The 57,433-nt window shown below is 60.6% G+C and carries 53 protein-coding genes (1 of these 53 cut by a window edge); 21 read left to right on the plus strand and 32 right to left on the minus strand.

Annotated elements, in window-relative coordinates; genetic code table 11:
• A protein-coding gene (rluD, locus tag GQX66_RS01955) for a 23S rRNA pseudouridine(1911/1915/1917) synthase RluD (RefSeq protein WP_085747728.1) crosses the window boundary here: on the minus strand, positions 1-618 show its 5' portion. The gene continues 345 nt to the left of window position 1, outside the view; only the first 618 of its 963 coding nucleotides appear in the window; it begins with the start codon at positions 616-618; the stop codon falls past the left edge of the window.
• A gap of 152 nt (positions 619-770) precedes the next feature.
• On the opposite strand from rluD, the gene GQX66_RS01960 reads away from it, so the two are divergent.
• The 4 genes from GQX66_RS01960 to GQX66_RS01975 all read left to right on the plus strand — a co-directional run bounded on the left by GQX66_RS01960 (position 771) and on the right by GQX66_RS01975 (position 5,068).
• Positions 771-1,787 carry an outer membrane protein assembly factor BamD gene (locus tag GQX66_RS01960; RefSeq protein ID WP_085747727.1) on the plus strand — a complete coding sequence of 339 codons (1,017 nt, stop codon included), beginning with the start codon at positions 771-773 and terminating at the stop codon, positions 1,785-1,787.
• Between the two features lie 125 nt (positions 1,788-1,912).
• Complete coding sequence (locus GQX66_RS01965) at positions 1,913-2,146, plus strand: PP0621 family protein (RefSeq protein ID WP_085747726.1); 234 nt, start codon at positions 1,913-1,915, stop codon at positions 2,144-2,146.
• Positions 2,136-3,725 (plus strand): ATP-binding protein, encoded by a 1,590-nt coding sequence (locus tag GQX66_RS01970; protein ID WP_129972812.1) that lies wholly within the window; start codon positions 2,136-2,138, stop codon positions 3,723-3,725. The genes GQX66_RS01965 and GQX66_RS01970 overlap by 11 nt, the downstream gene beginning before the upstream one ends.
• Complete coding sequence (locus tag GQX66_RS01975; protein WP_085747724.1) at positions 3,722-5,068, plus strand: sigma-54 dependent transcriptional regulator; 1,347 nt, start codon at positions 3,722-3,724, stop codon at positions 5,066-5,068. The genes GQX66_RS01970 and GQX66_RS01975 overlap by 4 nt, the downstream gene beginning before the upstream one ends.
• A 59-nt stretch (positions 5,069-5,127) precedes the next feature.
• Here GQX66_RS01975 and thiO read toward each other — a convergent pair whose 3' ends face one another.
• From thiO to GQX66_RS02010, 7 genes are read right to left on the minus strand one after another with little or no spacing between them, the layout of a single operon-like run.
• Entirely contained in the window at positions 5,128-6,228 is a 1,101-nt protein-coding gene (gene thiO, locus GQX66_RS01980) for a glycine oxidase ThiO (RefSeq protein WP_085747723.1), read from the minus strand.
• A 56-nt stretch (positions 6,229-6,284) separates the two neighbouring features.
• The gene (locus GQX66_RS01985) at positions 6,285-6,686 is read right to left on the minus strand and encodes a type IV pilin protein (protein ID WP_240865841.1); all 402 of its coding nucleotides are present in this window, start codon (positions 6,684-6,686) and stop codon (positions 6,285-6,287) included.
• Between the two features lie 15 nt (positions 6,687-6,701).
• A complete protein-coding gene (locus GQX66_RS01990) occupies positions 6,702-9,794 on the minus strand; it encodes a PilC/PilY family type IV pilus protein (RefSeq protein ID WP_240865844.1) in 3,093 nt (1,030 codons plus the stop codon).
• Complete coding sequence (locus tag GQX66_RS01995; protein ID WP_085608694.1) at positions 9,781-10,260, minus strand: PilX N-terminal domain-containing pilus assembly protein; 480 nt, start codon at positions 10,258-10,260, stop codon at positions 9,781-9,783. The genes GQX66_RS01990 and GQX66_RS01995 overlap by 14 nt, the downstream gene beginning before the upstream one ends.
• Positions 10,261-10,270: 10 nt before the next feature.
• Complete coding sequence (locus GQX66_RS02000; RefSeq protein WP_085747719.1) at positions 10,271-10,984, minus strand: prepilin-type N-terminal cleavage/methylation domain-containing protein; 714 nt, start codon at positions 10,982-10,984, stop codon at positions 10,271-10,273.
• Positions 10,981-11,430, minus strand: coding sequence for a type IV pilus modification protein PilV (gene pilV / locus GQX66_RS02005; protein WP_085747718.1), 450 nt, complete (start codon positions 11,428-11,430; stop codon positions 10,981-10,983). The genes GQX66_RS02000 and pilV overlap by 4 nt, the downstream gene beginning before the upstream one ends.
• A complete protein-coding gene (locus GQX66_RS02010; protein ID WP_011336001.1) occupies positions 11,427-11,900 on the minus strand; it encodes a GspH/FimT family pseudopilin in 474 nt (157 codons plus the stop codon). Before GQX66_RS02010 ends, pilV begins: the two co-directional genes overlap by 4 nt.
• A gap of 127 nt (positions 11,901-12,027) precedes the next feature.
• Between GQX66_RS02010 and GQX66_RS02015 the strand changes: the two genes are divergently transcribed.
• On the plus strand, positions 12,028-12,582 hold the full coding sequence (locus GQX66_RS02015) for a GspH/FimT family pseudopilin (protein ID WP_221615877.1): 555 nt from the start codon (positions 12,028-12,030) through the stop codon (positions 12,580-12,582).
• Here GQX66_RS02015 and ispH read toward each other — a convergent pair.
• From ispH to murJ, 6 genes are all read right to left on the minus strand, one after another.
• A complete protein-coding gene (ispH, locus tag GQX66_RS02020) occupies positions 12,554-13,498 on the minus strand; it encodes a 4-hydroxy-3-methylbut-2-enyl diphosphate reductase (RefSeq protein WP_007959549.1) in 945 nt (314 codons plus the stop codon). The two genes, GQX66_RS02015 and ispH, sit on opposite strands and share 29 nt — an antisense overlap.
• Before the next feature lie 75 nt (positions 13,499-13,573).
• The gene (gene fkpB / locus GQX66_RS02025) at positions 13,574-14,011 is read right to left on the minus strand and encodes an FKBP-type peptidyl-prolyl cis-trans isomerase (protein WP_170928297.1); all 438 of its coding nucleotides are present in this window, start codon (positions 14,009-14,011) and stop codon (positions 13,574-13,576) included.
• A 7-nt stretch (positions 14,012-14,018) separates the two neighbouring features.
• Positions 14,019-14,531, minus strand: coding sequence for a signal peptidase II (lspA, locus tag GQX66_RS02030; protein WP_011336004.1), 513 nt, complete (start codon positions 14,529-14,531; stop codon positions 14,019-14,021).
• On the minus strand, positions 14,524-17,355 hold the full coding sequence (ileS, locus tag GQX66_RS02035) for an isoleucine--tRNA ligase (RefSeq protein WP_240865847.1): 2,832 nt from the start codon (positions 17,353-17,355) through the stop codon (positions 14,524-14,526). Before ileS ends, lspA begins: the two co-directional genes overlap by 8 nt.
• 13 nt (positions 17,356-17,368) lie before the next feature.
• Positions 17,369-18,307, minus strand: a complete 939-nt coding sequence (gene ribF / locus GQX66_RS02040) for a bifunctional riboflavin kinase/FAD synthetase (protein WP_085747713.1) — start codon at positions 18,305-18,307, stop codon at positions 17,369-17,371.
• A 129-nt stretch (positions 18,308-18,436) separates the two neighbouring features.
• Entirely contained in the window at positions 18,437-19,975 is a 1,539-nt protein-coding gene (gene murJ / locus GQX66_RS02045; RefSeq protein ID WP_240865857.1) for a murein biosynthesis integral membrane protein MurJ, read from the minus strand.
• A 252-nt stretch (positions 19,976-20,227) separates the two neighbouring features.
• On the opposite strand from murJ, the gene rpsT reads away from it, so the two are divergent.
• Positions 20,228-20,500 (plus strand): 30S ribosomal protein S20, encoded by a 273-nt coding sequence (gene rpsT / locus GQX66_RS02050; protein WP_003228351.1) that lies wholly within the window; start codon positions 20,228-20,230, stop codon positions 20,498-20,500.
• 125 nt (positions 20,501-20,625) lie between these two features.
• Here the strand turns inward: rpsT and GQX66_RS02055 are convergent, their stop codons facing one another.
• The 5 genes from GQX66_RS02055 to rplU form a co-directional block, all read right to left on the minus strand.
• Positions 20,626-21,090 (minus strand): CreA family protein, encoded by a 465-nt coding sequence (locus GQX66_RS02055; RefSeq protein WP_085747711.1) that lies wholly within the window; start codon positions 21,088-21,090, stop codon positions 20,626-20,628.
• Positions 21,091-21,100: 10 nt separating this feature from the next.
• Positions 21,101-22,219, minus strand: a complete 1,119-nt coding sequence (gene proB / locus GQX66_RS02060) for a glutamate 5-kinase (protein ID WP_045121906.1) — start codon at positions 22,217-22,219, stop codon at positions 21,101-21,103.
• A 134-nt stretch (positions 22,220-22,353) separates the two neighbouring features.
• Positions 22,354-23,577 (minus strand): Obg family GTPase CgtA, encoded by a 1,224-nt coding sequence (gene cgtA, locus GQX66_RS02065; protein WP_102686320.1) that lies wholly within the window; start codon positions 23,575-23,577, stop codon positions 22,354-22,356.
• Positions 23,578-23,770: 193 nt separating this feature from the next.
• Entirely contained in the window at positions 23,771-24,028 is a 258-nt protein-coding gene (gene rpmA / locus GQX66_RS02070) for a 50S ribosomal protein L27 (RefSeq protein ID WP_003228360.1), read from the minus strand.
• 35 nt (positions 24,029-24,063) lie between these two features.
• On the minus strand, positions 24,064-24,375 hold the full coding sequence (gene rplU / locus GQX66_RS02075) for a 50S ribosomal protein L21 (protein ID WP_003228361.1): 312 nt from the start codon (positions 24,373-24,375) through the stop codon (positions 24,064-24,066).
• Between the two features lie 241 nt (positions 24,376-24,616).
• On the opposite strand from rplU, the gene GQX66_RS02080 reads away from it, so the two are divergent.
• From GQX66_RS02080 to GQX66_RS02090, 3 genes are all read left to right on the plus strand, one after another.
• Positions 24,617-25,585 (plus strand): polyprenyl synthetase family protein, encoded by a 969-nt coding sequence (locus GQX66_RS02080; RefSeq protein WP_007950962.1) that lies wholly within the window; start codon positions 24,617-24,619, stop codon positions 25,583-25,585.
• Positions 25,586-25,709: 124 nt separating this feature from the next.
• Positions 25,710-26,051 carry a zinc ribbon domain-containing protein YjdM gene (locus GQX66_RS02085; RefSeq protein WP_007950963.1) on the plus strand — a complete coding sequence of 114 codons (342 nt, stop codon included), beginning with the start codon at positions 25,710-25,712 and terminating at the stop codon, positions 26,049-26,051.
• Between the two features lie 207 nt (positions 26,052-26,258).
• Positions 26,259-26,516, plus strand: coding sequence for a hypothetical protein (locus tag GQX66_RS02090; RefSeq protein WP_007950964.1), 258 nt, complete (start codon positions 26,259-26,261; stop codon positions 26,514-26,516).
• 49 nt (positions 26,517-26,565) lie between these two features.
• Here the strand turns inward: GQX66_RS02090 and GQX66_RS02095 are convergent, their stop codons facing one another.
• The 3 genes from GQX66_RS02095 to GQX66_RS02105 all read right to left on the minus strand — a co-directional run bounded on the left by GQX66_RS02095 (position 26,566) and on the right by GQX66_RS02105 (position 28,240).
• Entirely contained in the window at positions 26,566-27,183 is a 618-nt protein-coding gene (locus tag GQX66_RS02095; RefSeq protein ID WP_007950965.1) for an FKBP-type peptidyl-prolyl cis-trans isomerase, read from the minus strand.
• 127 nt (positions 27,184-27,310) lie between these two features.
• Positions 27,311-27,616 (minus strand): DUF6482 family protein, encoded by a 306-nt coding sequence (locus GQX66_RS02100; protein WP_074691490.1) that lies wholly within the window; start codon positions 27,614-27,616, stop codon positions 27,311-27,313.
• A 135-nt stretch (positions 27,617-27,751) separates the two neighbouring features.
• Positions 27,752-28,240, minus strand: a complete 489-nt coding sequence (locus tag GQX66_RS02105) for a TIGR00645 family protein (protein WP_007950967.1) — start codon at positions 28,238-28,240, stop codon at positions 27,752-27,754.
• A 162-nt stretch (positions 28,241-28,402) separates the two neighbouring features.
• Here GQX66_RS02105 and GQX66_RS02110 point away from each other — a divergent pair, with 162 nt between their 5' ends.
• Entirely contained in the window at positions 28,403-30,232 is a 1,830-nt protein-coding gene (locus GQX66_RS02110; RefSeq protein ID WP_240865860.1) for a hypothetical protein, read from the plus strand.
• A 21-nt stretch (positions 30,233-30,253) separates the two neighbouring features.
• Here GQX66_RS02110 and GQX66_RS02115 read toward each other — a convergent pair whose 3' ends face one another.
• Positions 30,254-30,583, minus strand: a complete 330-nt coding sequence (locus tag GQX66_RS02115) for a hypothetical protein (RefSeq protein ID WP_007950969.1) — start codon at positions 30,581-30,583, stop codon at positions 30,254-30,256.
• Between the two features lie 241 nt (positions 30,584-30,824).
• A complete protein-coding gene (locus GQX66_RS02120) occupies positions 30,825-33,263 on the minus strand; it encodes an ATP-binding protein (protein WP_102716618.1) in 2,439 nt (812 codons plus the stop codon).
• A gap of 301 nt (positions 33,264-33,564) precedes the next feature.
• On the opposite strand from GQX66_RS02120, the gene GQX66_RS02125 reads away from it, so the two are divergent.
• The 4 genes from GQX66_RS02125 to GQX66_RS02140 all read left to right on the plus strand — a co-directional run bounded on the left by GQX66_RS02125 (position 33,565) and on the right by GQX66_RS02140 (position 37,005).
• Positions 33,565-34,053 carry a DUF3015 domain-containing protein gene (locus tag GQX66_RS02125; protein ID WP_007950971.1) on the plus strand — a complete coding sequence of 163 codons (489 nt, stop codon included), beginning with the start codon at positions 33,565-33,567 and terminating at the stop codon, positions 34,051-34,053.
• Positions 34,054-34,145: 92 nt separating this feature from the next.
• Positions 34,146-35,999 (plus strand): DUF4105 domain-containing protein, encoded by a 1,854-nt coding sequence (locus GQX66_RS02130; RefSeq protein WP_236188794.1) that lies wholly within the window; start codon positions 34,146-34,148, stop codon positions 35,997-35,999.
• Between the two features lie 84 nt (positions 36,000-36,083).
• Positions 36,084-36,440 carry a hypothetical protein gene (locus GQX66_RS02135; RefSeq protein WP_007950973.1) on the plus strand — a complete coding sequence of 119 codons (357 nt, stop codon included), beginning with the start codon at positions 36,084-36,086 and terminating at the stop codon, positions 36,438-36,440.
• A gap of 70 nt (positions 36,441-36,510) precedes the next feature.
• Positions 36,511-37,005, plus strand: a complete 495-nt coding sequence (locus GQX66_RS02140; RefSeq protein ID WP_240865863.1) for a GreA/GreB family elongation factor — start codon at positions 36,511-36,513, stop codon at positions 37,003-37,005.
• 10 nt (positions 37,006-37,015) lie between these two features.
• Here the strand turns inward: GQX66_RS02140 and gdhA are convergent, their stop codons facing one another.
• Both gdhA and ettA read right to left on the minus strand, forming a co-directional pair.
• Entirely contained in the window at positions 37,016-38,353 is a 1,338-nt protein-coding gene (gene gdhA, locus GQX66_RS02145; protein WP_085747705.1) for an NADP-specific glutamate dehydrogenase, read from the minus strand.
• Positions 38,354-38,546: 193 nt separating this feature from the next.
• Positions 38,547-40,211 carry an energy-dependent translational throttle protein EttA gene (ettA, locus tag GQX66_RS02150; protein ID WP_007950976.1) on the minus strand — a complete coding sequence of 555 codons (1,665 nt, stop codon included), beginning with the start codon at positions 40,209-40,211 and terminating at the stop codon, positions 38,547-38,549.
• Between the two features lie 285 nt (positions 40,212-40,496).
• Between ettA and GQX66_RS02155 the strand changes: the two genes are divergently transcribed.
• The 5 genes from GQX66_RS02155 to GQX66_RS02175 all read left to right on the plus strand — a co-directional run bounded on the left by GQX66_RS02155 (position 40,497) and on the right by GQX66_RS02175 (position 48,905).
• Complete coding sequence (locus GQX66_RS02155) at positions 40,497-44,345, plus strand: bifunctional diguanylate cyclase/phosphodiesterase (RefSeq protein ID WP_240865866.1); 3,849 nt, start codon at positions 40,497-40,499, stop codon at positions 44,343-44,345.
• A 240-nt stretch (positions 44,346-44,585) separates the two neighbouring features.
• A complete protein-coding gene (gene glyA / locus GQX66_RS02160) occupies positions 44,586-45,839 on the plus strand; it encodes a serine hydroxymethyltransferase (RefSeq protein ID WP_007950978.1) in 1,254 nt (417 codons plus the stop codon).
• A 278-nt stretch (positions 45,840-46,117) separates the two neighbouring features.
• A complete protein-coding gene (locus tag GQX66_RS02165) occupies positions 46,118-47,431 on the plus strand; it encodes a C4-dicarboxylate transporter DctA (RefSeq protein WP_236180416.1) in 1,314 nt (437 codons plus the stop codon).
• A 49-nt stretch (positions 47,432-47,480) separates the two neighbouring features.
• Entirely contained in the window at positions 47,481-48,185 is a 705-nt protein-coding gene (locus GQX66_RS02170) for a FadR/GntR family transcriptional regulator (protein WP_102686328.1), read from the plus strand.
• Between the two features lie 24 nt (positions 48,186-48,209).
• A complete protein-coding gene (locus GQX66_RS02175; protein WP_240865869.1) occupies positions 48,210-48,905 on the plus strand; it encodes a GntR family transcriptional regulator in 696 nt (231 codons plus the stop codon).
• A 13-nt stretch (positions 48,906-48,918) separates the two neighbouring features.
• On the opposite strand, the gene yjiA is transcribed toward GQX66_RS02175, so the two are convergent.
• The 3 genes from yjiA to GQX66_RS02190 all read right to left on the minus strand — a co-directional run bounded on the left by yjiA (position 48,919) and on the right by GQX66_RS02190 (position 52,258).
• A complete protein-coding gene (yjiA, locus tag GQX66_RS02180) occupies positions 48,919-49,890 on the minus strand; it encodes a GTPase (RefSeq protein ID WP_085747701.1) in 972 nt (323 codons plus the stop codon).
• 88 nt (positions 49,891-49,978) lie between these two features.
• Positions 49,979-50,176: a YbdD/YjiX family protein gene (locus tag GQX66_RS02185; RefSeq protein WP_003228401.1), complete on the minus strand. Its 198-nt coding sequence runs from the start codon at positions 50,174-50,176 to the stop codon at positions 49,979-49,981.
• Between the two features lie 15 nt (positions 50,177-50,191).
• Complete coding sequence (locus GQX66_RS02190) at positions 50,192-52,258, minus strand: carbon starvation CstA family protein (protein ID WP_007950983.1); 2,067 nt, start codon at positions 52,256-52,258, stop codon at positions 50,192-50,194.
• Positions 52,259-52,417: 159 nt separating this feature from the next.
• Here GQX66_RS02190 and GQX66_RS02195 point away from each other — a divergent pair, with 159 nt between their 5' ends.
• Positions 52,418-52,786, plus strand: a complete 369-nt coding sequence (locus GQX66_RS02195) for a PilZ domain-containing protein (protein ID WP_085608710.1) — start codon at positions 52,418-52,420, stop codon at positions 52,784-52,786.
• Here the strand turns inward: GQX66_RS02195 and radA are convergent, their stop codons facing one another.
• Together radA and katB are read right to left on the minus strand one after the other, a co-directional pair.
• The gene (gene radA, locus GQX66_RS02200) at positions 52,787-54,154 is read right to left on the minus strand and encodes a DNA repair protein RadA (protein ID WP_007950985.1); all 1,368 of its coding nucleotides are present in this window, start codon (positions 54,152-54,154) and stop codon (positions 52,787-52,789) included.
• 143 nt (positions 54,155-54,297) lie between these two features.
• A complete protein-coding gene (gene katB / locus GQX66_RS02205; RefSeq protein WP_102686330.1) occupies positions 54,298-55,836 on the minus strand; it encodes a catalase KatB in 1,539 nt (512 codons plus the stop codon).
• Between the two features lie 285 nt (positions 55,837-56,121).
• On the opposite strand from katB, the gene mscL reads away from it, so the two are divergent.
• Positions 56,122-56,535, plus strand: a complete 414-nt coding sequence (gene mscL / locus GQX66_RS02210; protein WP_085608712.1) for a large-conductance mechanosensitive channel protein MscL — start codon at positions 56,122-56,124, stop codon at positions 56,533-56,535.
• Positions 56,536-56,567: 32 nt separating this feature from the next.
• Here mscL and GQX66_RS02215 read toward each other — a convergent pair whose 3' ends face one another.
• Positions 56,568-57,344, minus strand: a complete 777-nt coding sequence (locus tag GQX66_RS02215; protein WP_085747699.1) for a ferredoxin--NADP reductase — start codon at positions 57,342-57,344, stop codon at positions 56,568-56,570.
• Positions 57,345-57,433: the final 89 nt, after the last annotated feature.

Consider the following 57,433-nt stretch of genomic DNA (forward strand, 5'->3'; position numbering starts at 1 on the left):
CGGCTTGCCGCCTTCCATCACCGCCATGCGCTGGCGCTGCTGGCCGTGACGACCGATCGGGGCGTTGATCTTGCCGCCGGCGGTCACCACGCCGATCACGATGCACTCGTAGATCCGGCTGACGCTGCGGCTTTGCAGCTGCGCGACCAGTTTGGTCTGCGCCTGAATGGTCTTGGCCACCACCATCAGACCGGTGGTGTCCTTGTCCAGACGATGCACGATACCGGCGCGCGGGACATTGATGATGTCCGGAACGTGGTGCAGCAAGGCGTTGAGCAAGGTGCCATCAGCGTGACCGGCAGCCGGGTGCACCACCAGGCCCGCAGGCTTGTTGATCACCAGAATGTCGTCGTCTTCATAGACGATGTCGAGTTCGATGTCCTGAGCGACCCATTCACCCTGGGCCTCCTGCTCGGCAGTCAGCTCAAGGATGGCACCGCCATGAACGATGTCGCGCGGGCGGATGACCGCCCCGTCCACAGTCAGGCGACCTTCTTTGATCCAGGCGGAAAGGCGCGAGCGCGAGTGCTCGGCGAAGAGTTGGGCGGCGACTTGATCGAGGCGTTGGCCGCCCAATTCGGACGGCACCTCTGCGCGAAGTTCAATTTTATCGGACATGCTCGGACTGGGCGTCGGCTACAGCCTTTGGTTTCGGCTGCGCGCTTGTGGTTAAATACGGCGTCTTTTGCCCCGGGGCTTTTCAACGGGGCGCTCATCATAACAGGACGGCCCCGCCCAAGACAGCGGCCGTCATAGGGACGCAAGCCGCCATGCAAGTGAAACACCTGCTGCTGATCGCCATCCTCGCATTGACCGCTGCTTGCTCATCGAAGGAAGTCGTAGACGAAAACCTGAGTGAAGCCGAGCTGTACCAGCAGGCTCAACAGGACCTGGACAACAACAGCTACACCAGCGCCACAGCCAAGCTGAAGGCTCTGGAGTCGCGTTATCCGTTCGGTCGCTACGCCGATCAGGCACAGCTGGAACTGATCTACGCCAACTACAAGAACTCGGAGCCGGAAGCTGCAAAGTCCGCCGCCGAGCGCTTCATTCGTCTGCATCCGCAGCACCCGAACGTGGATTACGCCTACTACTTGAAGGGCCTGACCTCGTTCGACCAGGACGTCGGCCTGCTGGCGCGCTTCCTGCCGCTGGACATGACCAAGCGTGACCCGGGCGCCGCCCGCGACTCCTACAACGAGTTCGCCCAGCTGACCAGCCGCTACCCGAACAGCCGCTACTCGCCGGACGCCAAGCAGCGCATGATCTACCTGCGCAACCTGCTGGCTTCCTACGAAATCCACGTGGCCGACTACTACCTGACCCGTCAGGCCTATGTCGCCGCTGCCAACCGTGGCCGTTACGTAGTGGAAAACTTCCAGGAGACCCCATCGGTCGGCGACGGCCTGGCGGTAATGACCGAAGCCTACCAGCGTCTGCATCTGGACGAACTGGCGGCCACCAGCCTGGAAACCCTGAAGCTCAACTACCCGAACCACCCGAGCCTGCAGGACGGTCAGTTCGTGCCTCGCGTTGCCGAAGCCGACAACCGTTCGTTCCTGAGCAAGGCCACTCTGGGCCTGATCGAATCCCGTCCGCCGCTGCCGCCGGGAGAGACCCGCGCCAACCAGGACGTGCAGAAGCAGTTCCAGGACGCGAAAGACGCGATCCCGAACGAGCTCAAGCCAAAAGACGAAAACGGCGACGTGATCGAAGAGCCGGAACCGGAGTCGAGCGACAGCGACCGTTCCATCTTCAGCTACATGACCTTCGGTCTGTTCGACTGATCACTTCGGTGATGCAAAAAAGGGAGATCTTCGGATCTCCCTTTTTATTGCGGCGTGTGATTGGGCTGTGCGCTTGTCGGGTCCTTGGCTAAACTGCCGAATCATTAGCCGAAAAGCCGCCCATCATGCTTCGTTTACTGTTCTGGATTGCCTTGATCGCCGCTGCTGTCTGGTTGTGGCGCAAATTCAAGGCCCCCGCCTCGTCCGCCCGACCGCCTCGCGAACAGGATGCCGCACCGATGGTGCGCTGCGCCCACTGCGGCGTGCACCTGCCCCGCGACCGCGCGCTGAACCTTCAACAGCAGTGGTATTGCAGCCAGGCTCACCTTGAGCAAGGCCCCGGTTCCAGTGATCGCTGAGGCCGAAAACGCCGACAGCAAACAGGCCCAGCGACTGCTGCGCCTCTATCATCTGTACCGTTTGAGTGTCGGCATCACCTTGGTGTTGCTGATCTCCAGCAACATGGACAACCGCCTGCTGACCTCGGCCAACGACGAGTTGCTGCGCAATGGCAGCTGGTTGTACCTGGTGCTGAACATCCTGCTGGTGGTGTTTCTCGAGAACATCCGCCGCCCAGCCCAGTTGTTCGCTCTGGCACTGGTCGACATTCTGCTGCTGTGCGGCGTGTTCTACGCAGCGGGCGGTGTGGCCAGTGCGATCGGCAACTTGCTGATCGTTTCGGTGGCCATCAGCAACACCTTGCTGCGACGACGCATCGGCCTGCTGATCGCCGCCGTCGCCACCCTCGGCATCGTCGGGCTCAGCTTTCTGCTGAGTTTCAGCCATCCCCTGAGCGCCAACGACTATCTGCAGGCCGGCACCCTCGGCGCCTTGTGCTTTGCCGCCTCGCTGCTGGTGCAAGGGTTGATCCGTCGTCTCGAAGTCAGTGAGAACCTGGCCGAGTTGCGCGCCAGCGAGGTCGTGGGGCTCGAAGCCCTCAACGCGCTGATCCTGCAACGCATGCGCACCGGCATTCTGGTGCTCGACGAACAGCGCCGGGTGCAACTGGCCAACCACAGCGCCAGGATCCTGCTGGGCCAAACGCATCTTGAAGGTGACTTGATCGACGACCACTCGAGCGCATTGGTCGAACGCCTGCAACTGTGGCTGAACAACCCGACCCTGCGCCCGCAAAGCCTGAAAATCGCCGGCAACGGCCTGGAGCTGCAGCCGAGCTTCATCGCCCTGGAACAGAGCCCGAATCGCCAGACCCTGGTGTTTCTCGAAGACCTCGCCCAGATCGCCCAGCAGGCCCAGCAATTGAAACTGGCCGCGCTGGGCCGGCTGACCGCCGGTATCGCCCATGAAATCCGCAATCCGCTGGGGGCCATCAGTCATGCCGCGCAGCTGTTGCAGGAATCCGAGGAACTCGACGGCGCGGATCGGCGTCTGACGCAGATCATTCAAGACCACTCCCTGCGCATGAACCGAGTCATCGAAAACGTCCTGCAACTGTCCCGCCGCCAGCAGAGCGCGCCGCAACGGCTGGATCTCAAACCGTGGCTGGAGCAGTTCGTCAGCGAGAGCCGCGAACAGGCCGGCGAGCGCCAGCACATTCATCTGCACATCGGCCCGGGGGATTTCCGCACGTTGATGGATCCCGGCCAGCTCACGCAGATTCTCGACAATCTGTTACGCAACGGCTGGCGCCACAGCGCCCTTTTGCACGATCCGGCCGAGGTCTGGCTGACGCTGTCCATCGACCCCGAGAGCACGCTGGCCGTGCTCGAAGTGCAGGACAACGGCCCCGGCGTGCCGCTGGATCAGCAGGCTCACCTGTTCGAACCGTTCTTTACCACCAGCAGCCAGGGCACCGGCCTTGGGCTTTATCTGTCCCGTGAGCTGTGCGAAAGCAATCAAGCGCGCCTAGACTTCAAATCACGCCAAGGCGGCGGCTGCTTTCGCATCACCTTTGCTCACGGACGGAAACAAAGTTGAACACGAGCCCACGGCAAAAAATCCTCATCGTCGACGACGAGCCGGATATCCGCGAACTCCTGGAAATTACCCTGGGACGGATGAAACTCGACACCTTCAGCGCACGCAATTTCAATGAAGCCCAGGCGCTGCTGCACCGCGAGACCTTCGATCTGTGCCTGACCGACATGCGCCTGCCCGACGGCACCGGCCTGGAACTGGTGCAGCACATTCAGCAACGTTATCCACAACTGCCGGTGGCAATGATCACCGCCTACGGCAGCCTGGAAACGGCGATCAACGCCCTGAAAGCCGGGGCTTTCGACTTCCTGACCAAACCGGTGGACCTGACACGCCTGCGCGAGCTGGTCGGCTCGGCATTGCGCATGCCGGCGCCGGGCAATGTCTGCACTTCGATCGACCGGCGGTTGCTCGGCGACTCACCACCGATGCGCAATCTGCGCAAACAGATCGACAAACTGGCCCGCAGCCAGGCGCCGGTCTACATCAGCGGCGAGTCCGGCAGTGGCAAGGAGCTGGTGGCCCGATTGATTCATGAGCAGGGCCCGCGCGCCAGCCAGCCATTTGTGCCGGTGAACTGCGGGGCGATTCCGTCTGAGTTGATGGAAAGCGAGTTCTTCGGCCACCGCAAAGGCAGTTTCAGCGGCGCGGTGGAGGATAAACCGGGGCTGTTTCAGGCGGCCCATGGCGGCACGCTGTTTCTCGATGAAGTGGCGGACCTGCCGCTGCCGATGCAGGTCAAGCTGCTGCGGGCGATCCAGGAAAAAGCCGTGCGCAGCGTCGGCGGCCAACAGGAAACCGTGGTCGATGTGCGCATCCTCTGCGCAACGCACAAGGACCTCGACGCGGAAGTGTCTGCCGAGCGTTTTCGTCAGGATCTGTATTACCGGCTCAACGTGATCGAACTGCGTGTGCCGTCCCTGCGCGAACGTCGCGAGGACATCGAAGCACTGGCCGTCCATATGCTCAAGCGCCTGGCCAATGGCACCGGGCAACCGGCTGCACGTCTTCATCCTCATGCCCTAGAGGCGCTGAAAAACTACCGTTTTCCGGGCAACGTGCGGGAGCTGGAGAACGTGCTCGAGCGGGCGCACACCCTGTGTGAAAACCGCACGATCGAGGCCGAGGATTTACGCCTGAGTGAAGGAAACGCCGCCGCTGAAGGTGGTATTGCCGATCTCACGCAAATCGACAACCTGGAAGACTATCTGGAGAGCGTCGAACGCAAACTGATTCTGCAGGCGCTGGAGGAGACTCGCTGGAATCGCACGGCGGCAGCGCAGCGGTTGAGTCTTTCGTTTCGGTCGATGCGCTACAGGCTGAAGAAGCTGGGTCTGGATTAACGCCTCTTTCGCGGGCTTGCCCGCGAAAGCGATTTGTCAGTCGCCGAAAGAAAAACTGACTAGATCCGTCCGGCCGGTGCATACGGCGCCGGATCAATGATCGGCGCACGCCCCAGCATCACATCGGCAAACAACTGACAGGATGCAGGCGCCAGCACCAGCCCGTTGCGGTAATGCCCGCAGTTCAGCCACAGACCGTCAAAACCCGGAACCCGGCCAATGTAAGGAATGCCTTCGGGCGAGCCCGGCCGCAGCCCGGCCCAGTGCCCCACCACTTCGGCATCGGCCAGCGCCGGCAACAGTTCGACCGCCGATGCCTTGAGGCTTTCCAGCGCGTTGTCCGTCGGGGTTTTGTCGAAGCCTTCGTGCTCCAGCGTACTGCCGATGAGAATATGCCCGTCGCGGCGCGGAATCGCGTAGCGCCCCTTGGCCAGCACCATGCTCGGCAGGAAATCCGCCGCGCACTTGTAGAGAATCATCTGGCCCTTCACCGGCTCCACCGGTAGGGAAAGATTCAGAGTCTTGAGTAATTCGCCGCTCCACGCGCCTGCGGTCAAAACGACCTGATCGCCAGCGATCACACCCGTGGAAGTCTGCACGCCTACCACCCGCTCGCCATCACGGACAAACCCGCTGACTTCACACTGCTCGTGAATCGTCACGTTCGGCAGCGCCTGCAACGCCGCTTTCAAAGACTTCACCAGCCGTGGATTGCGCACGTTGGCGACATCGGCCATGTAGATCGCCCGGGAAAAACCGCCACCGAGCACCGGCACCGCATCATGCGCCGCCGAGATATCCACAGCCCGCAGTGGGCGGTTTTCCCTTTTGGCCCACGCCAGCGCTTCAGATTCGTCATCCAGGTCCAGCCAGTACAGGCCGGTGGTGTGCACTTCGGGATCGACCCCGGTATCGGCAAAAAGGCGTTCGCCCAGTTGTGGATAAAAATCCTGCGACCAGTGCGCCAGCGCGGTGACGGCCGGGCTGTAGCGCCACGGGTACAGCGGAGAGACGATACCGCCGCCGGCCCAGGACGATTCCTGGCCGACGTTCGAACGATCCAGCAGCACCACGCTGCCGACCTCGGAGGCGAGGTTGTACGCGGTGAGCAGGCCAATCACTCCGCCACCGACAATCACCACTTGCTGTTGCCTGGTCATGTTTGATCCAACCGTAAAAAGACAGTGGGCGCAAATGGCGCCCGAAATTAAGCGGCTCAGCGGCCCCAGCAATCCTTGGTGGTCAGCCCGGTGGTCGCGTTGTTCATGCTTCTGACACCGGTGTTGGTGAGGGTGAAATCCCCGCACTTGTCAGTGGCCATGGCCGTGCCGGTCTTGCGGGTCGCAGTCAGCAGGAAGGTCTGATCGGTGATCGTCGGCGTGATGGTGTAAAAATCGTTGCCGGTGCTCAACCCGGTGACACCGGTGTAGACGTTGTTCTTCGAATAGAAGCGTTCGAGGATCTGTGCCTGTTCCGACAAATTGCTGACCACGTCGGCACGGCGGCCCTTTTTCACATATTCGTTGTAACTTGGAAGGCCAATTGTGAGCATGATCCCGATGATCGCAATCACGATCATGATTTCGACCAGGGTGAAACCTCGGTTGGATCTGCGCATGCCTCGAACTCTCGCTTACTGAATTTGGCGCCACATGATACGACGGCTGCCGCCGCCGGATTTTTCCACCAGGGTGGTGATACCGCCACTGGAATCGTTCACGACCTTGCGTGATGCACCGTTGACGATGGCGTTCAGGGTTGGGATACCGCCGGTGAACACCACGCCGCTGGAAATCGTATCGTTGCTGTCGACCACGCCATCAGCGTTGGTGTCGAGCACCGCGTAGTTGAGCATCTTACCGCTGAACGCATCGAGTTCGATCAGTTTGCCGGTACCGAAACTGGAACACGGGTCGGTGGTATCGACACTGGCCGTGGTGAACACGATGCGTCCCAGCACCAGACTGGCCTGGTTGATCACCCGTTCGCCGGTCAACGCGTTGTTGTACACCAGCGGCAGGTACCAGCCCTTCTCCGCTGGATAGGTCGTGTCGTTCTGGCTGGTGGTGACGAACTGCCCGGTACTGCCGGAGAACACCCCGGTAATCGCCTGCGCCTGCAAACTGCTGACTGTGATCTGGCCCGACCCGCCATCGGCGTCCCACACCGAATAGAACGCCTGCAGATCCTTGTTGGTCTTGTCGGCGGTTTCATTGAATTTACCGGTGCCGACGAAGATCTGTTTGCCGCCCAGAGCATTGTCCGCCAGCAACGGTTGCGCGGTGATCGGCTGAGTCGCCCCACCAGCCGTGGTGAACAACGGCCTGCCGGAAAACGCTACGCCCCAGCTGTCGGACGACGTGGCGCTCAGGTCGAATTTCCACAACCGCCCCTTCAAGTCACCGCCATATGCGGCCTGTACCACGTTCTGCGAATTGACCCGCAGCTTCACCGAGGACAAACCGTTGGTGGTTTCCGTACTGTCGATGACGATTTTCTTGATCAACGAACCATCGCGCACATCCAGCACATACAGCGCCGCCACCCCGGAGTTGCTGCCGTAACCATTGGCAATGAATGCCGCCCAGCGACCATCGGCCAAGCGTGCCACCTCCGGACGGGCATAGGCGTAACCCAGATCATTGAAAGCGTTGGAAGTACTGGCGGTGGCGGGCGCGCTGACTTCCCACAAGGCGCGGATAACGTTGCCCGCCGAGGCGTCGAACAGCTGAAGCCCGTAGAAACTCTTGCCACCGGCCCCCGTCCCGCCGATGGCCAGGGTTTTCCAGGCTGTGCCGAATTGCGCGTCGAACACACCGATCTGACCATCCACCAGAAACTTGTGGCTGACGCCGTTGACGTAGTTCGGATCGGCAATAAGGCGCAGCGAGGGCAATACGCTGGACGGCATGTAGGCATAGCGCCGGGTACCGTTGGCCGAGTTGATGACGCTGACAAAACCGTCGTTGGCGTTCACCACCAGGCTGGCATTCATGTTCGAAGCCTTGGTGGTCAGGTAGGTGCTGTAGGTGGTGTCACCGGCCAGATCGGAAGCGGTTTTTTCCGTGGGCGAAGCCAATACGAGCGGCGAGTTGATGATGTCCCCGAGCAATACGCTGCGCACTTTGAGCCCGGCCTTGTTGGTGCCCTTGCTCCATTCGACCAGGTCGATGCCGCTGATGCCGACGGGTAAACCCTGGCTGAGAACGGTCTGCTGGGCCGGGGAGAAATTGCCGTAAGCCAGCGTCACCGCCGCGTTGTTCAGGGTGTTCCACGACTGGTAGGTCGGCGCGGTAGCGCCGGGCACGATGGCGGTGTCGGTGGTCCACAATACCGCCGAAGTATTGACCGCCCCGGCCGAGTTGAAGCCAAAGGACTTGATCGTGCCGCGCCAGTCCTTGGGGTCATAACTGGTCTGGAAATAACTGGTGCCGCTCGCCAGCGTCGTCCCGCTGGCGACACCGCTGCCGCCGGAGCCGGCCTTGGAGGTGATGTCGCTCAACGCCGAGGACAGCGCGGCATTCAGGCCGGCGCTGTCGGTCGCCTGGTAGTAGCGGCCCTGTCCGTAATCGGCGGCGTCCGAGAGCATGTCGTTGGAAGCGGTAAAACCCACGGTGTAGGTGTTCATGTTCTGCCTGGGAAAATCCACCGCATTCCAACTCTTGCCTGCCGCGTCGGTACCGGTCGAACGCATGTCGATATCGAAGGCGAACTTGGCGATATCGTCCAGGTACAGCGTATCGCCCTCCCCGTCCCCGTTCAGGTTGTTCCCGTCATTGTTGATGCCGTCCCAGTTCGGCAAGCGGCTGCCACCCAGCGGGTCATTGTTCGGAAAGGTTCGGTCGTAGGTCGGCAAACCGTCGGTGATGACCACCCCGTAGTTTTTCTGGCAGCGGTACTGGATCGGGCTGGTGTAAGTGCTCGGCGTGCTGTTGTAGTACGGCGCCATCCCGCGCATGTAGCGGGTGATTTCGTAGTAGGTCTCGGCCAGCGGTGTGTTGGCCACCGCGCTCAGGCCGTTGATCGACGAAATCAGTGCGTTGTAGTTGGTGTCGGCCTGGGCCTGGGTCACGCTGCCGCTGACCGGTGACAGGTCGCTGATGGAGCGGGCAATGAAACCACCGTTGCCAGGGTTATTGCTGGTGGCCGGGTTGAAGGTGGCCAGACCCATGCGCAGGTTGCGGTTGCTGGTGACCAGTGCGGTGGAAACGTTGCGCGCCACGTTGATCCGGTAGTCGTTGGGAATCGCGCCGGTGGTGAAGTCGCGCGTGCCGTTGTTGATCGCCAGCCCGACCACATAGGAAATGTAATCCGCCGAATAGCGAGTGTTGCCGCTGCCCACCGGATCCGGCAGCTTCAGGCAGAGCGGCGTCAGGCTGTTGTTGTAGAACGCATAGGCACCGCCGGAGCAGCCGGAGGTTGGCAGGCTCGACAGAAAGATCGTATCGCCGGTAATGGCAGTTGAGCTCAGGCACAGGCCGATGACCGCGTTGCACTGGCGGGCCGCCGTGCGATCCACGGTCGGATCAAAACCCGTCGCATAAATGATGCTGTTCATGCTGCCTGAGCCGTCGATCATCAACATCACGTTCGGTGGCACGGCCGCCGCGCTCAACAGCGGCGAATCGGACGGCGTGAAAGCAAACGCCGGTGCAGCCAGATAAAGCCCGGTCAGCATGCCGAGCAGCAGCGACAGCCACTTGAAGCGTCGCTCAGTACTTCGCATAGACACTCTCCACCACACTGCGCGAGGTGCCGGCGATGCCGACGGCCGTGACCCTGTACAAAGTCGCCGAGGTGTTGCTCGGCACATTCACCGCCGTCAGGGTCGTGCCGATGTTCTGCACCCCGTAGAACCCGCTGCCAGCGGCGATCCAGGTCACGCCCGACGTGGAGTTGAGCCCCGCTGCGCTGACCACCGAGGATTCCGCCGGCGGCGCACATTGAGTGGTGCTGGCGCACACCGCCAGCGCGTAGCCGTCCAGTTGCACCGCACTTTCACCGATACGCAGTGCCGCCTCGGCAGTCTGGAACGATTGATTGCGCAGGCTCACGCTGCCAGCCATTTTTTCCTGCAGGTTGGCGCTCTGCATCGATGACAGGCCGATCAGCGTCAGGAGCAGCAGAAACACCAGGCTGACCAACAACACCATGCCGCCCTGGGACCGTCGCCGATGGAGAGAAACGTTCATCGTGCGCCCCTCACTGCAAGCGGTTGCGCAAGGCGGCAACCACGTTGAAGGTTTGATTGCGGACCCGGTTGTTCGGGTCAGTGAGGGTCAGGCTCAGGCGCACGCTGCGGATCCGTGCCGGATCACCGGGGTTGGCGCTGTAGGTGGACGCCGCGACGTCGGTCGCGGAACTCGCAAGACCAAACATCACCGTGAACGCGCTGACGTTGTTCACCAGCACCTGCTGGGCCGGGTTACCGCTGCCGGTGCCCATCAGAATCTGGTTGTTGCTGAAGCTGTAGACCAGCCGACGGATCGGAAATGCGATCTGGCCCGTCGCCGCCGCCCGCGCGCCGGTATAAGCGGTGGCGCTGTTGCGGCAATCGGAGACCACGGTCCAGGTCGGTGTCCCGCCCGCACTGCCGACATCGGCGGTAACCAGGGTCAGCTTGAGGTTGGCGTTGTCCCAGCTGATCGGCGTGATCTGCGCCGTATTGAAATCCCCCGCCGAGCTGGAATCGGTAATCGTGCCCAGGCAGCCGAACATACCCACCATGCGCAGTTCCTGAATCATCTTGCTCAACACGAACCGCGCGTCTTCCTGCATGGCGGCCGCACTGTTCTGGCTGACGTAAGTATTCTTCGCCGCCAGGAAAATCTGCACCACGCCGAGTACCACGATCAACCCCAGCGCCAGAGCAACCAGCATTTCGATCAGGCCAAAGCCCAGGTTTTTGCGCTTCATGGCGTGGCCACCGGATCGACCGCAGCGCGGCTGGTCAGCACAAAGCTGCGGGTTGCACTGGTCGTATTGGCAGCACGCGCGTCACTCCAGGTGATGGTGATGGTGTACACGCGCTGATTGAGGGTGATGCTGCCGGTGGCGGTCGGTCCGCCAAAATTGACGATGTTGGTGGTGAAGTCGTAGAGATCCTGATCCCGGGCGACACTCAGGTTGCCCGTAGTCGGCGGCGTGACAGTGTAGTCGGCGCCCGAGTTGGCGCGGATCCGGTCCATCATGTCGTAGGCGATAAAACTCGCCTGGCTGGTCATCCGTGAGCTGTCGGTGTACTTCAGCGCATTGAGCTGAACCGCTGCTGCGCCCAGCAACCCGACCGTCAGAATCAGTAACGCGACCAGCACTTCAATCAGCGTCATGCCCTCCTGTGCGTGCTTGCTCCCTGCCCTCATCCGCAACTTCCACCCAATTGAATTCGTCCGTTCAGACACACGTTCAGCGTCCTGCTTTGCGTTCCCAGCACATAACTGATGACCACCGCCGTGGACGGTGCCGCCAGTCCGCCCAGATTGTTGAAATCCAGCGCGGTCACTCCAGAGGGTAGCGTCAGAGCCGCGCCGCTGCTCATCGCTGGAACAACCCGCAATACATTGGCCGGAGTGCCAGTACTGTCGTAGACCGACAACTCGCCGGTCCAGACACTGCCGCCGGCGCTCGGCCGCAAGCGGGTGGTGACGCCCCGGTTGATCGCCTCGAGCCTTGCGTAGTTGAGGGCCCGTTGCAGGTCGCCGACCTCGGTGTCGGCCTTGCTGCCCTGCACCGAACGGGTGAATCCCGGCACCGCCATCGTGATCAGGATCACAAACACCGCGACCGCCACCAACAGCTCGATCAGCGTGAAACCTTTTGTACGATGATCCATCGATGCCCTCCGTTGCCGTCGGCTATACCTGTACAAACCTAGAACATTCGACCGGCATGCGCCGGTTGATTTACCGCGAACGGCGCACGGATTGCGCCGCTGTGCACAATCCAGGGAGGACGCGCACATGCCGCAACAGGGTTTCAGTCTGGTCGAACTGCTTATGGGACTGGCGATCGGCGCAATTGTTCTGTCGCTGGTCAGTCCGGCGCTGGCGGACCTCACCGAATCAAACCGGCGGCAGCTGGCCGCGCAGTCTTTGCTCGACGGGATCCGCAATGCCCGGACCATGGCCATCACGCGCAACCAAAGCGTGGTGATTCATGGCATCAACGGTGATTGGGGCCAAGGCTGGCGGATCATTCTGGATATCAGCGGAAAGGGTCCGGGAGATGCCGGTAATCCCTTGCTGATCGAGCAGGCGAGTGACGCAAAGATACCGATTGTCGGCAACTGGCTGGTGAGCCGCTACATACGCTTCAGCAGCCTGGGCCAGCCACTGGTGCCGGACCGGAAATTTCAGGCGGGGACGTTACATCTATGCTCGGCTCGCGAGCCGGTCAGCCAGCTCCAGGTGGTGCTGGCGGCAACCGGTCGCGTACGCCTGACCAGCCAAAAGGCTGAACAGGCGCTTTGCCGAAAGGATAAAGCGATCAGATCGAGCGAACGCGCAGCTCTTTAGGCATCGAGAACGTGATGTTCTCCTCACGCCCGGCCAGTTCGTCGGCGCCGGTGGCGCCCCAGGCCTGCAACTGCTGGATCACGCCACGCACCAGAACTTCCGGAGCGGAGGCACCGGCGGTGATGCCGATACGCTCGACACCGTCGAACCAGCTCTTTTGCAGGTCTTCGGCGCCGTCGATCAGGTAGGCCGGCGTGGCCATGCGTTCGGCCAGTTCACGCAGGCGGTTGGAGTTGGAGCTGTTAGGGCTGCCCACCACCAACACCACGTCGCATTCGTCGGCCAGTTGCTTGACCGCGTCCTGACGGTTTTGTGTGGCGTAGCAGATATCGTCCTTGCGCGGCCCGCCAATGGCCGGGAAACGCGTACGCAGCGCATCGATGACACGGCTGGTGTCATCCATGGACAGTGTGGTCTGGGTGACGAAGGCCAGTTTGTCCGGGTTATGTACCTGCAACTCGGCGACATCCTTCTCGTCTTCGACGAGGTAGATCGCACCGCCATTGCTGGCGTCGTACTGGCCCATGGTGCCTTCGACTTCCGGGTGACCGGCGTGACCGATCAGGATGCATTCACGGCCGTCGCGGCTGTATTTCGCGACTTCGATGTGTACCTTGGTCACCAATGGACAGGTAGCGTCGAACACTTTCAGGCCACGGCCGGCGGCTTCGGTGCGCACGGCTTGCGAGACGCCGTGGGCACTGAAGATCACGATAACGTCGTCCGGTACCTGATCGAGTTCCTCGACGAAAATCGCGCCACGACTGCGCAGGTCTTCGACCACAAACTTGTTGTGCACCACTTCGTGACGCACATAGATCGGCGGCCCGAAGACCTCCAGGGCGCGGTTGACGATTTCGATCGCCCGGTCCACGCCGGCGCAGAAGCCACGGGGGTTGGCGAGTTTGATTTGCATGCGGTGCCTCGTGTCTTGCGCGCGAAAGATTGGATCATTACAGGAGCCGGTCAGCCGGCTCCTGCAGAACAGCAATTACAGCGCTTTGACGGAGAAGATTTCCACGTCAAAGGTCAGCGTCTTGCCAGCCAGCGGGTGATTGAAGTCGACGGTCACTTGCGCGTCGTCGAACTCTTTCACCACACCCGGCAGCTCAGTATTGGCCGCATCGTTGAAGATCACCAGCAGACCCGGCGACAGTTCCATGTCCGCAAACTGCGAACGCGGAATGATCTGCACGTTTTGCGGGTTCGGCTGGCCGAAGGCGTTTTCCGGCTCGACGGTCAGTGTACGCTTGTCGCCAGCCTTGAAACCGAACAGTGCCGCCTCGAAGCCCGGCAGCAGGTTGCCGTCGCCGACCTTGAAGGTCGCAGGGGCTTTGTCGAAAGTACTGTCGACCGTGTCGCCGTTCTCCAGGCGCAATGCAAAGTGCAAGGTGACTTCCGTGTTCTGGCCGATGCGTTGCTCAGCCAATACCTGTTCAGTCATGAACGGCTTCTCCGGTTTTTTTACTTTTGAACATGTCCAGTGCCAGCATCACCGCGCCAACGGTGATGGCGCTGTCGGCGAAATTGAACGCCGGGAAGTACCAGCGGTTCTGCCAGTGCACCAGAATGAAATCGATCACATGGCCGAGGGCAATGCGGTCATAAAGGTTGCCCAGTGCGCCGCCCAGCACCAGCGCCAGCGCAATGGCCAGCCAGGTTTCGTTGCGACCCAGGCGTTTGAGCCAGACCACCAGCACCGCACTGACCGCAATCGCGATCAGGGCAAACAGCCAGCGCTGCCAGCCGGAGCTGTCCGCGAGGAAGCTGAAGGCAGCGCCGGTGTTGTAGGCCAGCGTCCAGCTGAACAGATCGGGAATGACCACGATCTGCTGGAACATCTCGAGCTTGCCTTCGAAGTAGAACTTGCTGGCCTGGTCGATGACCAGAACCAGCAAGCTCAACCAGAGCCAGCTCAGCCGTCCGAAACGGCCAACGGCATTAGGCATAGTGACGAACCTCACCGGCGCCATCGATGTTGTCCACGCAACGGCCGCAGATTTCCGGATGCTCCGGGTTCACGCCGACGTCTTCGCGGCAGTGCCAGCAACGGGCACATTTCGGGAAGGCGGACTTGACGATCTTCAGCTTCAGGCCGCTGACTTCGGTGGCCACAGCATCGGCCGGAGCCTGCACGAACGGTGCAACAGTGGCAGTCGAAGTGATCAGGACAAAGCGCAGCTCGTTGCTCAGCTTGGCCAGGTCGGCGGTCAGCGCGTCTTCGGCGAACAGCGTCACTTCGGCTTGCAGGTTGCCACCGACGGCCTTGGCCGCGCGCTGGATTTCCATCTCTTTGTTGACCGCCACCTTCACTTCCATGATGCGATCCCAGTACTCGCGACCCAGCTCGAAGCCTTCCGGCAACTCGGTCAGGCCTTCGTACCAGGTGTTGAGCATCACCGATTCGTTGCGCTCGCCCGGCAGGTATTGCCACAGCTCGTCGGCGGTGAACGCCAGGATCGGCGCGATCCAGCGCACCAGCGCTTCGGAGATGTGGAACAGCGCGGTCTGGCACGAACGACGGGCCTTGCTGTCGGCGCCGGTGGTGTACTGGCGATCCTTGATGATGTCCAGGTAGAAACCACCCAGCTCCTGCACGCAGAAGTTGTGGATCTTCGAGTAGACGTTCCAGAAACGGTATTCGCCGTAGTGCTCTTGCAACTCGCGTTGCAGCAGCAGGGTGCGATCCACCGCCCAGCGATCCAGCGCCAGCATGTCTTCGGCCGGCAGCAGGTCGGTGGCCGGGTTGAAACCGGTCAGGTTGGAAAGCAGGAAGCGTGCGGTGTTACGGATACGACGGTAGGCATCCGCACTGCGTTGCAGGATCTGCTCGGACACGGCCATCTCGCCCGAGTAGTCGGTCGACGCGACCCACAGACGCATGATGTCGGCGCCCAGGGTGTCGTTGACTTTCTGCGGCGCGATCACGTTGCCCAGGGACTTGGACATCTTGCGGCCGGACTCGTCCACGGTGAAACCGTGGGTCAGCAGCTCGCGGTACGGCGCGTGGTTGTCGATGGCGCAACCGGTCAGCAAGGACGAGTGGAACCAGCCACGGTGCTGGTCCGAACCTTCCAGGTACAGGTCGGCACGCGGGCCGGTTTCGTGGCCCATCGGGTGCGAACCGCGCAGGACGTGCCAGTGCGTGGTGCCCGAGTCGAACCAGACGTCGAGGGTGTCGCTGATCTTGTCGTACTGCGGCGCTTCATCGCCCAGCAGTTCGGCCGCGTCGAGTTTGAACCAGGCTTCGATGCCTTCGACTTCAACGCGCTTGGCGACTTCTTCCATCAGCTCGACGGTGCGTGGGTGCAGTTCACCGCTTTCCTTGTTCAGGAAGAACGGGATCGGCACGCCCCAGTTGCGCTGACGGGAGATGCACCAGTCCGGACGGTTGGCGATCATCGAGTGCAGACGCGCCTGGCCCCAGGCCGGAACGAACTTGGTGTCTTCGATGGCTTTGAGCGAGCGTACGCGCAGGGTGTCGCCGCTGACCGGCTCTTTGTCCATGCCGATGAACCACTGCGCGGTGGCGCGGTAGATCAGCGGGGTCTTGTGGCGCCAGCAGTGCATGTAGCTGTGTTCGATGACGGTGGTGTGCAGCAGCGCACCAACTTCGGTGAGTTTTTCAACGATGGCCGGGTTGGCCTTCCAGATGAACTGGCCGCCGAAGAACTCCAGCGACGGCACGTAAACGCCATTGCTCTGTACCGGGTTGAGGATGTCGTCGTTGACCATGCCGTATTTCTTGCAGGTCACGAAGTCGTCAACGCCGTAGGCCGGTGCGGAGTGAACCACGCCGGTGCCGGCGCCCAGTTCCACGTAGTCGGCCAGGTACACCGGCGACAGACGGTCATAGAACGGGTGACGGAAATTGATCAGTTCCAGCGCCGAACCCGGTGCGGTGGCCAATACGGTGCCTTCGACGCCGTAACGGGTCAGGCAGGATTCGACCAGTTCTTCAGCCAGCACCAGCAGCTTGTCGCCGATGTCGACCAAAGCGTAGGTGAATTCCGGGTGAACGTTGAGCGCCTGGTTCGCCGGGATGGTCCACGGGGTGGTGGTCCAGATCACGATCGAGGCCGGTTTGCCCAGGGACGGCAGACCGAATGCGGCGGCCAGTTTGGCCTCGTCAGCGATCGGGAACGCTACGTCGATGGTCGAGGACTTCTTGTTCTCGTACTCGACTTCCGCTTCGGCCAGGGCCGAACCGCAATCGAAGCACCAGTTCACAGGTTTCAAGCCCTTGAACACGAAACCGCCCTTGACAATTTCGGCGAGGGCGCGGATTTCACCGGCCTCGTTCTTGAAGTTCATGGTCTTGTACGGATTGGCGAAGTCGCCCAGCACGCCGAGACGGATGAATTCGGACTTCTGCCCTTCGATCTGCTCGGTGGCGTAGGCACGGCACAGTTCGCGGGTCTTGTCCGCGCCCAGGTTCTTGCCGTGGGTCACTTCAACCTTGTGCTCGATCGGCAGGCCGTGGCAATCCCAGCCCGGGACATACGGCGCGTCGAAGCCCGACAGGGTCTTCGAGCGGATGATCATGTCCTTGAGAATCTTGTTCAGTGCGTGACCGATGTGGATCGTACCGTTGGCGTACGGAGGGCCGTCGTGCAGGACGAACTTTGGACGATCCTTGCCAATCTCGCGCAACTTTCCGTACAGGCCAATACTGTCCCAGCGCTGCAGGATCTGCGGTTCGCGCTGTGGCAGGCCGGCCTTCATTGGGAAGGCGGTGTCCGGAAGGTTTAGCGTGGCTTTATAGTCGGTCATTTAAGGCTCTTCATTAGCGATGGGCGCTAGGTGCGGCTAGTGCACGGGCGGCGGCGACATCCGCGCTGATCGCCGTTTTCAATGCCTCCAGGGAGGCGAAACGCTGCTCTTCACGCAGCTTCTGGTGGAAAACCACCGTCAAACGCCGGTCATACAGATCGCCGGCAAAATCTAAAAGATGGACTTCAAGGTGGGCCTTGCCATCACCTTGGACCGTGGGCCGAACGCCGATATTGGCGACGCCGGGCCAGGTCTTGCCGTCGATGTCGACGTCGACCAGGTAAACCCCGGTGAACGGCACGCGACGGCGTTTCAGTTGAATATTCGCCGTGGGCGTACCCAGTTGACGGGCCAGTTTCTGGCCATGCAGCACGCGACCGGCAATCCGGTATCGGCGACCGAGCAAACGTTCGGCGAGCGCGAAATCGGCGGCGGCCAACGCGTTGCGCACCTGGGTGCTGCTGACACGAATGCCGTCCAGCTCGACGGTTTGCGCGGCTTCCACGGTAAAACCGTGAACCTGCCCGGCCTGCAACAGGAAATCAAAATCACCGAGACGGTCGCAACCGAAGCGGAAATCGTCACCGACCTCCAGATGCTGCACGCCGAGGCCATCGACCAGGATGGTATCGACGAACTCGCTGGCGCTGAGTTTGCTCAGGCGCTGGTTGAAGGCCAGGCACAAGACCCGGTCGACGCCTTCGGCGGCCAGCAGTTGCAGCTTGTCGCGCAACCGGGCCAGACGCGCCGGCGCGGTCTCCGGGGCAAAGAATTCCCGTGGCTGCGGCTCGAAAATCACCACGCAGCTGGGTACGCCCAACTCGAGCGCACGCTCACGCAGTCGGGCCAGAATAGCCTGGTGACCACGGTGAACACCGTCAAAGTTGCCAATAGTGGCGACGCAGCCCCGATGCTGGGGGCGCAGATTGTGGAGGCCTCGAACCAGCTGCATAACGCGCTTCTTGCTCATAAAGTGGCCGATTATAACCACACCCGACGGCCGACGACAGGCAACACCGTAACCCAAAGTGATCGAGCCGACAAAACTGCCGGCTCGCGCCCGTCTTTCAAGGGTGAAACCTCAGTTCAACGCCTTGCGATTGAAGTCGCGCAGGCGGAAACCAAGCAGCAGCAACATACCGAAATAAGCGACCACGCCGGCAACCACCAACGCGCCCAGGCGCAGGAAGCGCTCCAACATGTGGCCCTGATCCCAAGCGGGCATGAAATGCATGCCGATCAACAGCACCGCCGACATCACCGCCACCGCAACCACAAGCTTGAAACCGAACTTCAACCAGCCCGGCTGCGGTTGATACATCTGCTGTTTGCGCAATTGATAGAACAGCAGCCCGGCATTCAGGCAGGCACCGGCGCTGATCGCCAACGCCAGACCGGCATGGGCCAGCGGACCGATCAGCACCAGGTTGAACAGTTGAGTAACCACCAGGGTGAAGATTGCGATTTTTACCGGCGTACGGATGTTTTGTTGCGCATAAAAGCCCGGCGCCAGCACTTTGATCACGATAATCCCGAGCAGACCGACAGAATAGGCAATCAGCGCCCGCTGCGTCATTTCCGCGTCAAAACCGCTGAACTGGCCGTACTGGAACAGCGAAACCGTCAACGGCTCGGCCAGAATCCCCAGCGCCAGCGCACACGGCAGCACCAGCACGAAGCACAGGCGCAGGCCCCAGTCGAGAATCCGCGAATATTCGTGGCGATCCTTGCTGGCGTAGGTCTTGGCCAAGGTCGGCAGCAGAATCGTGCCCAACGCCACACCCAGCACACCGGACGGCAGTTCCATCAAACGGTCGGCGTAATACATCCACGACACCGAACCCGCCACCAGGAACGAGGCGAAAATGGTGTTGATGATCAGGGAAATCTGGCTGACCGAGACGCCGATGATCGCCGGCAGCATCTGTTTCATCACCCGCCAGACGCCGGTATCACGCAGATTCAGGCGCGGCAGCACCAGCATGCCGATCTTTTTCAGGTGCGGCAGTTGATAGAGCAACTGCGCCAGACCACCAACCAGCACTGCCCAGCCGAGGGCCATGACCGGTGGATCGAAGTACGGCGTCAGGAACAGCGAAAACACGATCATGCTGACGTTGAGAAGGGTCGGCACGAATGCCGGCACCGAGAAACGGTTCCAGGTATTGAGGATCGCCCCCGCCAGGGAAGACAGGGAGATCAGCAATATATAAGGGAAGGTCACTCGCAGCAGGTCGGAGGTCAGCTGGAATTTTTCCGGCGTATCGGTGAAACCCGGCGCCGTGGCCCAGATCACCCAGGGCGCGGCAATCATGCCCAGCGCGGTGACCAGCGCCAGCACCAGCGTCAGCAGACCGGAAACGTAGGCAATAAAGGTGCGCGTCGCCTCTTCGCCCTTCTGGCTTTTATATTCGGCCAGGATAGGCACAAAAGCCTGGGAAAATGCGCCCTCGGCGAAAATCCTGCGCAGCAGGTTGGGCAGTTTGAAGGCGATGAAGAAGGCGTCGGTCGCCATTCCGGCGCCGAAGGTGCGGGCGATGAGCGTGTCGCGAACAAACCCGAGAATCCGGGAAAGCATCGTGATAGAGCTGACGGCGGCCAACGATTTGAGCAGATTCATTGAAGGAATGTGTGCCTGTCGATAAACAGCAGGCGAATAACGCGCCCACTTGTGCGATACTCCGCGCCGCAACAGCACAGAGCCAAAGCTCGCGAGTTTACAGGTCAAGCGCCGGAAATAAATATCCCGCCTCTTTATACCTACCACTTAGCGGAACGTCTCAAGCGCCCTTGACAAGACATCTCTTCATCGGCATGATTCGCGGCCTATTTTGTTTGCTATTTCCTAAAAAGTCTTTCGAGGAGCTCGACGGTGGCCAACTCACCTTCCGCCAAAAAACGTGCAAAACAGGCTGAGAAGCGTCGCAGCCACAACGCCAGCCTGCGTTCCATGGTTCGTACCTACATCAAGAATGTAGTTAAAGCCATCGACGCAAAAGACGCTGAAAAAGCTCAAGCTGCATACGTTCTGGCTGTGCCAGTTATCGACCGTATGGCCGATAAAGGCATCATCCACAAGAACAAGGCTGCTCGTCATAAGAGCCGCCTGAATGGCCACGTCAAGGCACTGAAAGAAGCTGCCTAAGCGACGTAGTCATTAAAAAACCGACCTCAGGGTCGGTTTTTTATTGCCTGCGATTTGCTCTGACCTCAGCAAATCACAGGCAAAAAAAAGAGGAGCCAACCGACTCCTCTTTTTTTTACGCGCGATTAACGAGCCGACGCCCACGGCAAAATCGGGATCGCCGTCACCGCATTCTGCGGGCTACCCTCGATCAGACGATCGCTGTAGACCAGATACACCAGCGTATTGCGCTTCTTGTCGAGGAATCGCACCACTTGCATGGTCTTGAACACCAGCGAAGTGCGCTCCTTGAACACCTCTTCGCCATCCTTCAACTCACCCTTGAAGTTGATCGGCCCGACCTGACGACAAGCAATGGACGCCTCGGCACGATCCTCTGCCAGACCCAACCCACCCTTCACACCACCCGTCTTGGCGCGCGACAGGTAGCAAGTCACACCTTCAACCTTCGGATCATCGAATGCCTCGACCACGATCCGGTCGTTGGGCCCGACAAATTTGAACACCGTCGACACCTGACCGATTTCCTCGGCCGAGGCCAGCAATGGCAGCGCCATCAACAAGCCCAACAATCCTTTTGCCATGCGCATCGCGTTTTCCTTACACCAGAATCAGGTTGTCACGGTGAACCAGTTCCGGCTCAGCCATGTAACCCAGTAAACCGACAATCGCATCAGACGACTGACCGATGATTTTTTGCGCTTCCAGCGCGCTGTAGTTGGCCAGGCCACGGGCGATCTCACGACCGTCCGGTGCCACGCAAACCACCATTTCGCCGCGACGAAAACTGCCCTGAACCAGTTTGACACCAACCGGCAGCAAGCTTTTGTTACCCTGGGACAACGCGGAAACCGCACCATCATCCAACACCAGCGTGCCACGGGTTTGCAGATGTCCGGCCAGCCACTGCTTGCGCGCCGCGAGCATACCGCGCTCAGGCGACAGCAACGTACCAATGCGCTCACCCGCCTTCAGACGATCAAGCACGCGCTCCAGACGCCCACCAACAATGATGGTATGCGCGCCGGAACGTGCCGCCAGCCGCGCCGCGCGCAGCTTGGTCTGCATGCCGCCACGACCCAATGCACCACCAGTACCGCCCGCCACCGCATCCAGCGTCGGATCATCGGCGCGCGCTTCGTAAATCAGTTGGGCGTCAGGGTTATTGCGCGGATCGGCGTCGAACATGCCGTCGCGATCCGTCAGGATCACCAGCAGATCGGCCTCGACCAGGTTGGCCACCAGCGCCGCGAGCGTATCGTTGTCGCCGAAACGGATTTCGTCGGTGACCACGGTGTCATTTTCATTGATCACCGGGATGACTTTCAGCTCGACCAGCGCGCGCAAGGTGCTGCGGGCATTCAGGTAGCGCTTGCGGTCGGACAGGTCGTCATGGGTCAGCAGAATCTGCGCAGTGTGCCGACCGTGCTCGGCAAAGCTCGATTCCCAGGCCTGCACCAAGCCCATCTGGCCGATTGCGGCAGCGGCCTGGAGCTCGTGCATCGCGCTGGGTCGAGCGGTCCAGCCCAAGCGACTCATGCCCGCCGCCACTGCCCCGGAGGACACCAGCACCAGCTCGACGCCGGCCTCGTGCAAAGCCACCATCTGCTCGACCCAGACACCCATTGCCGCGCGATCCAGCCCTTTGCCATCCGCCGTCAGCAAAGCGCTGCCGATCTTCACGACCCAACGCTGCGCACCTGTCACCTTGCTCCGCATCATCTTCAACCTTAGCTTGAGGGCAACGCGACCCAGCGCTGCCCGTGACGTTATTCGTGGTTATTCGTGACCAACCGATTTCCAGATACTAAAACGCCGCTCGATTGAGCGGCGCTTAAGTTTACTGCAACGAATCAGTCACGCACGTAAATGATTTCCGGACCGTCTTCGTCATCCACATCTTCTTCGTCCCAGTCATCGTCGCCGATGTCATGGACCGACTTCACGCCGCTGCGACGCAGGGCACGCTTGTCGTCCAGCGCCTGCAACTGAGCACGGGCTTCGTCTTCGATGCGCTGATCGAGATCGGCCAGTTCTTCCTTGTAGGCCGGGTCATTGGCCAGGCGATCGGCACGATCCTCCAGGTAGCGCATGATATCGCGCGTCAGGCGCTCGGTACCTTCTTTGGCGATGGCCGAGATCACATAGACCGGACCTTCCCACTGCAGACGCTCGACCACTTCCTTGACCCGCTCCTCGTGCTCTTCTTCGAGGATCTGGTCGCACTTGTTCAGCACCAGCCAGCGATCACGCTCGGCCAGCGACGGGCTGAACTTGATCAACTCGTTGACGATCACTTCAGCGGCGTCCGGCGCACTGCTGTCGTCCAGCGGCGCCATATCCACGAGGTGCAGCAACAGACGGGTACGCGCCAGGTGCTTGAGGAAACGAATGCCCAGACCGGCACCGTCGGAAGCGCCTTCGATCAGCCCCGGGATGTCGGCGATGACGAAGCTTTTCCAGCGATCGACGCTGACCACACCCAGGTTCGGCACCAGCGTGGTGAACGGGTAATCGGCGACTTTCGGCTTGGCAGCCGATACCGAACGGATAAAGGTACTTTTACCGGCGTTCGGCAGGCCCAGCAGGCCAACGTCGGCCAGAACCTTCATTTCCAGTTTCAGGTCGCGCTGCTCGCCCGGCTTACCCGGGGTGGTCTGGCGCGGCGCACGGTTGGTACTGGATTTGAAACGGGTATTACCAAGACCGTGCCAGCCACCCTGAACCACCATCAGCTTCTGACCAGCCTTGGTCAGGTCGCCAATGACTTCCTGGGTGGCGGAGTCGATCACGGTGGTGCCGACCGGCACGCGCAGGATCAGGTCTTCACCCTTCTTGCCGGTGCAGTCGGTGCTGCCGCCGTTGGAGCCACGCTCGGCATCGAAGTGCCGGGTGTACCGGTAGTCCACCAAGGTGTTCAGGTTTTCGTCGGCCATCATGTAGATGGAACCGCCGTCACCGCCATCACCACCGTTCGGACCGCCGTTTTCAATGAATTTTTCCCGACGGAAACTCATGCAGCCATTGCCGCCGTCGCCAGCCTTTACGCGGATCGATACTTCATCAACAAACTTCATAACCAACGCCTCTCGCCGTACGGACGAGCCGAAAAACAATCAAGACATAAGACTCTTGCAAAAATGAGCGCAGCGACCCCAATCCACGACCTGCATCGCACGCCGGCAGCCCATACAAACAGCTTTGCAAGAGACTCACCCCACAAACGAAAAAGCCCCGTCGCAAGACAGGGCTTCTCCAGCACTCTCGCAGTTAGGCTGCGACAACGCTCACGTAACGACGACCGAAGGCGCCTTTTACTTCAAACTTGATCACGCCTTCGATTTTCGCGAAGAGGGTGTGATCCTTACCCATGCCAACGCCGTAGCCAGCGTGGAATTGGGTGCCGCGCTGACGCACGATGATGTTGCCGGCCTTGATGACCTGGCCGCCATACATCTTCACGCCAAGGCGTTTGGCTTCTGAGTCGCGACCGTTACGGGTACTACCACCAGCTTTTTTGTGTGCCATGAGTTCAATTCTCCTAGTGAGGAATTAGGCTGTAATTAAGCCTGAATACCGGTGATTTTGATCTCGGTGAACCACTGGCGGTGGCCCATACGCTTCATGTGGTGCTTACGGCGACGGAACTTGATGATGCGGACTTTATCGTGACGACCTTGGGAGATCACTTCAGCCTTGACGGTTGCGCCAGCAACAACAGGTGCGCCGATGTTCACGTCGTCGCCATTGGCGACCAACAGAACGCGGTCAAAAGTCACGGATTCGCCAGTAGCGACTTCCAGTTTTTCGATCTTCAGGTATTCACCTTCAGCGACCTTGTATTGCTTACCGCCGGTAACGATTACTGCGTACATGGTATTTCTCCGATAATCCTGCTCACCCAGCTCTTTATAAGAAGAGGTATTGGCTGGCATGGCTGCATGGGGCTGGAACGGCCCAAGTGCAATTGCGTAAGGCAGGTGCTGCCCAGGAAGTTCAGGGTGCGCGATTGTACGCAAGCCTTCGAAGTCATGCAAGGGGCCGTCCATCGCGCCTTGACAGGCCCGGACGTGGGTCCTAGCATGCCGCGCAACCCTTCTGGAGCACCTGTCGCTGATGCAACCCCAAGCTTTCTACCGCGCGGTGGCGGACGATTTTAGCGCCGTCGACGGCATCATCAAGAAGCAGCTGACTTCCCGAGTGCCGCTGGTATCGAAAATCGGCGATTACATCACGTCGGCCGGCGGCAAACGCCTGCGTCCTTTATTGGTGCTGCTGTGTGGCAAGGCCCTGGGTCGCGAAGGCGACGACATGCGCCTGCTGGCCGCCACCATCGAATTCCTGCACACCGCCACCCTGCTGCATGACGACGTGGTCGACATGTCCGGCATGCGCCGTGGCCGTTCGACCGCCAACGCCATGTGGGGCAACGCCCCGAGCGTACTGGTCGGCGACTTCCTGTACTCGCGCTCGTTCGAGATGATGGTCGAACTGGGCTCGATGCCGGTAATGAAGATTCTGTCCCAGGCCACGCGCATCATCGCCGAAGGCGAAGTCCTGCAGCTGTCCAAGGTTCGCGACGCCAGCACCACCGAAGAAACCTACATGGAAGTGATCCGCGGCAAGACCGCGATGCTGTTCGAGGCTTCGACCCACAGCGCCGCTGCGCTGGCCGGTGCCACCGCCGAGCAGAGCGAAGCCCTGCGCACCTTCGGTGACCACCTGGGCGTGGCGTTCCAACTGGTCGACGACCTGCTCGACTACAAAGGCGACGCCGAAACCCTGGGCAAGAACGTCGGTGACGATCTGGCCGAAGGCAAGCCGACCCTGCCGCTGATCTATACCATGCGCGAAGGCACGCCAGAACAAGCCGCACTGGTACGCCAGGCGATCCAGAAAGGCGGGATCGAAGACCTGGAAAGCATCCGCATTGCCGTGGAAGCGTCCGGTTCGCTGGAATACACGGCGCAACTGGCCCGTGACTACGTGGCCCGTGCGATCAAATGCCTCGACGCACTGCCAGCCAGCGAATACCGCGATGCACTGGTTGAGCTGAGCGAATTCGCGGTCGCCCGCACGCACTGATCAACGCCGCATCATAAAAAACCGCAGCCTCCGTTGGAGCCTGCGGTTTTTTGTTGCCTGCCATCAGCGGCTAAAACCCTATACAATGTGCGACTTTTAGCGATCCCCTCTCCAAGGAGCCTTAGTGAGCACGTTGCCACCCTGCCCGAAATGCAATTCCGAATACACCTATGAAGACGGCACCCAACTGGTGTGCCCGGAGTGCGCCCACGAGTGGTCTGCCGGCGGTGAAGCCGAAGTGGCATCCGACGATGCCGTGAAAAAAGATTCGGTCGGTAACGTCCTGCAGGACGGCGACACCATCACCGTGATCAAGGACCTGAAGGTCAAGGGCACCTCGCTGGTGGTCAAGGTCGGCACCAAGGTCAAGAACATCCGCCTGTGCGATGGCGACCACGACATCGACTGCAAGATCGACGGCATCGGCCCGATGAAACTCAAATCCGAATTCGTCAGAAAAGTCTGATTCTGCTGTCTTCCATCCCGCGCCCGCCGTGGGATGGAGCTTCGCCCTCCCCCGCAATCCCCATCAAATCCTCGCGATAGCCAAACGCCAGCCGTTTTGACCTTACGCAATCTTTACCCGCAAAAAATCACAAACCGCCAATAGGCGCTTGCTATTTGACGAATAAGAATTATTCTCATTGAAACCCTTTCAATGGAGATGAGACCCATGACTTATTTGATCGACGCCTGGTTGGATCGCCCGCACCCGTACCTCAGGATCCTGCATCGGGAAACCGGTGAAGTCTGCGCCGTACTGGAAGAAGAAGCCCTGCACGAGTTGCAGGATCAAGGGGATCTGGACGTCAGCGGCCTGAGTTCCAGCGAGCCCTTGGTGCTCAAGGAGCTGGTGCGCAATCTGTTCCTGTTCTGCTATGCCCGGGCCTTGCGCCCGACCAGTGAACTGCACAACAAGATCGAAGTATGAGATCGGCGGAGAAACCCTGCACAAGCCACGCTTGTGCAGGGTAACGGGATTACAGAACGTCGAGCAGCTCGACGTCGAACACCAGAACGCTGTGCGGCGGGATGCTGCCAACGCCTTGAGCGCCGTAAGCCAGTTCGCTCGGCACGTACAGACGCCATTTGCTGCCGGCATTCATCAGTTGCAGGGCTTCGGTCCAGCCAGCGATAACGCCGCCCACCGGGAATTCAGCCGGCTGGCCACGCTCGTAGGAGCTGTCGAACACAGTGCCGTCGATCAGCGTGCCGTGGTAGTGAGTACGCACGGTGTCTTCACGGGATGGCTTGGCGCCTTCACCTTGAGTCAGCACTTCGAACTGCAGGCCGGAAGCCAGCGTGGTGATGCCTTCTTTCTTGGCGTTTTCAGCCAGGAATGCCAAGCCTTCGCCAGCGGCCGCTTCAGCCTTGGCAGCGGCTTCGGCTTGCATGATCTCGCGGATCACCTTGAAGCTGGCGGACATGGCTTCCTGGCTTACACGGCTTTCCTTACCGGCGAAGGCGTCGGTCAGGCCGGCCAGGATGGCGTCCAGGCTGACACCCGGTGGCGGGTTGTCGCGCAGCTGGTCACCCAGCTGACGGCCGATGCCGTAGCTGACGCGGGTTTCGTCGGTGGACAGATTTACTTCGGACATGACACTGCTCCGCTGTGCGGACGGCCTCAGGACATGCCGTGCGTACACAGCGCGTCCCGACGCGCCCGGAACCAAAAGGGCGAGCAGACTAGCACAGATGTTCCGGCATTGATCAGGCCCCGGGGGCCTACAGCGCGGATCGCCAGGCCAGCGGCACCTTCAGGCTTTCTTCGCCACTGGCACCAAGACCGCACATTTCATCGTGCACCGAGGTGTGCACCAGGTTGAACGGCAGTACCGGCAAGTTATGCAGCACATCCCGGGCATGCTCGACCGAGCGCAGCGTCAGCATTTTCCCCTGCGGATCGCTCAGCGGGTACGCCGCGCCATGCATCCGGGCCTCCAGCAGATAGATCCCGCCTTCCATGGAGATCAGGTTCAGTTCGTCGACTTTTCTGGCGACGGCAAACGCATTCAACTCTTGCAGGTTCATGAACGCACCTCACGCGGTGGCGAGTCTTGAGACCTACAGGGATATGCTTCGGCGGATCAAAGTACAAGCCACAAACGACACCGCCCGTCTGTTTCGCAACAGACGGGCGGTTTTGTTACAGCAATCGTCAGCTCATCAGTGCTTGGTGAGCTTGTCCAGATAACCCATGGCGAACGCCGAGATCACGAAGGTCATGTGGATGATCACGTACCACATCAGGTGCTCGGGATCGACGTTCTTGGCATCCATGAAGATCCGCAGCAGGTGGATCGAGGAGATCGCCACGATCGACGCCGCCACTTTCATCTTCAGCGACGAGGAGTCCATGGTGCCCAGCCAGCTGAGCTTTTCCTTGCCTTCATCGATGTTCAGCTCGGACACGAAGTTCTCGTAGCCGGAAATCATTACCATCACCAGCAAGCCGCCGACCAGCGCCATGTCGATCAGCGACAGCAGCACCAGAATCAGCTCGGACTCGGCCATGGAGAAGACGTTGGGAATGACATGAAACACTTCCTGGAAGAATTTCAATGCCAGCGCCAGCAGCCCGAGGGACAGCCCGATGTAGATCGGCGCCAGCAGCCAGCGCGTGGCGTACATTGCATTTTCGATAAAGCGTTCCATTGACTCTCACACAAGAAGGGTTGAAATCGGCGGCGAGTATACCAGCCGCCCATGACAGCCAGAAACCGCCCGGAAATCCGCCACCTGCGTGTGTGTGTCAAAGTTTTTCTGCTAGTGTCCAAACCATTGACAGCCCAGCGACAGTGCACAGGAAGACTGGAAATGGATGTGCGATTGCCGATATCGACTGCCGGAATTTGTTTCGCCCTGTTGCTTGGCGGGTGTTCGCCCGGCGATGAAAAACCCGCCGTCAGTCTCGAAGAAAAGACTGCGCAGTTCGAGCAGTCGCTGGACGCCATCACCGACCCCAAACTCAAGGACGCCGTAACCGAACTCGGCGGCTCGCTGTTGTTGCTCGAACGCGCGCAACAGAAGCTCGACAACAAACCGCCCCGCACCGAATACGGCGAAGACGCCCTCGGCGTACTCCGGCATTACCCGACACCCCAGGCGCTGGTCGACACGTTCATCAATGGCCTGTTCGTGCTGCACAAGGATTCCAGCTCCGATTACCTCACCGATCTGCAACCGGTGTTCCCCTTCGTGCTCAACATCCCCGGCGGCTTTCTGTTCCCCCATGGCGTGGAGTGGCACTCGGTCACCCTGAGCAACAAACGGGTGATCGCCTATCAGCCGGAATGGTCGGAAACCGATCCGGGCATTCAGTTGAGTCCGTCCAGCTCCAACGTCACCAACCCCGATGACCTGACCGTCACCTACCCGTTCATCGAAGGGCTGAATGTCGACAAGAAGAACCTGCCGCGTCCGGTCAGCCTGCAAGGCCAGGTGGAAGTCATCGCCCCGAAACGCCTGCACAGTTTCAATCTGGATAAAAAGGACGTCGGCCAGACCCGCTCCGACGGCAATCTCAGCCTAACCCTGCTGAAACTGGACACGCACTACGCCGAACTCGAGTTCAGCAACCAGCTGCCGCTCGCCCCGGAAGTCGCCAACATCCGACTCAATCCGTTGATCGTCCAGGCCCGCGACTCGACGGGCCAGTATCTGGTGCGTGCCGGCGCCATCAACGAAAATCCCGAGCAGGTGGCGTTCTATCAAAAACAGCTGGCGTACCTGCAACAGCAAAAAGCCTGGAGCGAGACGCTCGAAAAGAAGCTGGACGATGAACAACAGGCCTTTGAACAGCAGCATCCGCGCCACTACAACAAGGTGTACTTCAACGGCCCGATCGACAGCCTCGAAGTCAGCCTGCTGGATTTTTCCGAAGCGACCGTCACCCGCAAAGCTCTGGATCTGCCCGTGCGCGAATTCGATCCGCACACCACGGAAAAAACCGTTCAGCCGCTCGACCTGCCGATCACTGTCTACGACGATCAGGCGCCCGAATGGCTCAAAGGCGCGTCCCTGACTGAAGAACAGCTGAAAAGCGGCGTTCATATCCGCCAGTCGGTTGAAGAGCCGAGCGCCGCGCGCATCGAATTCGACCACCGCAAAACCTTCAACGATGAAATGCTCGGCGACGACTTCAGCCCCGGCGAAAGCCCGGTGACGTTCTTCACGGAAAAGCACAACGGCAAACTCGACGAGCCGATCGAACTGCCGCCCGAGGCGTATCAGGTCGATCCACTACAGGCGACCATCACCTACGACCTGAACCTGTTCCCGGAAACCCCGGCGATTGCCGTCGGCTCGATGCCCTTGTTCCTGGCCACGGTGGACAAACAGGTTTATGAAGCCAAGGCCCTGCCCAAGGGTCTGGAAATCAGGAACAACGCGTTGGTGGTGGATTTGAAGCGATACCCGGCCAACGAATGGCGATTCTTCGTCAAGGACGACAGCGGTCATTACCTGAAGCAGATTCTGTCGGTCAGCCACGACGCGAGCGCCGAAGGGCCGGCGTTATTCGGCGTGCATTATTTCTACGGCCGTCCGACGCGCGTGGAAACCTACCAGCGAACCGACCTCGCCACCGTGCAATACGGCTTTGAGGTCAAACTCGACAAGGCGCAGACCCAGGGCGCTGCACCCTGATCGACACTGATGATCGGCACTCTAGTGATCGAAAGTGCCGATGCTGCGTCCGCGTCCACCGTTGATCTGCCGCAACTGCGCCTGCAGATGCAACGACCAGATCTGTGGATCATTGGCCAGCTCATAGCCATGCATCGTCAGGCTTTCAACGATGGTGTCGAGAATCGACTCGGCGGCGATCGGCCCGTGAAACGGGCCCTGGGCCTTGATGGCGGAAGGTTGTTCACCGGCCATGCCGGCGGCGAAGAGCAACGTCCACATGCCGTTATCGCCGGCCAACGGCTTGATGGCGCATTCGATACGGGTCACGAGACCCAGGCATTGACGGGTAAGGCAGAGGTTGCGCGACATGGCGGCGACCCTCGGTAAAGCCGGTGTTCAGCCCTTGCTGAAGAGCTGTTTCGATCCAGTGATACTGTCGATGTCCTTGAGCAGAGAATAGAAGAAAAGTCCGGCGCGCAAGCCGCACAGAACCAGAAGGCGCCGAATGGTCATTGTGTGAATATTGACGCCAGAGTGATGGCACTTTTGCCGACGTTCGCGACAAAACAAAAACGGGAGCCAAGGCTCCCGTTTTTTGACTGCCGCTGACTCAGGCCGGCTTGGCCTCCGCCAGCGCCTCCTGCGCCAGTTCCTTCTCGGCCTCTTTCAGATCCTCTTCGCTGATCATCTCGGCAATCACCCGCAGGCGCTCCACTACCCGCGCGTTGACGCTGCCTTCCGGGAATTCGCCCTCTTCGTTCGGCTCACCGGCCGGCTCGCCCACCAGCAGGCTCAACGCTTCGTCGGCCTGACGCACCGCGTAAACGTGGAACTGCCCGGCACGCACCGCCGCCAGTACTTTCTCATCGAGCATCAAGGTGGCGACGTTGGCCTGCGGAATGATCGCGCCCTGTTCGCCCGTCAGCCCGCGTGCTTCGCAGAGACGGAAGAAGCCTTCGATCTTCTCGTTGACCCCGCCCACCGCCTGCACTTCACCGAACTGGTTGATCGAGCCGGTGATCGCGAAGCACTGCTTGAGCGGGGTTTTCGACAACGCCGAAATCAGCGTGCACGCCTCGCCCAGCGACGCACTGTCGCCATCGACGTAGCCGTAGGATTGCTCCAGCGCGATGCTCGCGGAAATCGCCAGCGGGAATTCCTGGGCATAACGGCTGCCCAGATACCCGGTGAGAATCATCACGCCCTTGGAGTGAATCGGCTGACCGAGGTTGACCTCACGCTCGATGTCGACGATGCCGCTGCCGCCCGGGTACACCGTGGCGGAAATCCGCGCCGGCACACCGAACGCCGAGTCGCCGACTTCGAGCACGGTCAAACCGTTGCATTTGCCGACCGCCGCGCCGTCGGTGTCGATCAGAATGATCCCCGCCAGCATGTCGTCGAGAATCCGCGCCGACACCCGCCCCGTGCGGGTGGCCTTGGCCTTGAGCGCACGCTCGATGTGGCCGGCATCGGTCATTTCATCGTTGGCCAGATGCCGGATGAAATCCGCCTCGCTGACCAGCTGGAACAGATCGCCGATCCGCGCCGACAAACGCCCCTGGTGCTCGGCCAGACGCGCGCTGTAAGTCGCCAGACGCGCCACCGCGTCGGCGGTCAGCGGCGCCATGCCTTCTTCCGAAGTACGGGTTTTCAGCAACTGGGCGAACTGCTCCAGGCTTTCGTCGACCATCGGGATGTCTTCGTCGAAGTCCACCAGAACGCGGAACATCTCCTGGAAGTCCGGATCGAGGTCCTGCAGCGTGTAATACAGCTGACGGGCGCCGATGATGATCACTTTGACCTGCAACGGAATGTGCTGCGGGTTGAGCGTCACGGTGGCGAAACGGCCCATCTCGCCCAGCGGCGATTCCATCTTCAGCTTGCGCGATTGCAGGGCGCGCTTGAGCGCATCCCACACGAACGGCTCGCCGAGCATTTTTTCCGCTTCAAGGATCAGGAAACCGCCGTTGGCGCGGTGCAGTGCACCCGGGCGCAACTGGCGATAGGTGGTGTAGAGCGCGCCTTGATCGGTGGTGTACTCGATACGGCCGAACAGGTTTTCGTAGGTCGGATGCGGCTCGAACACCACCGGCGCACCGCCGCTGGCCGGATGGCCGACCACCAGGCTCGGGGCGTATTGCTCTTCCAGCAGCTTGCGCGCGACCGCATCGGTCTTGCTGTCATCGACCAGTTGCTCGACGACGGTTTTCAGCAGATAGACCTGCATCGCCTGCAGGTAACCGCAGACCGCGGCGTTTTCCGCGTACTTCTCCGACAGCGGTGCGAGCAAGGGCTGCAAGGCCAGGGTGATGGTTTCTTCGTTGAGCTGACGCAACTGGTTGCTCGACTCGCGCTTCCACTGCGGCAGGCTCGCCAATTCTTCGTTCAGGCGTTCTTCGAGACCGGAAATATCGTCGTGAAAGCGTTCGCGCTCGGTTTCCGGCAACTGGGCGAATTCGGCTTCGTCCAGCGCCTTGCCTTCAAGCATCGGGGTGAAGGCGATGTTGCTGCTGTCGCGGTACAGGGCGACGTCTTTTTCCAGGGCCAGACGTTCGATGACGTCCAGCGCCTTGTCGTAGCGCTGGTTGAAGGCGCGGTCGATGGCGCTCTTCTTCTGCTGGTAGGACGGGTGTTCGAACACCGCAGGAAAGGTCGCCAGCAGGTTATCGATCAGGCCGTTGATATCGCCGATGAAGGCACCCGCGCTGCCCGACGGCAATTCCAGGGCGCGGGGCTCGCGCGGCTCATCGAAATTGTTGACGTAGACCCAGTCCGCCGGGGTCTGCAGGCGTTTGCCTTCGGCCTTCAGGTAGCGTTTGACGAACGAGAACCGGCCGGTGCCGGGCTCGCCCATGACGAACACGTTGTAACCGGGGCGTGGCATGGCCACACCGAACTGCAAGGCTTCGACCGCACGTTCCTGGCCGAGCACACCGCGAAAGGGCTCCAGATCATTGGTGGTAGTGAAGCTGAACTGTTCAGCGGAAAACGGACGGGTCAGCGCTTCGGGCGCTAGACGCAAGCTGGCAGCAACAGGATCAGGCATCGGGCTTCCTTAACAATCAGGCGGGGCAGATAGCGGCATTCTGGCGCTGCCCGAGCCCCACTGGCAAGGCGCGCCACACGACAAAGCATAGACAACCGGCCAACCATGACCCAGCCCGAGTGAAACCGGGGTTATCACCAAATCTTTTGTAAAAAATCACGGAACCCCGGGAACGTGCCTAAACTCCAAACTGCGCGGCTGGAACTAATACCGGCCCACTGGCTTCGTTTTGATCTGTTTCGTACAGAGCTTGGGGGGCCAGAACCCTGTCCATTGGTATGCACATAAAGAGAACAAAGCTATGAAACGGATTCTTCTCGGTACTCTCTTCACCGCTGTATCCATCAACGCAATGGCGCAAGCTCCAGGCGGCCCGGATTGCGGTTGGGGCAACATGCTGTTCGAAGGTCAGCGTGGCACTCCGGCTCACTTCCTGGCATCCACCACCAACGGCACCTCCGGCAACGCCACGTTCGGCATGACGTCCGGCACCAACGGTTGCTCCACCAACGCTTCGCTGACCTATGGCGGCAAATCCTGGTTTGCCATGAATGGCATGATGAACGAGCTGTCCGAAGACATGGCAAAAGGCAACGGCGAAGCGCTGACGACCTATGCCGTGGTACTGGGCGTGGCGCCGGAAGACCGTGCGCACTTCGCCGCCGTCACTCACGAGCACTTCCAGCAGATCTTCAGCAAGGCTGACGTGACCGCCGAAGACGTGCATACCAACACCCTGGCCGTTCTGAAGGCAGACCCACGTCTGGCCAAGTACGCGACTCAGGCTTAAGCTCGACCCACCCGCTTCTTTCGGGAAGCGGGTTTTATTTTTTCGGCCCGCCCTCCTTGGGTCTTTGTTTCTTTCGACTTAAGTTGCCATTTATGCTCAAACGCCTTGCCTGGTTGGCGCTGTGTGTCTGCGCCCCGCTGTCCGCCGCGCCTCACATCGACCCTCAACGTTTGCAGCAACTGGCCAACGACCGCTTCTGGATTTCCCTCGGTCATTACGAAACCGCCAAGCTCGGTGGCTGGCGCAGCTACGTCAGCGACAAAAAATTCTTTCTTGCCCCCGATGGCAACGAACACCCCGACCACGAACTGGCCGCCACCGTGCAAGCGCTGTACGCCCCGGCCAGTCTCGGTGAGCGACACGCACAGTGCGTTTACCCGGCACGCACCCGCTGGTTGAAAGATCAACTCAACCTGACCGACCTGCCGACGCCGGACTGCGCCGAATTCAAGAAATGGTTCAAGGACGTCTCGCCCCACAGCGCGGTGATGATTTTCCCGGCGGCCTACCTCAACAGCCCGTCGTCGATGTTCGGCCACACCCTGCTGCGCATCGACCAGGCTGACGTACAAAGCGACAAGACTTCTCTGCTCAGCTACGCGATCAACTTCGGCGCCTACATCGAAGGCTCGGACAACAGCATCCTGTACGCCTGGAAAGGCCTGATGGGCGGTTATCCGGGATTGTTCGCGCTGGTGCCCTATCAGGAAAAACTCTCGGAATACCGCAGCCTGGAAAACCGCGACCTTTGGGAATACCGGCTCAATCTGACGCAAGCCGAAACAGCGCGGATGGTCGAGCATGTGTGGGAGCTGAAGCAGATCCAGTTCGACTACTTCTTCTTCGATGAAAACTGCTCCTATCGCCTGCTGGAACTGTTGCAGGTGGCGCGCCCGAGCCTGCGCCTGACCGAGCAATTCCCGCTGACGGCGATCCCCACCGACACCGTCAAAGCGGTGAAGGAAGCCGGGCTGGTCGAGCACATCGAATATCGTCCGTCCCGCGAGCGCGAACTGCTCAGCCGTGCCGAGCCCTTGAGCGGCGAAGAACAGGACTGGGTGCTGAAAGTCAGCGCCGACCAGCAGCAATTGCAGGATCCAGCCTTCCAGGCCCTGCCCCGGGATCGCCAGGCGCTGATTGTTGACGCGGCGTATCGGCTGGAGCGCTACCGCGCCAACGGCCAGGAGCGTGATCCACAGCGGGCGCAGCGCAGTTTCGAACTGCTGCGGGCGATCAACAAGAACCCGGCGCCGGAGCTGCAAATTCCACAACCGGGTCTGCCCGAGGACGGCCATGAATCGCGCACCTGGCAGGCCGGTCTCGGCACGCGCGGTGACCGCGCATTCGGCGAGTACGGCTTGCGCATGGCCTATCACGACCTCAACGACAACGCCGAGAGTTTCCCCCTCGGTGCGCAGATCGAAATTCTGCAGATGAAGCTGCGCCAGTACGAAGGCAATCACTGGCAATTTCAGCAACTGGATCTGGCGACCATCCGCTCGCTGACGCCGCGCAACGCGCTGTTGCAGCCGCTGTCGTGGCAGGTCACCGGTGGTCTTGAACGTGTACCGGGCAAGCATGATGACGAGACGCTGGTCAGCCACGTCAACGGTGGCGGCGGCGGAACCTGGGCGTTGGGTGACGATGTGCTGGGTTTTGCCCTCGGCACGGTGCGCGTTGAACACAATAATGATTTCGCCGAGTTCGTTTCCCCCGCCGGCGGTTTCAATACCGGCGTGTTGTGGAAAAACCCGTTGGGCAATCTCAGCCTGGAGGCCAAAGGCGATTACTTCTTCAATGGTGAAGTGCGCCGTAGCCTGAGTCTGAACCAGCAGTGGGAATTGTCGCGCAACCTCGGCCTGCGCCTGAGCGCCCAGCGCGAGTTCAGCCATCTGGCCACACCGGAGACCGAGGTGATGCTGGAAGTGAAGTGGTATCACTACTGAGGTTTTGATCTTTCTTTCACCCCCCATCGACGAATCCGCTTCTAGACTTTCCCTATCAGCCGTGTGACGGCGCGGGAGAGTGTGATGTGGCGGTGTGCGGTTTTTGCGGGCGTGTTGCTGTTGCTGGGCGGCTGTCAGAGCACCCACGAAGATCTGATTGCCAAGGGTTATCCACCGGCGTTCGCCGATGGTTTCGATGACGGGTGCATCAGCGGTCGCCAGGCGGCCGGCTCGATCAGCGGCGAGTTTCGCAAGAACGTGCCGCGCTATCTCAAGGACAAGCAATACGCCGAGGGCTGGAGCGACGGCTTCCGTCAGTGTCAGGCGATGCTGGAAAACAAGGATCGCGAACAGTATCGCAACGAGCACTGGGACGAACGCGAGCGCGCCTGGCAGCAGGAAAAGGATCAGGGCGCAGCGCGGGCCTATCGTTCACAGTAGGTCGCTTCCAGACATCCAGCGAAACCTTTTGCCTGCGACCATGGCCCAACGGCTATAACAGGAGCCCACCATGAGTCGCGCTTTCGTCAACGAAGACAACGCCGCTGCGCAAGCCGATCAGCCGGTCGAACGGCAGGTCAGCACGCAGCCCAATTACGTCACGCCGCAAGGCCTTGCCCAGTTGCAGGCGAAAGTCGCCGAGCTGCAAAGCCTGCACGCCGAACAATCCGCCAAGGGCGAACAGGCCGACAAGCAGCGGCTGGCCGATCTCGAGCGGGATTTGCGTTATTTCAATCAACGGGTCGCCAGCGCTCAGGTCGCGCCGGCCCCGACGTCGAACGACAAGGTGCAGATCGGCAGTTGGGTGACCTACGCCGACGAACACGACACCGAGCGTCGGGTGCAACTGGTCGGCGAGGATCAGGCCGATGCGGCCAACGGCCTGATCAACTGGGCTTCACCGCTGGGCCGTGCGCTGCTTGGCGCGCGGCTCAACGATGAAGTGCTTTGGCAGCGCCCGGCCGGTGATCAACTGATTGAAGTGATCCGCATCGAGCGCTCTTGAGCACCGTTGCTTAAACCACGCCTTGCGCCAGCATCGCGTCGGCGACTTTGACGAAGCCCGCGATGTTCGCGCCTTTGACGTAGTTGATCCGGCCGTTTTCCTCACCGTAATGCACGCAGGCGTGGTGAATCGACTGCATGATCCCGTGCAGCTTGCTGTCCACCTCGCCGCCGGTCCACAGCAGGCGCATGGCGTTCTGCGACATTTCCAGACCGCTCACCGCCACGCCGCCGGCATTCGATGCCTTGCCCGGCGCGAACAGAATGCCGGCTTCGATAAAGAGATCCACAGCCTCGAGGGTGGTCGGCATGTTCGCGCCTTCGGCCACGCAGATGCAGCCGTTGCGCAGCAAGGTGCGGGCGGATTCCGCGTCGAGTTCGTTCTGGGTCGCACATGGCAGCGCGATGTCGCACGGCAACGACCATGGCAATTGACCGGCGCGGAACTCCAGGCCGAATGCCGCCGCCAATTCGCTGATCCGTCCGCGCTTGACGTTCTTCAGTTCCAGCAGCGCCAGCCACTGTTCTTCGCTCAGGCCCGCCTCGCAATAGAGCGTGCCTTCGGAGTCGGACAGGGAAATCACCTTGCCGCCCAGGTCCATCACTTTGCGAGCCGCGTATTGCGCGACGTTGCCGGAACCGGAGATCGCCACGCGTTTGCCTTCGACGGTCTGCTCGCGGCGCTTGAGCATTTCCTCGGCGAAGTACACGCAACCGAAACCGGTGGCTTCCGGGCGGATCAGACTGCCGCCATAGGTCATGCCTTTTCCGGTCAGCACGCTGGTGAACTGGTTGCTCAGGCGTTTGTACTGGCCGAACAGGAAACCGATCTCTCGTGCGCCGACACCGATATCACCGGCCGGCACGTCCACATCGGCACCGATGTGGCGGTACAGTTCGCTCATGAACGCCTGGCAGAAACGCATGACTTCGGCGTCGCTCTTGCCCTTCGGATCGAAGTCCGAACCGCCCTTGCCGCCGCCCATGGGCAACGAGGTCAGGGAGTTCTTGAAGGTCTGTTCGAAGGCGAGGAATTTCAGTACGCCCATGTTCACCGAAGGGTGGAAACGCAATCCGCCCTTGTACGGGCCGATGGCGCTGTTCATCTGGATGCGGAAACCGCGATTGACCTGAACCTTGCCCTGATCGTCGACCCACGACACGCGGAACACCACCGCCCGCTCCGGCTCGCAGATGCGCTCCAGAATCCCCGAGGTCAGATAGTGCGGATTGGCTTCGAGAAACGGCCACAGGCTGCGCAGGACTTCTTCGACGGCCTGGTGGAATTCGGGTTGATCCGGATCGCGTTTTTTCAGACGGGCGAGGAAGGATTCGACGGATTCGATCATGGGAAAAGTCTCGGCAGATTTGTTGTCGTTGGAAGCGATTGAGCCGGACTGTAACAAACGACATGTACACAGCAACAGACAAAAATGTCGCATTTATGAAAACAAATAGTACACAAGGTATAAAACAGCCTGCATTGCAGGCAAAAAAAAGCGGAGCCCGAAGGCTCCGCTTTTTCATGCAACCAACCCGTAATCAGGCCAGCTTCTTGTGGCGTACCCGGTGTGGCTGGGCCGCTGCTTCGCCGAGGCGCTTTTTGCGATCGGCTTCGTACTCGGTGTAGTTGCCTTCGAAGAACACCGCCTGCGAGTCGTCTTCGTACGCCAGGATGTGAGTCGCGACGCGGTCAAGGAACCACCGATCGTGAGAGATCACAATGGCAGCGCCCGGGAAGTCCAGCAGGGCTTCTTCCAGGGAACGCAGGGTTTCAACGTCGAGGTCGTTGGACGGTTCGTCGAGCAGCAGGACGTTGCCGCCCTCCTTCAGGGTCAGCGCCAGGTGCAGACGACCGCGCTCACCACCGGACAGGTCCTTGACGAACTTCTGCTGATCGCCGCCCTTGAAGTTGAAGCGACCGACGTAGGTACGCGACGGGATCTCGTAGTTGCCGATGCGGATCTGGTCGGAACCGTCGGAGATCTGCTGGAACACGGTCTTGCTGCCGTCCAGATCTTCGCGGCTCTGATCCACGCAGGCCAGTTGTACGGTTTCGCCGATTTCGATGCTGCCGGAGTCCGGGGTTTCCTTGCCCATCAGCATGCGGAACAGGGTCGACTTACCGGCACCGTTACCGCCGATCACGCCGACGATGGCGCCTTTCGGCATGGAGAACGACAGATTGTCGATCAGCACGCGATCGCCGTAGCCCTTGGTGACGTTCTTGAATTCGATGACCTTGTCGCCCAGGCGCGGACCGGCCGGGATGTAGATCTCGTTGGTTTCCGAACGCTTCTGGAATTCCTGCGACTGCATTTCTTCGAAGCGTTGCAGACGTGCCTTGGATTTCGACTGGCGGGCCTTGGCGCCTTTGCGCACCCACTCCAGTTCTTCCTTCATGGCTTTTTCGTGAGCCGATTGCTGCTTGGATTCCTGGGCCAGACGATCGGACTTGGCTTCCAGCCAACCCGAGTAGTTGCCCTCGTAAGGAATGCCCGCGCCGCGGTCGAGTTCCAGAATCCAGCCGGCGACGTTGTCCAGGAAGTAACGGTCGTGCGTGATCGCTACCACAGTGCCCGGGAAGTCGTGCAGGAAGTGTTCGAGCCACGCAACGGAGTCGGCGTCCAGGTGGTTGGTCGGTTCGTCGAGCAGCAGCATGTCCGGGGCGGACAGCAGCAGACGGCACAGGGCCACACGACGTTTTTCACCACCGGACAGGTGCTCGACCTTGGCGTCCCAGGCCGGCAGACGCAGCGCATCGGCGGCGACTTCCAGCTGGCGCTCCAGGTTGTGACCGTCGCTGGCCTGCAGGATCGCTTCGAGCTTGGCCTGTTCGGCGGCCAGCTTGTCGAAGTCGGCATCCGGGTCGGCGTAAGCGGCGTAGACCTCGTCCAGACGCGCTTGCGCATCCTTGATCACGCTGACCGCTTCCTCGACCACTTCACGCACGGTCTTGGTCGGATCCAGTTGCGGCTCTTGCGGCAGGTAACCGATGTTCAGTTCCGGCATCGGGCGCGCTTCGCCTTCGAACTCGGTGTCGACGCCGGCCATGATTTTCAGCAGCGTGGATTTACCCGAACCGTTGAGGCCGAGTACGCCGATCTTGGCGCCGGGGAAGAAAGACAGCGAAATGTTTTTCAGGATTTCCCGCTTCGGCGGAACAACTTTGCCCAGCCGATGCATGGTGAAGACGTATTGAGCCATGGAGAACCTTGGGTCAGTGACAGATGAATGATTGGAGCGCAGGCGATGCCCGGCCAGACCGATGCGCGTCGTTCACTTGATGGTCATCAATGCGTGCGCGCTGAAAAAGTCTGAGTCTAGGAGCTGGAACGCTCCCGCGTAACCGGCAAAGCTACCTGAATGACCGGTGGCAGTCCAGCCGAGTGGGGCTGGCACTTCGCCACAACTCAAGGCATGCTAGCCGCCCTTGGGCGTCCGGCTTATAGTGCACGTCGCGCCAGTCCAGCCAGACCGCAGGATTACAGCTTGTCCAACGTCACTCCGCCAGCCTCTGTGAGCAGCACCCAACCGGCGCCCGGCTCGTCCCTGCGCGGAACATTGAAAGGCGCGCTGGCGACGCTGGTGCTTTTGCTGCTGGCGCTGCTGTTCTGGCAGCTGCTCGATCAACTGCGTGAAACCCAGAAAAACCAGCGTCAGTACACCATCGACTACACCGCCGACCTCGCCGCGCAGGTCAGCCTGAACATGGCGTTGAACGCGCAGATCGCCCTCAACCTGCTACCGATCGTCGAACAACCGCAGTCGGCCGACGAACAGCAGGCGCTGCTGCGCAAACTTCAAAAGTCGCTGCCCGACCTGCGCAGCCTGGCCCTGCTCAGCCCCTCCGGAAAAATCCTCAGCGACAGCGCGACTGACAGCCAAGACGCCGATTACCTCAGCGATCTGGTACGCCGCAGCCGCGCTCAGGCGCATTACTTCAGCAATGACGACGACGGCTCGGTGGTGCATCTGCTGTTGCATCAGGCCAGTGGCAGCACTCGCGGTTACTGGGCACTGCGGCTGACACCCACCTTTTTTAAAGCACTGACCAAACAGGGCGAAACCGGGATCCGTCCTCTGTGGCTGGTGGAAAATCGCATCAACCATCAGATCATCAGCCGCGACGAAGCGATGCCCATCGGCAGCACCAGCGTCCTGACCCCGGACGATCTGGCCAACAGCGTGCTGACCGTGCCGCTGAGCAGCAGCGACTGGCAACTGCGTGGCCTGTTCGACCGCCAGCACGTGCTCGAACAACTGCTGCCGGCGTTCATCGGCAAATGCCTGTTGGGCCTGGCGCTCTCGCTGCTGCCGTTTATCGCACTGCTCAACATGCGCCGCCGTCAGCGTCAGGTGCATGAAGGGCGTCGGCGTTATCAGGATATTTTCGAAGGCACCGGCGTGGCGTTGTGCGTGCTGGATCTTTCGGGGCTCAAGCAGCTGTTCGAAAAGGCCCAGATCCAGACCAGCGACCAGCTCAAGGCATGGCTCGACCAGCCCGCGCAGCGCCAGCAATTGCTCCAGGAACTGCGGGTTACCGAGGTCAACCAGGTTGCGTTGCAACTGCTCAACGTCAATTCCTGCGACCACGCCTGGCAATTGTTGATCGACGGTCAGCCGCACAGTCAGTGCGCCATCGGCAATCAGGTGCTCGACGCCGTACTCCAGCAGCAGAAACAGCTGGAACTGGAAATCAAGCTCCCGGACATCAATGGCCGCGACCAGCACCTGTGGCTGGTGCTGCGCCTGCCGCAGGAACAGCACGACTACAAGGCCGTGATCCTGAGCATCAACGACATCACCAGCCGCAAGCTGATCGAACTGTCGCTGCTGGAGCGCGAAGGTTTCTGGTCGGACGTGGTGCGTACCGTGCCGGATCACCTGTATGTGCAGGACGTGATCAGCCAGCGGATGATCTTCAGCAACCACCACCTCGGCCAGACCCTCGGTTACAACCGCACCGAACTGCATCAGATGGGCGAGTACTTCTGGGAAATCCTCCTGCACCCGGAAGACGCCGACTATTACCATCGCTCGCGGCAGATGCAGCGTCACGCTGGTTACAGCCAGTTGTTGCAATGTCAGCTGCGCTTCCGTCATCGCGACGGCAAGTGGCGGCGCTTCGACATTCGCGAACAGGCGCTGGCCCGGGACAAGCACGATCAGGTCACGCGGATCATCGGCGTGGCCAAGGACATCACCGAGCAGATCGAAGCCAGCGAATCGTTGCGCGACAGCGAACAACGCTACCGGATGCTCGCCGAAAGCATCAGCGACGTAATCTTCTCCACCGACAGCCAGCTGTCGCTGAACTACGTCAGCCCGTCGGTGCAAGCGGTGCTGGGTTATGACGCCGAATGGATTTTCCAGAACGGCTGGCAATCGACCATCGCCAACCCGCAGCAACTGAGCGGCATCTATCACCTGATGGATCGGGTCAGCAAAGCTCTGGGCAAACCCGAGCAACTGGTGATTTTGCGCAGCCAGGTGCAGACCCAGCTGTTCCTGTTCGACTGCCTGCGCGCCGACGGTCGCAAGATCCCGATCGAACTGCGTCTGGTGCTGGTGTGGGACGAACATGGCGCCTTCGAAGGCGTGCTCGGCGTCGGTCGCGACATCAGCCAGCAGCGCCGTGCGGAGAAAGACCTGCGCATGGCGGCCACGGTATTCGAGCACTCGACTTCGGCGATCCTGATCACCGACCCGGCCGGTTACATTGTCCAGGCCAACGAGGCGTTCAGCCGGGTCAGCGGCTACGCGGTGAGCGAAGTGCTCGACCAGTTGCCGAACATGCTGACCGTCGACGAACAGCAGGACGCGCACCTGCGCTACGTGCTCAAGCAGTTGCATCAGCACAGCACCTGGGAAGGTGAGGTCTGGCTCAAGCGCCGCAATGGCGAGCATTACCCGGCGTGGGTCGGCATCACTGCGGTGCTCGATGACGAGGGCGATCTGGCCAGTTACGTGTGCTTTTTCAGCGACATCAGCGAGCGCAAGGCCAGCGAGCAGCGGATTCACCGCCTCGCCTACTATGACGCCCTGACCCACCTGCCGAACCGCACGCTGTTCCAGGATCGTCTGCACACCGCGTTGCAATCGGCTGAACGGCAGAAGTCGTGGGTGGTGCTGATGTTCCTCGACCTCGACCGTTTCAAACCGATCAACGACTCCCTCGGCCACGCCGCCGGCGACCGCATGCTCAAGGACATGGCCACGCGCTTGCTGGCCTGCGTCGACGATGACGACACCGTGGCGCGGATGGGCGGCGACGAATTCACCCTGTTGCTGCAACACCGCTCCAGCCGCGAAATGGCACTGAACCGTGCGATCCACGTGGCCGAGCAGATCCTTGCCAGTCTGGTGCGACCGTTCGTGCTCGAAGGCCGCGAGTTCTTCGTCACCGCCAGTATCGGCATCGCCCTGAGCCCGCAGGACGGCAACGAACTCAGCCAGCTGATGAAGAACGCCGACACCGCGATGTACCACGCCAAGGAGCGCGGCAAGAACAACTTCCAGTTCTATCAGGCCGACATGAACGCCAGTGCGCTGGAGCGTCTGGAGCTGGAAAGCGATCTGCGCCACGCGCTGGAGCAGAACGAATTCGTGCTGTATTACCAGCCGCAGTTCAGCGGCGACGGCAAACGCCTGACCGGCGCCGAAGCCCTGCTGCGCTGGCGTCATCCGCGTCGCGGGCTGGTGCCGCCGGGGGATTTCATCCCGGTGCTCGAAGAACTCGGGCTGGTGGTGGACGTCGGCGACTGGGTGATCAGCGAGGCCTGCCGTCAGCTGAAGACCTGGCACCAGAGTCGCGTGCGCGTGCCGAAGGTCTCGGTGAACATTTCCGCCCGGCAGTTCTCCGATGGCCAGCTCGGCACGCGGATCGCCACCATCCTCAAGGAAACCGGCCTGCCGCCGGCGTGCCTGGAGCTGGAGCTGACCGAAAGTATTCTGATGCGCGAAGTCAGCGAGGCGATGCAGATCCTTGCCGGCCTGAAGAACCTCGGCCTGAGCATCGCGGTCGACGACTTCGGCACCGGTTACTCGTCGCTGAACTACCTCAAGCAATTCCCGATCGACGTGCTGAAGATCGACCGCACCTTCGTCGACGGCCTGCCGTCCGGCGAGCAGGACGCGCAGATCGCCCGGGCAATCATCGCCATGGCCCACAGCCTGAATCTGGCGGTGATCGCCGAGGGCGTGGAAACCCATGAACAACTGGACTTCCTGCGCGAGCATGGTTGCGACGAGGTTCAGGGTTATCTGTTCGGGCGGCCGATGCCGGCGGGACGGTTCGAGGCGCAGTTCAGCAATGATGCGCTGTTCATGTTCGACTGAGACTTTGTGGGGAAGCCATCGCCAGCAGGCTGGCTCCCACAAGGATTGATGCCGATCAGGGAATTTGCAGGCTATCGCGATTACTGTGGGAGCCAGCCTGCTGGCGATTTGGCCGGCACAATCACCGTATATCCACGCATGAACGCCACTTGTCTGCGACATGATGTCGTTTCATATGCCATCCAAAACCCGATGGGTTAGAATGCCCCCCTTTTCTGCCCCCGATCCTTGAGGACCGCCATGTTCAGCCGTGATTTGACTATTGCCAAGTACGACGCCGATCTTTTTGCCGCCATGGAGCAAGAAGCCCAGCGCCAGGAAGAACACATCGAGCTGATCGCTTCGGAGAACTACACCAGCCCAGCGGTGATGGAAGCTCAAGGCTCGGTACTGACCAACAAGTACGCCGAAGGCTACCCGGGCAAGCGCTACTACGGTGGTTGCGAGTACGTCGACGTCGTTGAGCAACTGGCCATCGACCGCGCCAAGGAACTGTTCGGCGCCGACTACGCCAACGTTCAGCCGCACGCCGGTTCCCAAGCCAACGCCGCTGTCTACCTGGCCCTGCTGTCGGCCGGTGACACCATTCTGGGCATGAGCCTGGCTCACGGCGGTCACCTGACCCACGGCGCCAGCGTTTCCTCCTCCGGCAAGCTGTACAACGCCATCCAGTACGGCATCGACGCCAACGGCCTGATCGACTACGACGAAGTCGAGCGTCTGGCGGTTGAACACAAGCCGAAAATGATCGTGGCCGGTTTCTCTGCCTACTCGCAGATCCTCGACTTCCCGCGCTTCCGCGCCATCGCCGACAAGGTTGGCGCCTACCTGTTCGTCGACATGGCTCACGTAGCCGGTCTGGTCGCCGCTGGCGTCTACCCGAACCCGGTTCCGTTCGCTGACGTCGTGACCACCACCACCCACAAGACCCTGCGCGGTCCACGTGGTGGCCTGATCCTGGCCAAAGCCAACGCCGACATCGAGAAGAAGCTGAACTCCGCCGTATTCCCGGGCGCCCAGGGCGGCCCGCTGGAGCACGTGATCGCCGCCAAAGCGATCTGCTTCAAGGAAGCACTGCAGCCAGAGTTCAAGGCTTACCAGCAACAAGTGGTGAAAAACGCCCAGGCCATGGCCGGCGTGTTCATCGAGCGCGGTTTCGACGTGGTTTCCGGCGGTACTGAAAACCACCTGTTCCTGCTGTCGCTGATCAAGCAGGAAATCTCCGGTAAAGACGCCGACGCCGCTCTGGGCAAAGCGTTCATCACCGTAAACAAGAACTCCGTGCCAAACGACCCACGCTCCCCGTTCGTCACCTCCGGTCTGCGCTTCGGTACTCCGGCTGTGACCACTCGCGGCTTCAAGGAAGCAGAGTGCAAAGAGCTGGCGGGCTGGATCTGCGACATCCTGGCTGACCTGAACAACGAAGCGGTGATCGACGCCGTTCGTGAGAAAGTCAAAGCCATCTGCAAGAAACTGCCGGTATACGGCGCTTAATTGCGACGTTAAACCCGCAGCATGAAAAACCGGCCAAGTGATTGGCCGGTTTTTTTTCGCCCGCAAAAAAGTTTCGAACGCTAAATGGCTCAAGGTCGGGGTCTCGCGCCCAACTGGTCAGACCGGTCATGCCAATTCGTCATTTTTCACTTGCGATCCGTAAAAAACAGCGCCTAGACTGCACCCGCACTGGACATACCGGTAAGACCACAATAATTAAGTCCTGAATCTGATGCGCCCCGCGCACGGCAGCCAGGACACCGACCAGGATTCCTCCCATGCTCAGATGGTGCTCGCGTTCAATCTTCCTCCAAGTGGTTCTCGGACTGGTGCTCGGCATCGTCTGCGGGCTGACCCTTCCTGAATACTCGGCCCAGCTCAAACCGCTCGGCGACGGTTTCATCAAACTGATCAAGATGCTCATCGGCCTGATCGTGTTCTGCGTGGTGGTCAGCGGCATCAGCGGCGCCGGCGACCTGAAGAAGGTCGGGCGCATCGGCCTCAAGTCGGTGATCTACTTCGAAGTGCTGACCACCATCGCCCTGGTGATCGGTCTGGTGTTCGCCTTCACCACCGGGATCGGCAGCGGCGCCAACATCCATCTGGAGCAGCTGTCCGCCGCCGACATGGGCGACATCGCCGAACGCGGCCAGCACATGCACACCACCACCCAATTCCTGATGGACCTGATCCCGACCTCGGTACTCGGCGCCTTTGCCGACAACAACATTCTGCAAGTGCTGCTGTTCTCGGTGCTGTTCGGCAGCGCGTTGAATCTGGTGGGCGAAGCGGCTTCCGGGATCTCGCGGCTGATCAACGAGCTCAGCCACGTGATCTTCCGGATCATGGGCATGATCGTGCGTCTGGCACCGATCGGCGTGTTCGGCGCCATCGCCTTCACCACCAGCAAATATGGCCTGGATTCGCTGCAACACCTGGGCAGCCTGGTCGGTTTGTTCTACCTGACCTGCATCGCTTTCGTCGCGCTGATTCTCGGTCTGGTAATGCGTCTTTCCGGCCTGCGCATGTGGCCGCTGCTCAAGTACCTGCGTGAAGAACTGCTGATCGTCATGGGCACCGCCTCTTCCGATGCCGTGCTGCCGCAGATCATGCGCAAGCTGGAACATCTGGGCATCGGCAGCTCGACCGTCGGGCTGGTGATTCCTACCGGTTACTCGTTCAACCTCGACGGCTTTTCGATCTACCTGACCCTGGCCATCGTGTTCATCGCCAACGCCACCGGCACGCCACTGGCCATGACCGATCTGCTGACGATTTTGCTGGTGTCGCTGATTACCTCCAAAGGTGCCCACGGCATTCCGGGGTCGGCGCTGGTGATTCTGGCGGCCACGCTGACGGCCATCCCGGCGATTCCGGTGGTCGGTCTGGTGCTGGTGCTGGCGGTGGACTGGTTCATGGGCATCGGTCGCGCGCTGACCAACCTGATCGGCAACTGCGTCGCCACCGTGGCCATCGCCCGTTGGGAAAAGGACATCGACGTGCAGCGGGCGAACAAGGTGCTCAACGGCGAGCAGGGCTATAACTTTCAGCCGAGAAAAACGGTCGCTCAAGCGGCGGCCAAAGAATTCTGAATGAGCGCCGTGCCGGCGCCAATGCAGGCACGGCTCATGGAGCGAACACGTGATTACTACATCAACCGTCGTCAACTCAGTGGTGGAAAAACTCCGGGCCGCGCTGGCCCGTGGCCAGTGGCGCTCCGGCGAGATGCTGCCGGGGCAGCGCGAGCTGGCCGAGCAACTGGGCATCAGCCGCCCGAGCCTGCGTGAAGCGGTGATCGTGCTGGAAACCCTCGGTCTGGTGCGCTCGATGCCGGGCAAAGGCGTGGTGGTGCTCGACGCGCAGGCCAGTGACACTCAAAGCCACGACAGCGCAGTGGCCGGCGCAAGCCTCGAAGACGTGCTGCAACTGCGCTACACCCTCGAACCGTTCATTGTCGGTCTGGTAGCGCAGTCGATCAGCAGCAAGGAAGTCGGGCAGCTGCGCCTGACCCTGATGGACATGCGCGAAGCCCTCGAAGCGGGCGACAGCGAGGCCGGGGTCAGCGCCTACATCGCGTTCCACGAGGAGCTGTTCACCCTGACCTCGAACCCGATTTTCCAGAGCGTGGTGCAACAGACCAGCAACGCCCTCAAGCAAAGCGCCGAAGTGCTGCGCAATTCACCGGAGCATCTGGCCGAACGCCTCGAGGAAAACGAAGCCGTGGTGCGCGCGATCCGCAGCAAGAACAGCGCCCAGGCCAGCGCCGAAATGCGCCGGCACATTTTGCGTGAGGGCCAGCGGATGGGTATCGAGCTGAATATTCCGGATGACAACCTGAGCCACTGAAACGCCTCACACTGGAGACCGGCCATGAACAGCCTTGCCACGCCATCGCACCCTCGCTCGACCTCGACGGCCCTGCCCTTCTCCCGCCTGCATGCGCCGGTGGACGACCTGTATCCGCGCCTGTTCGACGCTATCCTCGAGCAACGCATCGATGCCGCCAGCCGTTTCACCGAAGAAAGTCTCAAGCAGATGTTCGGCGTCAGCCGCGCCGATGTGCGTCGGGTGCTGACCCAACTGTCCCACGAACAGATCATCGTACTGCGGGCCAACCATCGACCACGAGTGGCTGCGCCGGATGCCGAGCAGACACGTCAGGCCCTGCACGCCCGGCGTCTGGCCGAGAACACGCTGGTGCGATTGGCTTGTCAGCATGCGCAGGCTGAAGATCTGAAGCGCCTGCGAGCGTTGATCGAACGCGAACGCCAGGCTGTGGATAAAGATCGGCGCGGGGCGGCGATTCGCTTGTCCGGGGAGTTTCATTTGCAGGTAGCGAAAATGGCGCGGAATGCACCGTTGGCGCATTTTCTCGGCACGTTGGTGCCGCTGACCTCACTGGCGATTGCGCGATGCACAGAAACCACGCACAGCTGTTGCGGCTGGCAGGATCACGCCCGGATCGTCGAGGCGATCGAGCGTGATGACGCTGCCGAGGCGGTGTCGCTGATGAACCGTCATCTGGATCACCTGGAGCAGACGATTCTCAGCGGCTCCACTCACTGAAAGCGCGGCGGACTCAGTTCGCCGCCACCCTGGCAAAACCCGCCCGGATTTTCTCTTCCGGCAAATCGTCGGCGATAAACACGATCACGCTTTCCCGCGCCTCGCCCTCGGCCCACTCGGTATCCCAGTCGAAGCCGTAGAGTTTCAGCACGCCCTGGAACACCAGCCGCCGATCTTCACCCGCAATGTTCAACACACCTTTGTAGCGCAACAATTGCTTGCCGTGCTCTTCCAACAGTTCATTCATGAATTCGCTGAGCTGATCGATATCCAGCGGCTGATCGGTACGCAGCACCAGACTGGAAATCCGGTCGATGGATGGCGCCTTGCTCACCGGCCGCAGACTCACCCCGCCGCCGAGATCGGCATTCAGGTTGAAACCGCGCACATCGAGCAATTCGGCCAGATCGATGTTGCCGTGCTCGACCACGCGGATCGGTGCACGGCGGTTGATGCGAGTCAGGCGTTCGCTAAGCGCGGTGAACGCAGCCTCGTCCACCAGATCGGTCTTGCTCACCAGCAAGCGGTCGGCAAAACCGATCTGCGCCTGGGCGATGGTCTGGGTCAGGTGCAGTTCGGCGTGAGCGGCGTCGACGAGGGTGATGATGCCGTCGAGCAGATAACGTTCGCGCAGTTCTTCGTCGATGAAAAAAGTCTGCGCCACCGGAGCCGGGTCGGCCAGGCCGGTGCATTCGATGACCAGCCGATCGAAGGCGATTTCGCCGCTGTCCAGTCGTTCAAGCAGCAGGTACAAGGCCTTGGTCAAATCGGTGTGGATGGTGCAGCAGACGCAGCCGTTGGCCAGGGTCATGACTTGCACCGGCTCGTCGCCCAGCAATTGGGTGTCGATGCCGGCGTCGCTGAATTCGTTTTCGATCACGGCGATTTTCAGGCCGTGCTCGGCTTTCAACAGATGGCGCAGCAAGGTGGTCTTGCCGGCGCCGAGGAAACCGCTGAGCACCGTGACCGGGATGGGAGAAGACAAACTCGATCTCCTTCAATTGCACAAATAAAAATGGGAGCAGGCCGAAAGACCTGCTCCCACCTATCTCTGCTGAACCACGATCAGCGGCTCAGCAGCACTTCGGCCCACCCTTGCCACCGTAACGGGCTTCCTGACGTTCGCGAAAGAACATCTCGTAGCTCATCACCGGTTTGTCCGGGTGTTTGGTCTGCATATGCTCGACGTAGGTGTCGTAGTCGGGCATGCCGACCATCAGGCGCGCGGCCTGACCGAGGTATTTACCGAGGCGACTCAGGTCATTGAACATGCTGCAATCCTCTGGTTACGCGTCCGGCAGGGCCTGGAATGGCGATTCTTTATCCGTACGCTCTTTTTTGCCCCAGGCAGCGATGCCGACCTTGAGCGCATAGAACAGGATGCTGAATACCACGAACAGGAACAGCGCGGTCAATGTAGCGTTGGTGTAGGCGTTGAAGATCACGTGCTGCATCTGCTCGACGCTTTTCGCCGGCGCCAGCACCTGACCGTTGGCCAGTGCATCGCTGTACTTCTTGGCCAGCGACAGGAAGCCGATCGCCGGGTTGGCGTCGAACAGCTTGATGAAGCCAGCGGTCGTGGTGCAGATCAGCAGCCAGGTGGCCGGCAGCAGGGTGACCCAGATGTAGCGCTGGCGCTTCATCTTGATCAGGACCACGGTGCCGAGCATCAGCGCGATACCGGCAAGCATCTGGTTGGAGATGCCGAACAGCGGCCACAAGGTGTTGATACCGCCCAGTGGATCGACCACGCCCTGATACAGCAACCAGCCCCACATCGCGACACAACCGGCGGTGGCGATCAGGTTGGCGGACCAGGATTCGGTACGTTTCAGTGCCGGAACGAAGGAGCCGAGCAGGTCCTGCAGCATGAAGCGACCGGCACGGGTGCCGGCATCGACTGCGGTCAGGATGAACAGCGCTTCGAACAGGATCGCGAAGTGGTACCAGAACGCCATGGTGTTTTCACCCGGCAGCACACTGTGCAGGATCTGCGCGATACCGACCGCCAGGGTCGGCGCACCACCGGCACGGGCCAGGATGGTGGTTTCGCCGATGTCATGCGCCACGGCTTGCAGGGCTTCCGGGGTAATTGCAAAGCCCCAGTTGCTGACCGCAGTTGCCACGGACACCACGTCACCGCCGACCACGGCGGCCGGGCTGTTCATGGCGAAGTACACGCCTGGCTCGATCACCGAGGCAGCGACCATGGCCATAATGGCCACGAACGATTCCATCAGCATGCCGCCGTAACCGATGTAACGGGCGTTGGTTTCATTATCCAGCAGTTTCGGCGTGGTCCCGGAAGAGATCAGCGCGTGGAAACCCGATACCGCACCGCAAGCAATGGTGATGAACAGGAACGGGAACAGACCGCCCTTCCACACCGGACCAGTGCCGTCGACGAACTGGGTCAGGGCCGGCATTTTCAGCTCGGGCATGGTCACCAGGATGCCGATCGCCAGGGCGACGATGGTACCGATCTTGAGGAACGTGGAGAGATAGTCACGCGGCGCCAGAATCAGCCAAACCGGCAGCGAAGCGGCGACGAAACCGTAGCCGACTAGCATCCAGGTAATCTGCACGCCAGTGAAGGTGAAGGCCTTGGCCCAGACCGGATCGGCGGCAATCTGCCCACCCAGCCAGATCGAACCGAGCAGCAGCAACACGCCGACTACCGAGATCTCGCCGATGCGGCCCGGACGGATGTAGCGCATGTAGATGCCCATGAACATCGCGATCGGGATGGTCGCCATCACGGTGAAGATGCCCCACGGGCTTTCAGCCAGGGCTTTCACCACGATCAGCGCCAGCACCGCGAGGATGATGATCATGATCAGGAAGCAGCCGAACAGCGCGATGGTGCCGGGGATACGGCCCATTTCTTCACGCACCATGTCGCCCAGCGAACGGCCGTTGCGACGGGTCGACATGAACAGAACCATGAAGTCCTGCACCGCGCCCGCCAGCACCACGCCGGCGATCAGCCACAGCGTACCGGGCAGGTAGCCCATCTGCGCCGCCAGTACCGGGCCGACCAGCGGCCCCGCGCCAGCGATGGCCGCGAAGTGGTGACCGAAGAGAATGTGTTTGTTGGTTGGAACGTAGTCCAGACCGTCGTTGTTGAGTACGGCGGGGGTGGCCCGACGCGGATCGAGTTGCATCACATTGTTAGCGATGAACAGACTGTAGTAACGGTACGCAACCAGATAGATGGCCACGGCGGCGACCACAATCCACAAGGCGTTGATCGCCTCGCCTCGGCGCAATGCCACTACGCCAAGGGCGCACGCTCCTACGATTGCCAGCAGCAGCCAGGGTAAGTGGCGTAGCAGGCTATTATTATTTTTCATTTTATTATTCCAGCCAGGGTGGACAAGAAAGACAGCCACCCCGAGTTTAGCGCTGTTGGCGGCAAAGGCCATACCCCGACATTGGTCTAGACAGTCCATTCGTTGGCAACACCCCGCCGGTCGGGTCTATAGTCAGCTGACCTTCCTGAGGATTGCGCCATGAGCGAGCACCCGTCCGAGCGTCGCCGCTTCAAACGTATCGCGTTCGATGCCCGAACCGAATTGAGCCAGGGCGAGTACATCTGGCCGGTGAAGCTGATCGATCTGTCGCTCAAGGGGCTGTTGATCGAGCGGCCCGAGCCCTGGCTGGGCAATTCCGAGCAGGATTTTTTCGTCGATATTCATCTGAGCGAGGACGTACACATCGAGATGGATGTGCAACTGGCTCATGAAGATCACGGCCAGCTCGGTTTCGTGTGTCGGCATATCAGCCTGGAGTCGATTCAGCGCCTGCGTCGCCTGATCGAACTCAATCTGGCCGACGAAACCGAACTGGAACGCGAGCTCGCGGCGCTGATTGACGTCTGATCACTCGAACAACGAGTCCAGCGCCTGCTCCAGTCGTGTCACCGCAATGATCTGCAACCCTGGCGGAGCTTCCTTCGGCGCATTGCCCTTGGGCACGATCGCGCGCTTGAAGCCGTGCTTGGCGGCTTCCTTCAATCGCTCCTGACCGCTCGGCACCGGGCGCACTTCGCCGGACAGGCCGACTTCGCCGAACACCAACAAGTCATGGGGCAACGGCCGGTTACGTAGGCTCGACATGACGGCCGCCATCAACGCCAGGTCGGACGCAGTTTCCAGCACCTTCACCCCGCCGACCACGTTGAGGAACACGTCCTGATCGTGGGTCGGAATGCCGCCGTGACGGTGCAGCACCGCCAGCAACATCGCCAGACGATTCTGATCCAGACCCAGCGTGACCCGACGCGGGTTGGCCAGATGACTGTCATCCACCAGCGCCTGGACTTCCACCAGCATCGGCCGGGTGCCTTCCCACGTTGCCATCACCACGCTGCCCGGGACTTCTTCCTGAGCGCGGGTGAGAAAAATCGCCGAAGGGTTGGAGACTTCTTTCAGACCCTTGTCGGTCATGCCGAACACGCCGAGTTCGTTGACCGCGCCGAAACGGTTCTTCACCGCCCGCAGCAGGCGCAATCGCCCGTCGGACTCGCCCTCGAAATACAGCACGGTATCGACCATGTGCTCCAGCACGCGAGGCCCTGCCAGCGCACCTTCCTTGGTCACGTGGCCGACCAGAAAAATCGCCGTGCCGCTTTGCTTGGCGTAACGCACCAGCAACGCCGCACTTTCGCGTACCTGGGATACGCCGCCCGGCGCCGATTGCAATTGTTCGGTGAAAATCGTCTGGATCGAGTCGATCACCATCACCTTGGGTTTTTCCTGACGGGCTGTGGCGATGATGGTTTCGATGCAGGTTTCGGTCATCACCCGCAGTTGATCCTGCGGCAGGCCCAGGCGGCGTGCGCGCATGGCGACCTGTTGCTGGGACTCCTCACCGGTGACGTACAGCGCCGGCATGCTCTTGGCGAGGTTGCACAGGGTCTGCAAGAGGATCGTCGATTTGCCGATGCCGGGATCGCCGCCGATCAGCACCACCGAACCGTCCACCAGACCACCGCCGAGCACTCGGTCGAGCTCGCCGGAGGCTGTGGAAAAACGCGGAATCTCTTCGATGCTGACTTCGGCCAGGGTCTTGATCTGGGCCTGCTGTCCGGCCCAGCCGGTGCGCCCGCTCGGGGCGGCGGCACCGCCGCTCTCGACCATGGTTTCGGTCAGGGTGTTCCAGGCGCCGCATTCGCCGCACTGCCCGGCCCACTTGGGAAAGGTTGCGCCGCACTCGGTGCAGCCATACATGCGCTTGGCCTTGGCCATCTGAACCCCCGGCAAAAACCGCGATGATAACGCAGCCATCGTTGATCAGCGCGGCGCGTCGGGACGGATTTCTCCGCTGGCCAGACGCACGGCGCTGCTGCCGGTCAGTCCCCGGCAATTGCCGGGGCTTGAAAGGGTCGCTGTCAGTCGACCAGTTTGGCGGCCAAGGCCTTGACCCGATCCAGGTCACCCTTGGCCACTTTGGTCACACCGGCGCCGTACTCCGGATCCGCCTTATAAAGGAAGGACAGCATGATGTGCTTGCTCTCGTCATCGGCGCCCGCCAGCGAACCGCCAAAGCTTTCGATCAGATCCTGGCGTTCCTTCTTGCTGAACGAGCGATACAGATCACCGGCCTGTTTGAAGTTCTGTTCGCGCTGGATCTTCGCCTGTTGCGTGCTGCCCTGCAGCGCGGTCTGGCTGTATCGCGCAGCCGGGGTCTCTTCACGCGGCTGCAGACGGCTTGGCTCATAGTTGATGCCCGAGGTGCTCGCACCGGCATTCATCGCGCCATCCTGATTGCCATTGTTGACGGCGGTTTTGGCGGCATTGATCGGCAATTGCAGGGCGTTGGCGCCAAGGCGATACATCTGGGTGTCGGCATAGGCAAATATCCGACCTTGCAGCAGACGGTCCTCCGAGGGCTCGATACCTGGCACCACATTCGATGGAGCCATGGCCACTTGTTCGGTTTCCTGGAAAACATTAGCAGGATTGCGGTTCAAGACCATTTGTCCAACTTTTCGCTCCGGAACACCTGGCCAGATCTTGGTTGCATCAAGAGGATCGAAATCAAACTTGGACAAATCTTGCGGATTCAAGACCTGGATGTACAAGTCCCACTTGGGAAAGTTACCTTTGTTAATATTTGTTACTAAATCGTGAGTCATGTGACTGTAATCCCGGCCCTGAACTTGCACAACTTGTTGCGGATCGAGATTCTTGATGCCTTGCAAACTTTTCCAGTGAAACTTCACGTAATGGACTTCGCCTTTGGCATTGACCAACTTGTAGGCGTGCACACTATTGCCGTCCATCTCCCGATAACTGGCCGGGGTTCCCGAGTTGGAATACAGCTCGGTCAAAGTACGGGTGGCTTCCGGTACATGAGAGAAGAAGTCGAATCGGCGCGAGTCATCGTCAAGGTTGGTGCGAGGATCGGGCTTGAAGGCATGCACCATGTCCGGGAACTTGATCGCATCACGGATGAAAAACGTCGGGAAGTTATTGCCCACCAGATCCCAATTGCCGTCGGCGGTGTAGAACTTGGTCGCGAAACCTCGAGGGTCACGCAGGGTTTCCGGAGAGTGATTGCCGTGAACCACCGCCGAGAAACGCACGAACACCGGCGTGACCTGGCCGGCGGTAAACACCTTGGCCTTGCTCAGATCGCTCAGATCGTTGGTCGCAGTGAACGTACCATGGGCACCAGTGCCTCGGGCATGCACAACGCGTTCGGGAATGCGCTCGCGGTCGAAGCGTTGCAGCTTCTGGATCAGTTGCACGTCCTGCAACAGTACCGGGCCGTTGGCGCCGGCGGTTTGCGAGTTCTGGTTGTCGCCGACCGCCGCACCGTTGTCACGGGTCAGCGGCGCGGCATTCACGGAAAGGGTCAACAGGCTGGCGGCCAATACACCAACGGTGCGACGGGGAGTAATCCCTGAGCCAAGTGTGGAATTCATTTCAGGTTCCTCTGTTTTTTTGAGGCGCATCCAGGTGCGCCAGACAGAGGCTAGAAGCTCGATTCGCCAAACCTAAATAGAAAGATCACAACGCCGTGATTGAATATTTTTTCTTCGGAATCAGCGGCTTGAGGCGTATTCCGCGCGCGATTAGTGGCACTTTGCAAACTAATTGCGAAATGGTGTGTCGATAAAAACAGGCTTTGTAAGAAGGTGTTACGCGCAGGACGCGTTATGCTGATTTACACTGCGTACACCAAACTCATCTGTAACAAGGAAATAACTATGGGCGTGCTCAGCGAGTTCAAGGCCTTCGCGGTCAAAGGCAATGTGGTCGACATGGCCGTCGGTATCATCATCGGCGCGGCCTTCGGCAAAATCGTTTCGTCGTTTGTCGGCGACGTGATCATGCCGCCCATCGGCCTTCTGATCGGCGGCGTGGACTTCAGTGACCTTGCCATCACGCTGAAAGCTGCCGAGGGCACTGCCCCTGCGGTGGTGCTGGCCTACGGCAAATTCATCCAGAGCGTTCTTGACTTCGTGATCGTCGCCTTCGCGATTTTCATGGGCGTCAAAGCCATCAACCGCCTCAAGCGCGAAGAAGCCGTGGCGCCTACCTTGCCGCCGGTACCGACCAAGGAAGAAGAACTGCTGGGCGAGATCCGCGATCTGCTCAAGGCCCAGAACAACCGGCCTTGAAGATTGAAACGGCGCCTGAGGGCGCCGTTTTCTTACCAGTAGTTTTCCACCGCCACCTGTCCCGGGCGCCGGGTCAGACTCAAGGCCATGCCGCGTTGCTTGAGCAAGGCCCGGGTGTCGTCGATCATCTGCGGATTACCGCAGAGCATGACCCGCGAATGCTCCGGGGTCAGCTCGACGCCTGCCATCCTCTCCAGCTCGCCATTCTCGATCAGCGTCGTGATGCGTCCGTTGAGGGCGCCGGCATAAGGCTCGCGGGTGACCACCGGAATGAACTGGAATTTATGCGCATATTCAGCCAGGTAGTCACGCTGAGTCAGCTCGGCAATCAGCGGTTGATAAGCCAGTTCCCGAGCCTCCCGCACGCTGTAGACCAGGATGATTCGCTCAAACTTTTCCCAGACCTCGAAGTCCTGCAGGATCGAAAGAAACGGTGCCACCCCCGTACCTGTGGATAGCAGCCAGAGATCCCGACCATCGACAAAACGGTCCAGCGTCAGATAACCAAAGGCCTGACGCTCGATCAGCAAGGTATCCCCTGCTTTCAGCCGGCTCAGTTCGCTGGTGAACTCACCGCCCGGCACTACGATGGAAAAAAATTCGAGAAACTCATCGAACGGCGAAGACACCATCGAGTAGGCGCGCCACACCGTACTGCCGTCCGGGCGCGTCACGCCAATCCGCGCGAATTGCCCGGCGCGGAAGCGGAAACCGGCATCCCGCGTGGTACGCAGGGTGAACAGGTTCGGGGTCAGCGGTTGCACATCGAGTAATGTCTGGCGGCTGAATTTTTCGCTGCTGGCGGTCATCGGTTCACTCCATCAACAATAATTCGATTGTTACGCATAATTGCACGATGAAACACCGATAGTTTGTGATGGAATCTCAAAGTGCCACT

The organism is Pseudomonas sp. B707 (assembly GCF_022496685.1).
Taxonomy (GTDB): Bacteria; Pseudomonadota; Gammaproteobacteria; order Pseudomonadales; family Pseudomonadaceae; genus Aquipseudomonas; species Aquipseudomonas paraglycinae.

Bases quoted from the DNA above. Each gene is read 5' to 3' on its own strand.
- ribF (WP_085747713.1), bottom strand. From the start codon at position 18,307: ATGCAGCTGGTTCGAGGCCTCCACAATCTGCGCCCCCAGCATCGGGGC.
- GQX66_RS02055 (WP_085747711.1), bottom strand. From the start codon at position 21,090: ATGCGCATGGCAAAAGGATTGTTGGGCTTGTTGATGGCGCTGCCATTG.
- GQX66_RS02135 (WP_007950973.1), top strand. From the start codon at position 36,084: ATGTGGCGGTGTGCGGTTTTTGCGGGCGTGTTGCTGTTGCTGGGCGGC.
- ileS (WP_240865847.1), bottom strand. From the start codon at position 17,355: ATGACCGACTATAAAGCCACGCTAAACCTTCCGGACACCGCCTTCCCA.
- GQX66_RS02115 (WP_007950969.1), bottom strand. From the start codon at position 30,583: ATGTCGCGCAACCTCTGCCTTACCCGTCAATGCCTGGGTCTCGTGACC.
- rplU (WP_003228361.1), bottom strand. From the start codon at position 24,375: ATGTACGCAGTAATCGTTACCGGCGGTAAGCAATACAAGGTCGCTGAA.
- GQX66_RS02185 (WP_003228401.1), bottom strand. From the start codon at position 50,176: ATGTTCAATGACCTGAGTCGCCTCGGTAAATACCTCGGTCAGGCCGCG.
- proB (WP_045121906.1), bottom strand. From the start codon at position 22,219: ATGCGGAGCAAGGTGACAGGTGCGCAGCGTTGGGTCGTGAAGATCGGC.
- GQX66_RS02120 (WP_102716618.1), bottom strand. From the start codon at position 33,263: ATGCCTGATCCTGTTGCTGCCAGCTTGCGTCTAGCGCCCGAAGCGCTG.
- cgtA (WP_102686320.1), bottom strand. From the start codon at position 23,577: ATGAAGTTTGTTGATGAAGTATCGATCCGCGTAAAGGCTGGCGACGGC.
- rpmA (WP_003228360.1), bottom strand. From the start codon at position 24,028: ATGGCACACAAAAAAGCTGGTGGTAGTACCCGTAACGGTCGCGACTCA.
- radA (WP_007950985.1), bottom strand. From the start codon at position 54,154: ATGGCCAAGGCCAAGCGCATGTATGGCTGCACCGAGTGCGGCGCAACC.
- GQX66_RS02110 (WP_240865860.1), top strand. From the start codon at position 28,403: ATGGATGTGCGATTGCCGATATCGACTGCCGGAATTTGTTTCGCCCTG.
- GQX66_RS02125 (WP_007950971.1), top strand. From the start codon at position 33,565: ATGAAACGGATTCTTCTCGGTACTCTCTTCACCGCTGTATCCATCAAC.
- lspA (WP_011336004.1), bottom strand. From the start codon at position 14,531: ATGCCTAATGCCGTTGGCCGTTTCGGACGGCTGAGCTGGCTCTGGTTG.
- ettA (WP_007950976.1), bottom strand. From the start codon at position 40,211: ATGGCTCAATACGTCTTCACCATGCATCGGCTGGGCAAAGTTGTTCCG.
- pilV (WP_085747718.1), bottom strand. From the start codon at position 11,430: ATGAGGGCAGGGAGCAAGCACGCACAGGAGGGCATGACGCTGATTGAA.
- GQX66_RS02190 (WP_007950983.1), bottom strand. From the start codon at position 52,258: ATGAAAAATAATAATAGCCTGCTACGCCACTTACCCTGGCTGCTGCTG.
- GQX66_RS02130 (WP_236188794.1), top strand. From the start codon at position 34,146: ATGCTCAAACGCCTTGCCTGGTTGGCGCTGTGTGTCTGCGCCCCGCTG.
- GQX66_RS02215 (WP_085747699.1), bottom strand. From the start codon at position 57,344: ATGACCGCCAGCAGCGAAAAATTCAGCCGCCAGACATTACTCGATGTG.
- GQX66_RS01995 (WP_085608694.1), bottom strand. From the start codon at position 10,260: ATGAACGTTTCTCTCCATCGGCGACGGTCCCAGGGCGGCATGGTGTTG.
- GQX66_RS01960 (WP_085747727.1), top strand. From the start codon at position 771: ATGCAAGTGAAACACCTGCTGCTGATCGCCATCCTCGCATTGACCGCT.
- GQX66_RS02080 (WP_007950962.1), top strand. From the start codon at position 24,617: ATGCAACCCCAAGCTTTCTACCGCGCGGTGGCGGACGATTTTAGCGCC.
- GQX66_RS02165 (WP_236180416.1), top strand. From the start codon at position 46,118: ATGCTCAGATGGTGCTCGCGTTCAATCTTCCTCCAAGTGGTTCTCGGA.
- GQX66_RS01985 (WP_240865841.1), bottom strand. From the start codon at position 6,686: ATGCGCAGATCCAACCGAGGTTTCACCCTGGTCGAAATCATGATCGTG.
- GQX66_RS02095 (WP_007950965.1), bottom strand. From the start codon at position 27,183: ATGTCCGAAGTAAATCTGTCCACCGACGAAACCCGCGTCAGCTACGGC.
- murJ (WP_240865857.1), bottom strand. From the start codon at position 19,975: ATGAATCTGCTCAAATCGTTGGCCGCCGTCAGCTCTATCACGATGCTT.
- GQX66_RS02100 (WP_074691490.1), bottom strand. From the start codon at position 27,616: ATGAACCTGCAAGAGTTGAATGCGTTTGCCGTCGCCAGAAAAGTCGAC.
- thiO (WP_085747723.1), bottom strand. From the start codon at position 6,228: ATGACCAGGCAACAGCAAGTGGTGATTGTCGGTGGCGGAGTGATTGGC.
- GQX66_RS02195 (WP_085608710.1), top strand. From the start codon at position 52,418: ATGAGCGAGCACCCGTCCGAGCGTCGCCGCTTCAAACGTATCGCGTTC.
- GQX66_RS02090 (WP_007950964.1), top strand. From the start codon at position 26,259: ATGACTTATTTGATCGACGCCTGGTTGGATCGCCCGCACCCGTACCTC.
- ispH (WP_007959549.1), bottom strand. From the start codon at position 13,498: ATGCAAATCAAACTCGCCAACCCCCGTGGCTTCTGCGCCGGCGTGGAC.
- GQX66_RS02015 (WP_221615877.1), top strand. From the start codon at position 12,028: ATGCCGCAACAGGGTTTCAGTCTGGTCGAACTGCTTATGGGACTGGCG.
- katB (WP_102686330.1), bottom strand. From the start codon at position 55,836: ATGAATTCCACACTTGGCTCAGGGATTACTCCCCGTCGCACCGTTGGT.
- GQX66_RS01965 (WP_085747726.1), top strand. From the start codon at position 1,913: ATGCTTCGTTTACTGTTCTGGATTGCCTTGATCGCCGCTGCTGTCTGG.
- gdhA (WP_085747705.1), bottom strand. From the start codon at position 38,353: ATGATCGAATCCGTCGAATCCTTCCTCGCCCGTCTGAAAAAACGCGAT.
- GQX66_RS02000 (WP_085747719.1), bottom strand. From the start codon at position 10,984: ATGAAGCGCAAAAACCTGGGCTTTGGCCTGATCGAAATGCTGGTTGCT.
- GQX66_RS02105 (WP_007950967.1), bottom strand. From the start codon at position 28,240: ATGGAACGCTTTATCGAAAATGCAATGTACGCCACGCGCTGGCTGCTG.
- GQX66_RS02175 (WP_240865869.1), top strand. From the start codon at position 48,210: ATGAACAGCCTTGCCACGCCATCGCACCCTCGCTCGACCTCGACGGCC.
- GQX66_RS01990 (WP_240865844.1), bottom strand. From the start codon at position 9,794: ATGCGAAGTACTGAGCGACGCTTCAAGTGGCTGTCGCTGCTGCTCGGC.
- GQX66_RS02140 (WP_240865863.1), top strand. From the start codon at position 36,511: ATGAGTCGCGCTTTCGTCAACGAAGACAACGCCGCTGCGCAAGCCGAT.
- mscL (WP_085608712.1), top strand. From the start codon at position 56,122: ATGGGCGTGCTCAGCGAGTTCAAGGCCTTCGCGGTCAAAGGCAATGTG.
- GQX66_RS02010 (WP_011336001.1), bottom strand. From the start codon at position 11,900: ATGGATCATCGTACAAAAGGTTTCACGCTGATCGAGCTGTTGGTGGCG.
- glyA (WP_007950978.1), top strand. From the start codon at position 44,586: ATGTTCAGCCGTGATTTGACTATTGCCAAGTACGACGCCGATCTTTTT.